The organism is Marivita cryptomonadis, from assembly GCF_002115725.1.
GTDB lineage: Bacteria > Pseudomonadota > Alphaproteobacteria > Rhodobacterales > Rhodobacteraceae > Marivita > Marivita cryptomonadis.
In genome coordinates this window covers 1-57,671 of record NZ_JFKD01000021.1, presented here as the reverse complement: position 1 = coordinate 57,671, position 57,671 = coordinate 1, and the positions used below count along the sequence as shown (strand labels likewise).

The 57,671-nt window shown below is 59.1% G+C and carries 48 protein-coding genes and 2 pseudogenes (1 of these 50 running past the window's edge); 24 read left to right on the top strand and 26 right to left on the bottom strand.

Annotation, left to right across the window (positions count from 1 at the left end):
* The 6 genes from MCRY_RS18775 to MCRY_RS18750 form a co-directional block, all read right to left on the bottom strand.
* On the bottom strand, positions 1-409 hold the 5' end (the start) of the coding sequence (locus MCRY_RS18775) for a TRAP transporter large permease (protein ID WP_085632730.1). Its footprint begins 896 nt before the window's first position; the window shows 409 of its 1,305 coding nt (coding positions 1-409); its start codon is at positions 407-409; the stop codon falls past the left edge of the window.
* The gene (locus MCRY_RS18770; protein WP_085632728.1) at positions 406-912 is read right to left on the bottom strand and encodes a TRAP transporter small permease; all 507 of its coding nucleotides are present in this window, start codon (positions 910-912) and stop codon (positions 406-408) included. The genes MCRY_RS18775 and MCRY_RS18770 overlap by 4 nt, the downstream gene beginning before the upstream one ends.
* The gene (locus tag MCRY_RS18765; RefSeq protein WP_085632726.1) at positions 913-1,887 is read right to left on the bottom strand and encodes a TRAP transporter substrate-binding protein; all 975 of its coding nucleotides are present in this window, start codon (positions 1,885-1,887) and stop codon (positions 913-915) included.
* Positions 1,888-1,977: 90 nt separating this feature from the next.
* Positions 1,978-3,384 (bottom strand): vanillate/3-O-methylgallate O-demethylase, encoded by a 1,407-nt coding sequence (gene ligM, locus MCRY_RS18760; RefSeq protein ID WP_085632724.1) that lies wholly within the window; start codon positions 3,382-3,384, stop codon positions 1,978-1,980.
* A 24-nt stretch (positions 3,385-3,408) separates the two neighbouring features.
* Positions 3,409-4,137, bottom strand: a complete 729-nt coding sequence (locus MCRY_RS18755; protein ID WP_085632722.1) for a GntR family transcriptional regulator — start codon at positions 4,135-4,137, stop codon at positions 3,409-3,411.
* Between the two features lie 139 nt (positions 4,138-4,276).
* Positions 4,277-5,170: an AraC family transcriptional regulator gene (locus tag MCRY_RS18750; RefSeq protein ID WP_138488201.1), complete on the bottom strand. Its 894-nt coding sequence runs from the start codon at positions 5,168-5,170 to the stop codon at positions 4,277-4,279.
* A gap of 137 nt (positions 5,171-5,307) precedes the next feature.
* Here MCRY_RS18750 and MCRY_RS18745 point away from each other — a divergent pair, with 137 nt between their 5' ends.
* From MCRY_RS18745 to MCRY_RS18710, 8 genes are read left to right on the top strand one after another with little or no spacing between them, the layout of a single operon-like run.
* A complete protein-coding gene (locus MCRY_RS18745; protein ID WP_138488202.1) occupies positions 5,308-6,744 on the top strand; it encodes an aldehyde dehydrogenase family protein in 1,437 nt (478 codons plus the stop codon).
* A gap of 13 nt (positions 6,745-6,757) precedes the next feature.
* Complete coding sequence (locus tag MCRY_RS18740; protein WP_085632714.1) at positions 6,758-7,960, top strand: amino acid ABC transporter substrate-binding protein; 1,203 nt, start codon at positions 6,758-6,760, stop codon at positions 7,958-7,960.
* A gap of 54 nt (positions 7,961-8,014) precedes the next feature.
* Positions 8,015-8,881, top strand: coding sequence for a branched-chain amino acid ABC transporter permease (locus MCRY_RS18735; RefSeq protein WP_085632712.1), 867 nt, complete (start codon positions 8,015-8,017; stop codon positions 8,879-8,881).
* On the top strand, positions 8,878-9,819 hold the full coding sequence (locus tag MCRY_RS18730; RefSeq protein ID WP_085632710.1) for a branched-chain amino acid ABC transporter permease: 942 nt from the start codon (positions 8,878-8,880) through the stop codon (positions 9,817-9,819). Before MCRY_RS18735 ends, MCRY_RS18730 begins: the two co-directional genes overlap by 4 nt.
* The gene (locus MCRY_RS18725; RefSeq protein ID WP_085632708.1) at positions 9,816-10,553 is read left to right on the top strand and encodes an ABC transporter ATP-binding protein; all 738 of its coding nucleotides are present in this window, start codon (positions 9,816-9,818) and stop codon (positions 10,551-10,553) included. The genes MCRY_RS18730 and MCRY_RS18725 overlap by 4 nt, the downstream gene beginning before the upstream one ends.
* Positions 10,546-11,703: an ABC transporter ATP-binding protein gene (locus MCRY_RS18720; protein WP_085632706.1), complete on the top strand. Its 1,158-nt coding sequence runs from the start codon at positions 10,546-10,548 to the stop codon at positions 11,701-11,703. The genes MCRY_RS18725 and MCRY_RS18720 overlap by 8 nt, the downstream gene beginning before the upstream one ends.
* Before the next feature lie 4 nt (positions 11,704-11,707).
* The gene (locus MCRY_RS18715) at positions 11,708-13,183 is read left to right on the top strand and encodes an aldehyde dehydrogenase family protein (RefSeq protein WP_085632704.1); all 1,476 of its coding nucleotides are present in this window, start codon (positions 11,708-11,710) and stop codon (positions 13,181-13,183) included.
* Between the two features lie 23 nt (positions 13,184-13,206).
* A complete protein-coding gene (locus tag MCRY_RS18710) occupies positions 13,207-14,757 on the top strand; it encodes a flotillin family protein (protein WP_085632702.1) in 1,551 nt (516 codons plus the stop codon).
* Between the two features lie 54 nt (positions 14,758-14,811).
* On the opposite strand, the gene MCRY_RS18705 is transcribed toward MCRY_RS18710, so the two are convergent.
* Together MCRY_RS18705 and MCRY_RS18700 are read right to left on the bottom strand one after the other, a co-directional pair.
* Entirely contained in the window at positions 14,812-15,561 is a 750-nt protein-coding gene (locus tag MCRY_RS18705; protein WP_085632701.1) for a sulfite exporter TauE/SafE family protein, read from the bottom strand.
* Positions 15,561-17,255, bottom strand: coding sequence for a thiamine pyrophosphate-requiring protein (locus tag MCRY_RS18700; RefSeq protein WP_085632699.1), 1,695 nt, complete (start codon positions 17,253-17,255; stop codon positions 15,561-15,563). The genes MCRY_RS18705 and MCRY_RS18700 overlap by 1 nt, the downstream gene beginning before the upstream one ends.
* Positions 17,256-17,366: 111 nt before the next feature.
* Between MCRY_RS18700 and MCRY_RS18695 the strand changes: the two genes are divergently transcribed.
* The 5 genes from MCRY_RS18695 to MCRY_RS18675 all read left to right on the top strand — a co-directional run bounded on the left by MCRY_RS18695 (position 17,367) and on the right by MCRY_RS18675 (position 24,131).
* Positions 17,367-18,317, top strand: coding sequence for a TAXI family TRAP transporter solute-binding subunit (locus MCRY_RS18695; protein WP_085632697.1), 951 nt, complete (start codon positions 17,367-17,369; stop codon positions 18,315-18,317).
* A gap of 68 nt (positions 18,318-18,385) precedes the next feature.
* Positions 18,386-20,314 carry a TRAP transporter permease gene (locus MCRY_RS18690; RefSeq protein ID WP_085632695.1) on the top strand — a complete coding sequence of 643 codons (1,929 nt, stop codon included), beginning with the start codon at positions 18,386-18,388 and terminating at the stop codon, positions 20,312-20,314.
* Positions 20,311-21,084, top strand: coding sequence for an IclR family transcriptional regulator (locus MCRY_RS18685; RefSeq protein WP_085632693.1), 774 nt, complete (start codon positions 20,311-20,313; stop codon positions 21,082-21,084). The genes MCRY_RS18690 and MCRY_RS18685 overlap by 4 nt, the downstream gene beginning before the upstream one ends.
* Before the next feature lie 27 nt (positions 21,085-21,111).
* The gene (locus MCRY_RS18680) at positions 21,112-22,557 is read left to right on the top strand and encodes an aldehyde dehydrogenase family protein (protein ID WP_085632744.1); all 1,446 of its coding nucleotides are present in this window, start codon (positions 21,112-21,114) and stop codon (positions 22,555-22,557) included.
* Positions 22,554-24,131, top strand: a complete 1,578-nt coding sequence (locus MCRY_RS18675; protein ID WP_085632691.1) for an FAD-dependent monooxygenase — start codon at positions 22,554-22,556, stop codon at positions 24,129-24,131. Before MCRY_RS18680 ends, MCRY_RS18675 begins: the two co-directional genes overlap by 4 nt.
* A 59-nt stretch (positions 24,132-24,190) precedes the next feature.
* On the opposite strand, the gene MCRY_RS18670 is transcribed toward MCRY_RS18675, so the two are convergent.
* Positions 24,191-24,637, bottom strand: coding sequence for a MarR family winged helix-turn-helix transcriptional regulator (locus MCRY_RS18670; RefSeq protein ID WP_085632689.1), 447 nt, complete (start codon positions 24,635-24,637; stop codon positions 24,191-24,193).
* 149 nt (positions 24,638-24,786) lie between these two features.
* Here MCRY_RS18670 and MCRY_RS18665 point away from each other — a divergent pair, with 149 nt between their 5' ends.
* Complete coding sequence (locus MCRY_RS18665; RefSeq protein WP_085632686.1) at positions 24,787-26,718, top strand: FAD-dependent monooxygenase; 1,932 nt, start codon at positions 24,787-24,789, stop codon at positions 26,716-26,718.
* 932 nt (positions 26,719-27,650) lie between these two features.
* Here MCRY_RS18665 and MCRY_RS18660 read toward each other — a convergent pair.
* The 6 genes from MCRY_RS18660 to MCRY_RS18635 form a co-directional block, all read right to left on the bottom strand.
* On the bottom strand, positions 27,651-28,589 hold the full coding sequence (locus tag MCRY_RS18660) for a DUF6963 family protein (protein ID WP_085632684.1): 939 nt from the start codon (positions 28,587-28,589) through the stop codon (positions 27,651-27,653).
* Positions 28,586-30,253 (bottom strand): dipeptide ABC transporter ATP-binding protein, encoded by a 1,668-nt coding sequence (locus MCRY_RS18655; protein WP_085632683.1) that lies wholly within the window; start codon positions 30,251-30,253, stop codon positions 28,586-28,588. The genes MCRY_RS18660 and MCRY_RS18655 overlap by 4 nt, the downstream gene beginning before the upstream one ends.
* Positions 30,250-31,116, bottom strand: coding sequence for an ABC transporter permease (locus tag MCRY_RS18650; protein ID WP_085632681.1), 867 nt, complete (start codon positions 31,114-31,116; stop codon positions 30,250-30,252). Before MCRY_RS18650 ends, MCRY_RS18655 begins: the two co-directional genes overlap by 4 nt.
* A 1-nt stretch (position 31,117) precedes the next feature.
* Positions 31,118-32,041, bottom strand: a complete 924-nt coding sequence (locus MCRY_RS18645; RefSeq protein ID WP_085632679.1) for an ABC transporter permease — start codon at positions 32,039-32,041, stop codon at positions 31,118-31,120.
* Positions 32,042-32,106: 65 nt separating this feature from the next.
* Positions 32,107-33,666 carry an ABC transporter substrate-binding protein gene (locus MCRY_RS18640; RefSeq protein ID WP_085632677.1) on the bottom strand — a complete coding sequence of 520 codons (1,560 nt, stop codon included), beginning with the start codon at positions 33,664-33,666 and terminating at the stop codon, positions 32,107-32,109.
* Between the two features lie 263 nt (positions 33,667-33,929).
* Positions 33,930-34,796 carry a MurR/RpiR family transcriptional regulator gene (locus MCRY_RS18635; protein WP_085632675.1) on the bottom strand — a complete coding sequence of 289 codons (867 nt, stop codon included), beginning with the start codon at positions 34,794-34,796 and terminating at the stop codon, positions 33,930-33,932.
* Between the two features lie 72 nt (positions 34,797-34,868).
* Between MCRY_RS18635 and MCRY_RS23640 the strand changes: the two genes are divergently transcribed.
* Positions 34,869-35,324, top strand: a complete 456-nt coding sequence (locus MCRY_RS23640) for a DUF1028 domain-containing protein (protein ID WP_085632673.1) — start codon at positions 34,869-34,871, stop codon at positions 35,322-35,324.
* Here MCRY_RS23640 and MCRY_RS18625 read toward each other — a convergent pair.
* The 3 genes from MCRY_RS18625 to MCRY_RS23250 form a co-directional block, all read right to left on the bottom strand.
* Positions 35,285-35,758, bottom strand: coding sequence for an IS630 family transposase (locus MCRY_RS18625; RefSeq protein ID WP_176234527.1), 474 nt, complete (start codon positions 35,756-35,758; stop codon positions 35,285-35,287). The two genes, MCRY_RS23640 and MCRY_RS18625, sit on opposite strands and share 40 nt — an antisense overlap.
* 7 nt (positions 35,759-35,765) lie before the next feature.
* Positions 35,766-36,866, bottom strand: coding sequence for an ISAs1 family transposase (locus MCRY_RS18620; protein ID WP_085632669.1), 1,101 nt, complete (start codon positions 36,864-36,866; stop codon positions 35,766-35,768).
* Positions 36,867-36,980: 114 nt separating this feature from the next.
* Complete coding sequence (locus MCRY_RS23250; protein ID WP_217808243.1) at positions 36,981-37,442, bottom strand: helix-turn-helix domain-containing protein; 462 nt, start codon at positions 37,440-37,442, stop codon at positions 36,981-36,983.
* 83 nt (positions 37,443-37,525) lie between these two features.
* Between MCRY_RS23250 and MCRY_RS18610 the strand changes: the two are divergent.
* A pseudogene (locus MCRY_RS18610) lies at positions 37,526-38,263 on the top strand (IS1634 family transposase); the annotation flags it as partial.
* 81 nt (positions 38,264-38,344) lie between these two features.
* A pseudogene (locus MCRY_RS18605) lies at positions 38,345-38,629 on the top strand (ISL3 family transposase); the annotation flags it as partial.
* Here MCRY_RS18605 and MCRY_RS18600 read toward each other — a convergent pair.
* The 5 genes from MCRY_RS18600 to MCRY_RS23545 form a co-directional block, all read right to left on the bottom strand.
* Positions 38,596-39,552: an IS630 family transposase gene (locus tag MCRY_RS18600; RefSeq protein WP_085632666.1), complete on the bottom strand. Its 957-nt coding sequence runs from the start codon at positions 39,550-39,552 to the stop codon at positions 38,596-38,598. The pseudogene MCRY_RS18605 and the gene MCRY_RS18600 sit on opposite strands and share 34 nt — an antisense overlap.
* Before the next feature lie 65 nt (positions 39,553-39,617).
* The gene (locus MCRY_RS18595) at positions 39,618-40,295 is read right to left on the bottom strand and encodes a response regulator transcription factor (RefSeq protein ID WP_085632664.1); all 678 of its coding nucleotides are present in this window, start codon (positions 40,293-40,295) and stop codon (positions 39,618-39,620) included.
* Positions 40,283-42,064: an ATP-binding protein gene (locus MCRY_RS18590; protein ID WP_176234526.1), complete on the bottom strand. Its 1,782-nt coding sequence runs from the start codon at positions 42,062-42,064 to the stop codon at positions 40,283-40,285. Before MCRY_RS18590 ends, MCRY_RS18595 begins: the two co-directional genes overlap by 13 nt.
* A gap of 617 nt (positions 42,065-42,681) precedes the next feature.
* A complete protein-coding gene (locus MCRY_RS23550) occupies positions 42,682-43,368 on the bottom strand; it encodes an ISAs1 family transposase (RefSeq protein ID WP_425320138.1) in 687 nt (228 codons plus the stop codon).
* Positions 43,349-43,780 carry an ISAs1 family transposase gene (locus MCRY_RS23545; RefSeq protein ID WP_280523441.1) on the bottom strand — a complete coding sequence of 144 codons (432 nt, stop codon included), beginning with the start codon at positions 43,778-43,780 and terminating at the stop codon, positions 43,349-43,351. The genes MCRY_RS23550 and MCRY_RS23545 overlap by 20 nt, the downstream gene beginning before the upstream one ends.
* Positions 43,781-44,090: 310 nt before the next feature.
* Between MCRY_RS23545 and MCRY_RS22645 the strand changes: the two genes are divergently transcribed.
* The 5 genes from MCRY_RS22645 (at position 44,091) to MCRY_RS18565 (ending at position 52,383) form a co-directional block, all read left to right on the top strand.
* Positions 44,091-44,423, top strand: a complete 333-nt coding sequence (locus tag MCRY_RS22645) for a hypothetical protein (protein ID WP_139834121.1) — start codon at positions 44,091-44,093, stop codon at positions 44,421-44,423.
* 373 nt (positions 44,424-44,796) lie between these two features.
* On the top strand, positions 44,797-47,568 hold the full coding sequence (locus MCRY_RS18580; RefSeq protein WP_176234525.1) for an Ig-like domain-containing protein: 2,772 nt from the start codon (positions 44,797-44,799) through the stop codon (positions 47,566-47,568).
* A 103-nt stretch (positions 47,569-47,671) separates the two neighbouring features.
* Positions 47,672-48,982, top strand: a complete 1,311-nt coding sequence (locus MCRY_RS18575; RefSeq protein ID WP_085632658.1) for a TolC family protein — start codon at positions 47,672-47,674, stop codon at positions 48,980-48,982.
* Between the two features lie 56 nt (positions 48,983-49,038).
* A complete protein-coding gene (locus MCRY_RS18570) occupies positions 49,039-51,198 on the top strand; it encodes a type I secretion system permease/ATPase (RefSeq protein WP_085632742.1) in 2,160 nt (719 codons plus the stop codon).
* Positions 51,199-51,201: 3 nt separating this feature from the next.
* Positions 51,202-52,383, top strand: a complete 1,182-nt coding sequence (locus MCRY_RS18565) for a beta-barrel domain-containing protein (RefSeq protein WP_085632656.1) — start codon at positions 51,202-51,204, stop codon at positions 52,381-52,383.
* A 135-nt stretch (positions 52,384-52,518) separates the two neighbouring features.
* Here the strand turns inward: MCRY_RS18565 and MCRY_RS18560 are convergent, their stop codons facing one another.
* Positions 52,519-53,865, bottom strand: a complete 1,347-nt coding sequence (locus MCRY_RS18560) for an IS5 family transposase (protein WP_085632740.1) — start codon at positions 53,863-53,865, stop codon at positions 52,519-52,521.
* 121 nt (positions 53,866-53,986) lie between these two features.
* Between MCRY_RS18560 and MCRY_RS18555 the strand changes: the two genes are divergently transcribed.
* Positions 53,987-55,339, top strand: coding sequence for an IS1380 family transposase (locus MCRY_RS18555; protein ID WP_085632654.1), 1,353 nt, complete (start codon positions 53,987-53,989; stop codon positions 55,337-55,339).
* Between the two features lie 253 nt (positions 55,340-55,592).
* Here the strand turns inward: MCRY_RS18555 and MCRY_RS18550 are convergent, their stop codons facing one another.
* Positions 55,593-55,766, bottom strand: coding sequence for a hypothetical protein (locus tag MCRY_RS18550; RefSeq protein ID WP_217808242.1), 174 nt, complete (start codon positions 55,764-55,766; stop codon positions 55,593-55,595).
* Between the two features lie 470 nt (positions 55,767-56,236).
* Between MCRY_RS18550 and MCRY_RS18540 the strand changes: the two genes are divergently transcribed.
* Entirely contained in the window at positions 56,237-56,947 is a 711-nt protein-coding gene (locus MCRY_RS18540) for an IS6 family transposase (RefSeq protein ID WP_085632650.1), read from the top strand.
* Positions 56,948-56,966: 19 nt separating this feature from the next.
* Here MCRY_RS18540 and MCRY_RS18535 read toward each other — a convergent pair.
* Positions 56,967-57,671, bottom strand: a 705-nt coding sequence (locus MCRY_RS18535) for a M24 family metallopeptidase (protein WP_244897935.1), incomplete at its 5' end; no start/stop codon positions are given.

Here is a 57,671-nt window from a genome sequence, read left to right as displayed (position 1 = left end):
ATTTGAATCGGTCCATTTCCGACAGCGCGACCTTGCCCATGGTCAGGGCAGACGCGACAGATGAACCTGACAGCGCCGCAAACCCGCCGCAGCCGATCACGGTGGCAGAGGCCAATCCGCCGCGGATCGACCCGATCACGGCATAGGCGGCGTCGAACAATTGGCGGCTCATGCCGGTCTGCGATGCGACATTGCCCATCAAGATGAACAGCGGGATCACCACGAGTTCAGGCGAGGACGCGAGGGTAAACGCCTCGGATGCCAAAAGCGAGGTGGCGGCGTTCAGTCCATTGAGCGCCCAGATGCCCAGAAAGCCGATGACAAACATCGAAAATGCGACCGGCACCCGGAGCGCCAGCAGCGCAAAGAGAGCAAGCATCCCAACCACGCCTGTCACGGACGCGCTCATGATTGGGTCTCTTTGCGGATGTCTCGGCCAGTGATCGAAAGCTCAAGCGCGCGAAGTGCAAGGCCCAAAGCTGCGAGGCACAGAAACCCGATGGAGGCCCATTGGAACCACGCCTTGGGCAGATAAAGAAGATTGGTCGACAGGTTGAGCATCACCGACAGTTTCGCACTGTCCCATGTCGCCCAAGCCAGCGCGGCAAAGATCACTGCGCCCATGGCGGCAACCGAGATGTCGATCAGACGGTTCATTGCGTCCGGGAAATAGCGTTCGAACAGATCAACCGAAATGTGCCCGCCCAAGCGGTCGCACAGCGCCATAGGCGCGAAGACAAGGATCACTGTCGCCATCGTCGTGATGTCCTGACCGCCGTAAAGAGGATTGCCAAAGGCCCGCCCCACCACGTCGATCAGAACCACGACCACGATAAACAGCAGCGCAGTCGATCCAATAGCGGCGGACAGGCCAATCAGCCTGTCCGCAAGGGTGCGTATCCGCTCCAACACTTAGTTTTGCATCGCAGCCAAGGCTGCTTCGCCTCCGACGCTCGAGACATATTCGGCGACGACGTTTGCAACAGCATCTTCGAAAGCCTGCGCCTCTTCGGTGGTCAGATCGACGAATGTGTTGCCTGCATCGGCGCGAGCCGCTTCGAGTGCTGCATCGGCCGTCGCGTTCCATGCAGTTTCGGCGTTGTTGCCAAGCGCACATCCACGCGCCTCATCCAGCGCGGCTTTCGCCTCGTCGGACAACGCGTCGTAAGAGCCTTGGCCCATCACGGCAAAGAAGGCCAAACGCCCAAGCGGAGCATTGAGCGTAAAGGCATCGGCAACTTCGTCGAGTTTGAAATCGCTGAGGGTCGAGGCACCCGTGAACACGCCGTCGATCAGGCCGGTCTGCAAGGAATTGTAAACTTGGTTGATCGGCATCTGCACCGGGGTTGCACCCAAGGCTTCAGCGACTTTGCCCGCCGTTGCACCCGCCACGCGGATCTTGAGGCCGGCCAGATCGGCAGGGGTGCGAACAACCTTGTCCTTCATGATCATGATGTTCGGCTCGGATGTCCAAAGCGCTACGGGCACGGTGCCCGGAAACTCGCCCGAGATCTCGTCCATCGCATCACACAAAGTGTCCGAGCCTGTCTTGCCCGCAGGCACGACACCCGGCAATTCGACGATCATGGTCTTCTCGAATTGCTGCGAGGTATAGCCCGGCAGACCCCATGTGATATCTGCCACACCCTGCACGGCACGGACATATTGCTCGACCGGACCCGCGCCCAGTTCACCGCCATGATAGCCGCGCACCGTCAGGCTGCCGCCGGTGGCCGCCGACAGATCGGCGTTGAGCTTTTCAATCACGCTGGCGTTGACCGTGTGGAACGGCGGCGTGAAGTTGGCGAATTTCAGTTCTTGCGCGGCCAGTGGTGCAGCAGCAGCCACAGCCAGAGCAGCCCCGATAAACGTTGTTCTGAGTGTCATATCTTCCTCCCATAAAGGGTCTGACCTCGTCAGACCCGGTGTGACAGGCGGTGCCCCTTCTGCGTGGGCACCGCCCGAAAAGCGTTGCGATCAGATTGCTTTGGTCCGCCAGCTGTTCTCAGCATAGCTCGAACGGGCCTCGTTCGAATACGGTGTCTGCGACACGCGCACCCGAATTTCAGCCTGCTTGTGTTGTTCGGCAGATGTTTTCGCGGTGTCGTCGGATTCGCCCCAGCGCATGGTCAGGATGTCACCGATCTCGACGCTCTGGTCCACGACGCCCAGCGACAGCACACAGCGTTCGTTGTAGCTATAGCCGTTGAACATGCTCATGCCGACCATCTTGTCGCCATGCATGACCATATCGGCCGAAGACGAAGCATAGTTCGGCTGCGGGAAGTCGATCCACTTGTAGGGGATGCCATCCTCGAAGGCCGAGGCGATGACCTTGAGCACGTCTTCCTTGTTCCACTCAAAGGTGACTTTCTTGCGGTTGGTCTTGCTTTCTTTCATCTTGAGAAGCGCGTCCTTCCCGATGAAATCGTCTTTCTTCCAACCGATGTAGAAATCGTAGCCGAGTTCGAACGGGTTGACGTAGTAGTCTTCGATATTGTCGCTGACAAAGCTGCCGCCGATGGCACCTGCCGCTTCGTACATCTCGGTGCCCAGCCAGTCGCGGTAGTCGGCCATCATGCCGTCACCGGTGTAGATGCCGGGCAGTGGCGACGGAATCCAGCCAGATTCCAATGTGTTGGTCGAATAGGCACGGCTGCCGCACTGAACCAGATCAACGCCCGCGTCTTTCGCCGCCTGAAGAATGGTCGAATGGATGTAGTGCTTGTCCTCATACGGGCCCCACACTTCGAGACCCGGCGCACCGGACATGCCGTGACGGAGCGCCTGTACTTTCTTGGAGCCGATATTGATCCAATCGACATGGAAGAACTTGATGTCTTGGATCGGGCCGCCGTTCATCTTTTCAAAGATCTTCGGCGCGTCAGGGCCCTGAATCTGATAGCGGTAATGGGTGCGCAGAACGCGCTCGCCCTCGGGGCGCGAAGTAGAGCGCGGGTCATGCTTGATCCGGACGTTCCATTTGCCCCAAGCCGCCGCAAACATCAGCCAGTTGGAGGTCGGTGCGCGACCGACGAGGATGAATTTGTCCTCACGCTCACGGAAGATGATGTGGTCGCCGATCACGTGACCAGCCGGTGTGACCGGAACGTAATGTTTGGCGCGGTTCAGGTTGAAATTCCCGAATGCGTTGATGCCGTGATAGGCCAGAAATTCCTCAGCCTGAGGTCCTTCGACAATCAGCTCGTCCATGTGATGCGACTGGTCGAACAGAACGGCGGTCTTGCGCCATGCTTCCTGCTCGACCCGCCAGTTGCGGAATTCCGGGGTTACAACCGGGTAGACATACATTCCGATCTGGGAATTCCGAAGCATTTCAACGGGGTTTCCCCATTCTTTCATCTTGTCGGACAAGCTGGGCATAGACGTGTTCTCCTCCTGAGGATCTTATTCTGCGGATAGTAAAGACAGACCGGGCACGCGCGTGGCGACCCCCGGTCCGGCATTGGCGAGGTAATCAAGGTTGCGCCGCGCAAGACGGGCGTGCTCGCGTGCCAGATGTTCGGCGCGGGCGCCTTCCCGGGCGCGGATCGCTTCGACGATGGCGCGGTGTTGGTGCTGCGCGCGCAACAGCGACGCGCTGAAATCCGGGATCAGTTCCTGTTCGCGCAGAAACGCGCTTGGTGACGCCAGCGGCAGACGGCTCACCCGATCCGCCTCGCGCTGCATAAGTTGGCTGCCCGAAAGGTGCGCCAAAAGGCGGTGAAAGCTGGCGTTTTCCGAGATGTAGGCGTCAAAGTCGATGTGGTCGGGCTGCGTGAGTGCCGCGTCGATCCGATCCAACACGCGCTCCACCTCGGCAAGCACTTTGGGGTCCGCCCCGCGCTCTGCCGCGAGCCGCACCGCGGTGCCTTCGATAACACCACGCAGTTCGATCGCATCGTTGATGTCGTCCAGCGTGAAACGGGCAACCCGGCAGCCACCGGTTTCGATACGCTCCAGCAACCCTTCGGCCACCAAATGGTCCATCGCCTGCCGCAACGGCGTGCGCGACAGGCCCAACCGCTCGGACAAGGCGACCTCCGGCAGACGCGCGCTGCCAGCGAATTCTCCACTCATCACAAGCGACCGAAGGCCAAGCAGCGCTTTGTCGAACTGAGTCTTGCGATCAGACATGCCCCCCCCTCAGAGCGCCCACCGCTCTCCCCAGCGACGTTCTGATCGATGTGGTAGATTGTATACAGAAACCTGTCAATCAGGGAATTATCCGCCGAACCACGCAGAAATTCGCAAATCCTGTATACACTAGTGACTGTCAGGGCCAATCAAACGGCCGCGCGGGATCGGAAACGCCTTGCTCCAATCCCTTGAGAAACGCCACTCGATACGCCCCCGGCGGTTGCATTGCGTGACGAACAAAAAACCGGCTGAATTGCGCTGCTGATCCAAAGCCCAGCGCGCTTGCGATCTCGTTCACGGACTGGCCAGAGGTCTCAAGCAAGAGCCGCGATTCGATCATCACGCGACGGTCGATGATGTCTTTGGGGCCAAACCCACGCACGCGCTGACAGATGTCGCCCAACCGGTCACGGGTCACACCGAGAGTTTCGGCATAAAGCGACACGGTCCAGCGATCACGGAAATGCCGTTCGACCAATGTGCTGAACCGGGTAAACGCGCGGTGCGATGGGCTGGCCCCCTGTGGGCCGTTAGAATAGCTTGGCGCAGAGCGCAGAAGTTCGATCAGGATCACCCGCAGATACGCCTCGACCACGACATGCGCCGCCACCGCATCCTCCTCAAGCTCGCGGCGGATACCAGCAAAGGCAGTACGCAACGCTCCTCGACGTTCAGATGCGCGGGTGAGCGGCACCGTCAGCTTGTGATCAGCAACGTCGCGCAGGTCTCGGGCTTCAGGCAAGTGCCCGATGGTATTGCCCAAGGCGCTTGCACTCAGCAGTACGTAGGTGCCAACCGCCCCGGCATCGAACCGCAGACGCGAGGTCTCGTGCCACGGACGCCACGCCAGTACCGGCGCGTCGATCCGTTCGTCCTCTCCAGCCAGAACGGCACCGCCTTCTTCGAGCAGAACAGCACACCATGACGGGCCGCGCAGGCTTTCTGCCAGACCGACAATGCGGCTGCGCAGGCCCCCATTCAAAGCCCCCGCGCGCACGGTTGCGGAGTCGTGAAAACGCAGGTCTGGCATCAAGAATCCCACAAAATAATAATTTATTGCCGCAGAGTATCATTTACTCTGGGTAACTCCGAACGATTTTATGAAACAGCCGTGGGGAGACGGCCGCGTTCAGTGAGCCTGGGGAGGAGCATCTGTACGAAACCCGCTTGATAATTGCCGGGCGACACGTCGCGCCTGATCCGGTTGTTGCGTTCGAACGACGCGACCCCGTGTCGGACGCCGTGGTGACTCGCGCCGCCGCCGGACGCGCGGCCGAAGCACGTGCCGCCGCCGTTGCTGCCGCCAGTGCATTTGCCGATTGGACAGCGACTCCGGTGCAGGACCGGATCGGCTTTTTGCAGACCGCAGCAGACGCGCTTGAGGCGCATGCAGACGAGGTGGTCGAGATTGCCTGCGCCGAGGTGGGATCGTCCCCGGACTGGGTTCGGTTCAACGTCGGCATTGCAGCAGCCATGCTGCGACAAACGTCCGATCTGGCCGATCTTCTGGACAGCACGGAAAGCCCCGTGGACGGCCATATCCTGCGCCGCAGACCAGCGGGCGTTGTGCTTGGTATTGCCCCGTGGAATGCGGCAGTCACATTGGCCACCCGTGCCGTGGCAGCACCTTTAGCCTGCGGCAACACCGTGGTTCTGAAAGGCTCAGAGCTGTGCCCCAAGACCCATGAATGGGTGGCGGACACGATTTGCAAAGCCGGATTGCCCGACGGCGTGTTGAACTACATCACCAACGCGCCCGACCATGCCGAAGAGGTGGTTGAGGCACTGATCGCCCATCCAGCGGTGCGGCGTGTGAATTTCACCGGCTCGACCCGAGTGGGGCGCGAAATCGCGATGAATGCAGCCAAGCATCTCAAGCCCTGCCTGCTGGAACTGTCGGGCAAAGGCACGGCAGTGGTGTTGGCCGATGCCGATATCGACCTTGCCGCCCGCGCTATCGCGCATGGCAGTTTCTTCAACCAAGGCCAGATCTGCATGTCGACGGAACGGGTGATTGCTGACACCTCGGTCGCGGACGCTTTGGTTGCCCGGTTGGCGCAAGAGGCCGACGCGTTGCGGTTCGCGCCCGGACAGGCCAGCCCGCTTGGCGCGCTGATCAGCCCAGCCGCAGCAGTGCGGGTCCGGGCGATGATCGACGATGCGGTGTCCAAGGGTGCCGTTCTGGTGACCGGCGGGGAATTGTCGGGCGGCGGGTTGCAGCCTGCGGTGCTGGACAGGGTGGCACCCGGCATGATGCTGTATGACGAAGAGGCGTTTGGCCCGGTGACCGGCGTGATCCGTGTGGCCGATGCCGAAGAGGCGCTGGCCATCGCCAATGACACGGATTTCGGCCTCGTCGCGTCCGTCTTCAGCCGCGACACGGATGGCGCGACGGACATGCTCTGCCAGATCGAAACCGGGATCGGCCATGTCAACGGATCGACCGTCTATGACGACCCACGCCTGCCCTTCGGTGGCGTCAAGGCGTCGGGCTATGGCCGGTTCGGCGGGCGCGATGCGGTGACCGAGTTTACCGAATGCCAATGGATCGCCATTCACGACCAGCCCTCGCCCGAGGGTGAGACCAACAATCAAAATCAATAAGGGAGGAAGACACATGAAACGCAGAAACCTTTTCGGATTGGCCGCGGCCCTGACCGTTGCCACCGCATTAAGCGGCCCGCTGGCCGCGCAAGAGACGCTGAAAATCGGCGCGGTAGGCCCAAAGACCGGCCCGCTCGCCGGTGGTGGCGCGGTCACGTTCTGGCCAAATGTGCAGCTTTGGGCCAATGACGTGAACGCAGCCGGTGGCATCGACGTGGGTGGCACCAAGATGATGGTCGAGATTATCGAATACGATGACCAGACCAACCCGGGCGAAACCATCAAAGCGGTTCAACGACTGGCCACACAGGACGAGGCGGATTTCATCCTTGCACCCTACGGCACTGGCCTGAACATCGCGTCCGCGCCGATCTTTGAACGCTACGGCTATCCGATGGTCACGCACACAGCGATTTCCGACCAGATTGCAGACCTGTCCGGCAAATTCCCGAACATGTACTTCCTGCTGGGCGGCGCGACCGGCCTTGCGGGTGGCGTCGTCGACGTATTGACCCAGATGCGCGACGCCGGAGAGATCGGCAACAGCGTGGCCATGGTCAACGTGGCAGATGCGTTCGGCATCGAACTGGCCGAAGCAGCGCGTCCGCAATTCGAGGCTGCCGGGTTCGAGATCGTCTACGACTCCTCCTACCCGCTGGGCACACAGGATTTGTCCCCAGTCATCAACGGTGCACGGGATTCCAACCCCGATGCGTTTGTTGCCTGGTCCTACCCGCCTGACACGTTCGGCCTGACCGAACAGGCGCAGATCGCGGGTCTCGCGCCCAAGGCGTTCTACACCGCCGTGGCCACCGCGTTCCCGTCCTACGGTGCGCGCTTTGGTGCGGCAGCTGAAGGCGTGTTGGGTGCTGGCGGCGTGTTTGCCGATGGTGACGCGTTCAAGGACTATGCTGCCCGTCACGAGGCCGTGACAGGGGCCAAGCCTGACTTCTGGGCCTCGGCCCCGGCCTATGCGTCGTTCCAGATCCTGCAGCAAGCCATCGAAGGCGCTGGCACCACCGACAAGGCGGCTGTCGCGGAATACATCGCCAACAACGACTTCGACACGATCATCGGCCCGATCACTTGGGACGAGAACAACTCGAACGCCGAATACTGGACCGTGGGTCAGTGGCAGGACGGCGTGTTCAAAGGCGTGGCCTCGACCGGTCGCGATGGTGCGGTTGCCGCAATCCCCAAGACCGGCTGGGAATAATCCCGCGTTGGCCCCGGCATGTCCGGGGCCATCCACACTTAACCCGGAGACCACATGGACATTCTGATCACAGGGCTTTTGCTGGGCGGCACCTACGCGCTGATCGCGATGGGGCTGAACCTGCAATACGGCATGGCAAGGATCATGAACCTCGCAAACGGGGAATTCCTTGTGGCAGGCGGCTTTGCGGCCTTCTGGTTTTACACGGCAGCACAGGTCAGCCCGCTGTTGACGATCTTTATCGTGGCGCCTTTGGCCTTTGGGCTGAACTGGCTGATTTATGTCGTGATGCTGCGCCCGCTGGTCAAACGCGCCAAGTCGCATGGTCAGCTTGAGGTCGACGCGATCCTGACCACGTTTGGTCTGGCCTTTGTATCCGTCGGCATCATGCTGGCGCTCTTTGGCGGCGACTATTTCTCATATTCCTATCTCGCCCGGCCCATCACCCTGATCGGCGACACCTATGGGCTGAACCGCGTGACGGCGGCGGTTGCGGCGGTGATCATTTGCGGCGGGCTGTGGCTCTGGCTGAACCGCACCCGTGCAGGCATGTCGATCCGCGCGATCGCGGTTGATCCGAAAAGCGCCCGTCTTGTGGGCATCGACGTGCCAAAACTGTCGGCGCTTGCCTTTGCGCTGGGTGGGGCGGTGACGGCTGTTGGCGGTGCACTCATTTCCACCTTCCTGACGCTCGATGCCTCGACCGGCGTGATGTTTACGCTCAAGGCGCTGGTGATCGTCATCATGGGCGGCGTCGGTGATGTGCGCGGCACCATCGTGGCGGCCCTCTTGCTGGGTATCCTTGAGACCTTCGTCGCCACGTTGATCGACCCCGGCCTGACACTCGCGGCGGCGTATCTGCTGTTTGTCCTGATCCTGCTCTTCCGTCCGCAGGGCCTGTTCGGGAGGCGCACGACATGAGCCTGACCAAACGCGACTGGCAATCCATCACGCTTTCGGCGGTTTTGCTGGCGGTCGCTGCCTGCCTACCACTGACTGGCGACGCCTACATGCTGTCCATCGGCATCACCATCGCGATGTACGCGGTGCTGGCGACAAGCTGGGCGCTATTCTCTGGCCCGACGCATTACATCTCCTTGGCCACAGCCGCGTTCTTTGGCCTTGGCACATACACCACCGCCATCGGGATCGAAAACGGGCTGAACTACTGGGTGACGCTGCCCATCGCTGCCATTCTGGGCGCGGTTCTAGCGGCCTTGGTAGGTCTTGCGACGCTGCGCCTGTCCGGCGTCTATTTCGTGATCTTCACGCTGGGTCTGGCCGAACTGGTGCGGCAGGTGGTGACATGGGGGCAGAACGTGTCGGGCCAGAAAGGCCTCTATGTCCTGACCGACATCACCGAAGTGCACATCTACTGGCAACTGCTTGTGCTGGCCGCCATCGTGTACCTGACCGGTTGGGCCATCGGGCGGTCACGCCTTGGCTTCGCCCTGCGCATCATCGGCGACGATGAAGAAGTGGCGCGCCATTCCGGGATCAATACATCCCGCGCCAAGATCCTGCTGTTCATGGTCTCGGGCGCGACCGCTGCCGTGGTTGGGTCGATGCTTGCACCGCGCTATATCTACATCGAACCCGCGCTGGCATTCACTCCGATGTTGTCCTTCCTTGTCGTCATCATGGCCCTGCTAGGCGGCACTGGCAGGCTTTGGGGGCCGCTGGTGGGCGTGATCCCCTTCACCCTGCTGTGGGAGGCGATCTCAGCCAGTTTCCCGAACCAGACGACGCTGCTTTTGGGTCTGAGCTTCCTTGTCATCGTCTACCTGCTGCCGCGTGGCTTTGTCGGGCTGATCGAAAGCGGCAAACGCAAGATGCGGGAACGGGAGGCGTTTGCATGACCACCGGACCCACCGTTCTGTCCTTGCGCGGGGCCACCAAACGCTTTGGCGGGTTGGTGGCGGTCAACGACATGGATTTCGACGTGACCGAGCACGAAGTGCTGGGCCTGATCGGCCCAAACGGGTCGGGCAAATCCACCACGCTGAACCTGATCTCTGGCGCGTTGAAGCCAACCGAGGGCACGATTTCCCTGCGCGGGACACCGATTTCGCATCTCTCTGCGGCGGACATTGCCCGCCGTGGCATTGCCCGGACCTTCCAACTGGTTCGCCTGCTGCCGTCCATGACGGTTCTGGAAAACGTCCGTGCCGGGGCCGTGTTCGGCCATCGCCGCCGCTGGGGGGCCGAGGCGGATGCCCATGCGCTGCGGATGCTGGCGCTGGTGGGGCTGGACCGTCGTGCCAATGCCCATGTTGGAGAGCTGACCTATATCGACACGAAACGTGTCGAGCTGGCCCGTGTGCTGGCGTCTGAACCCAAGGTGCTGCTGCTCGACGAATGGCTGGCTGGTCTGAACCCGACCGAGCTTGAGGAAGGCATCACCCTCATCAAGCGCCTGCGCGACGAAGGCCGCACGATCATTCTGGTGGAACATGTGATGGACGCGATCCGGTCGCTCTGTGATCGCTGCGTGGTTATGTCGACCGGCCTCAAGATCGCCGAGGGCACGCCGGAACAGGTGCTGTCCGATCCCGAAGTGATCCGCGCCTATCTGGGGGATGACGATGCTTGACGTCCGTAATCTGTCCGTCAGCTATGGCAAGCACCGCGCTTTGGACGGCGCATCGCTGCGTGTCGGCAAGGGGGAAATCGTCGTTATCCTTGGTGCGAATGGCGCCGGGAAATCGACGCTGCTCAAAGCGGTCTGCGGGATTTGCGAAGGGCGTGTGTCAGGTGAGGCGCTGCTGGAAAACAGCGATCTGGTCGGAGAGAAACCGCACAAGATCGTCGAGGCCGGGATCGCACTGGTGCCCGAAGGCCGTGGTGTGTTCGGCGATCTGACGGTCGAGGAAAACCTGACGCTTGGGGCCTATGCCGAACGGGCGCGGGATGACGAGGCGGGCAACCTGCAACGGGTGCTGTCGCTGTTCCCGAAGCTGGGCGAACGCCGCAAACAGACCGTGCGCACCATGTCGGGTGGCGAACAGCAGATGGTCGCCATCGGCCGCGCGATGATGTCAAACCCGTCGATCCTCGCGCTGGACGAGCCATCGCTCGGCCTGTCGCCACTCTTGTGCAAAGACCTGTTCGAAAGCCTGCGCGTGGTGAAACAGGCCGGGCTGGGCATTTTGCTGGTTGAACAGAACGCCAAGCAAAGCCTGCGCATCGCGGATCGCGGGTATCTATTGGAGAACGGAACCATCGTGCACGAGGATGATGCAGAGCGGCTGGCCAATGACCCGGCCGTGCAGAAAGCCTATCTGGGCGGCAGTGGCGCGGCGACCGGGGCAAAGCGCCCTGGCCCTACACAGGCTTCAATGCCCAAACCATCCGCACCGCGTCCTGCAGCGGGACCAAAGCCAAGCGACATTGCAGCGGCGGCGATGAAATCGGTCAGCGCTCCCGCGCGACCAGCCCCACCTGTGCAACCTGCCGCACCGGCACCAAAGCCGACACCCGTAACAAACGGCGCAGCACCGGCGCCCAAACCAAACGCACCGAATATCGCGGATATGGTCGCCAAGGCCAACGCCGCATCGTCGCGTCGGAATGGGGCCGCGCCCGCGCCAAAGCCGGCGACACCACCGCAACCAACAGCCCCTGCACGCCCCGCGCAGCCTGCCATTCCCGACTTTGCCTCATCCTCGGACCGGCTGCGCGCCATGATCGAAGAGATCGAAGCCGCGGCCCGCCGTGCTGAAACCTACAAGCCAAGGAGATAACGCCATGCTCGATACGACCTCCTCTGCGCCCTCCATCCGAGGCCTCTATATCGGAGGAAGCTGGGTGCCCGCCGCCCGCACCTTTGATGACCTCAACCCATCGGACAATTCGCTGTTTGCCCGCATCCCCGATGGCAGCGCCACCGACATGGACCGCGCCATTTCTGCAGCACAGGCCGCGTTCCCCGACTGGTCGCAACGCAATTTCCAAGAGCGCGCCAAGATGCTGTTGCGCATCGCGGATGTCTGGGAAAGCCGCAAGGACGATTTCATCCACGCCGTGATGCACGAAGGCGGCGGCTGGTACGGCAAGGGGGTTTTCGAGGCAGGCTTCGTGGCCGAGATTTTCCGCACCTCTGCATCGCTTTGTTACCAGTCCACCGGCGAAGTGTTGCCCTCGGCAGATGGCAAGGTGTCGATGGCGACCCGCTGGCCTTTGGGCGTGGTCGGTGTGATCTCGCCATGGAACATGCCCGGCATCCTGACGTCACGCGGCTATGCAGCGGCGCTGGCTGCGGGCAATTGCGTTGTGCTGAAACCGTCCGAGGACACGCCCTATTCAGGTGGTCTGTTCCATGCCGAGGTTCTTGAGGAAGCAGGTGTTCCCCCCGGTGTGTTCAACGTCATCACTTGCTCGCGCGACAGCGTGGGCGAAGTGGGCGATGCCCTGATCGAAGACCACCGGGTCAAGGCCATCTCGTTTACAGGCTCCACCGCCGTGGGTCGCCACATCGCGGCCAAATGCGGTGCGCATCTCAAGAAGTGCTGCGTCGAACTGGGCGGCAAGGATTCGATGATCGTGCTGGAAGACGCCGATCTCGACAAAGCCGCTGAAGCCGCGAATTTCGGCAGTTTCATGCACCAGGGCCAGGTCTGCATGTCTACGGAAAAGCTGTTGATCCACGACAGCGTCTACGAGCCGTTCATGCAGAAATTCCTTGCCCGCGCGGGCAAACTCAAGACCGGGCATGTCAACGACAAGACCAACGTCATCGGCCCGCTGGTGAACACGCGTCAGGCACACCGGGTCAAGGCGCTGATCGACGACGCGGTCGCCAAAGGCGCGCATCTCGCCCTAGGTGGCAACGCGTGGGAGAACTTTGTCGAACCCACGGTGCTGACCCATGTCGACCGGTCGATGGACATTTGGCACGACGAAACCTTTGGCCCCGTTGTCATCGTCGCCCCGTTCCGCACCGAGGAGGAAGCGATCGAGATGAACAACGACACCGAATACGGCCTGACGGCCGCTGTCTGGACCGCCAATGAAGGCCGTGCCCTGCAAATGGCCGGGCGGCTTGAGACCGGGATGGTCCACATCAACGACCAGAACATCAATGACGAACCGCAGGTGCCATTCGGCGGGGTCAAGGCCTCTGGCGTGGGCCGCTATGGCGGGCGCTGGTCGCTGGATGCCTTTACAGAACTCAGGTGGATCACGCTCGAACGCGGCGGTCGCCATTACCCGCCGGTCTTTTGATCAGCATTTAGGGAGGATTACACATGACAGCCCTTGGATGGATTATCCTGCTTCTGGTCATCGCCGCCGTCGTGGTCGTGCTGGCCGCATGGTTCTATGAACGCGCCACCAACGAAATCAGCCTTGTGCGCACCGGGGTCGGTGGTCGGAAGGTTGTGATCGACGGGGGCACACTGGCCATTCCGTTCTTTCACGAGATCAGCCGCGTCAACATGCAGACCATCCGCATGGAGGTCACCCGCGCGGGCGACAGCGCGCTGATCACCAAGGACCGGATGCGCATTGACGTAGGCGCGGAATTCTACGCCTCGGTCCTGCCCGAAGACGCCGCCATCGTGCGTGCGGCGCAAACGCTGGGCAAACGCACGTTCCAGCCGGATCAGCTCAAGGCGCTGATCGACGGGATGATGGTCGACGCCCTGCGGTCGGTTGCGGCGCAGATGACGATGGACGAATTGCACGAGAACCGCTCCGAATTTGTCCGCGAGGTGCATGAGGCACTGGCCGATACGCTGGTGAAATACGGGCTGCAACTCGACAGCGTGTCTTTGACCGCGCTCGATCAGACACCCTTTTCATCGCTGGACGAGAACAACGCCTTCAACGCCGTGGGTATGCGTAAGCTGGCCGAGGTGATCGCCAAGTCCAAGAAGGAACGCGCCGAGATCGAAGGTGAAACCGCTGTCGCCGTGCGCCGCGCCGAGGTTCAGGCAAGCCAGCGCAGGCTGGAGATCGAGCTGGAGGAACGCCGGTCCGAGATCGCGCAGACGCAGGAAATCGAAACCCTGTTGGCCGCGCAATTGACCGAGGTCGCGCGCCGCAAGGCCGAAGCGGAACGCGAGGCCGCACAAGCCCGCATCCGGATGGAGCAGGAAATCCAGGCCACCTCGATCCAGCGCGAATTGCAGATCCGCGAAGCCGAGATCGCGCAATTGCGGGCGCTTGAAATCGCGGAGCAGGAAAAGGTCATCCAGACCGCTGCCAAGAGCGAGGAGGAATCCAAGGCGCGTGCAGAGGCAACGATGGCCCGTGCGCAATTGGTCAAGGCCGAGGAAGAAATCCAGACCCTGCGCGAGATGGCCGAGGCCGAACGGCGCAAGGCGCTGGCTCTGTTGGCCGCTCAACAGGATGCCGAAGCCAACGCCGAACGCGCGCGCATCACCTCGATCGCGGATCAGGAGGTGGCCAAGGCCAAGGGTGTCATCCGCCGCGAAGAAGCGGCGTCGATGAAGGTCTACAAGACCGCCGAGGCCGAGGCCGAAGGCGAGCGTATCAAGGCCGAGAACACCCGATCCAAAGAACTCATGTCGATGGAGCTGGAAAAGGCACGGCTGGACGCGATGCCAAAGATCCTCGCCGAAATGGTCAAACCCGCCGAGAAGATCCGTGGGATCAACATCAACCACGTCACCGGGCTTGGCAGGACCGAAGGCGGTGGCAGCACCTCCCCGGTCAGCCAGACCATCGACTCGATCCTCGATATGGCGGTGGCGCTGCCTGCGATGAAAAAGATCGGCGATCAGATCGGCGTCAACATGGACGGGGTCCTTCCCACGAGCGACAAGAAGGGCTGAGCCCCTTCCAACTTCAGCGCAACGCCATCCCCATCCGGGGGTGGCGTTTGTCGTTCAAAGCCCCGCCTGCAGCGCGTCCCAGATCAGCTTGACCGCGATCACCGCCAGAAGCGACAAGATGAGCCGGTCAAACGCCTGCTTCGACAGGAACCGCGCCGCCCATGACCCGATGGGAATGCCCAAAAACATCGGGATCAGTGCAAGAAACGCCAGCAACAAGCGGTCCAATGTCAGGATGCCGAGCGTCCAAAGCGCGGGCACCTGTGTGAGCGACATGGCCAGAAAGAAGATCGCGATTGTGGCGATGAATTCCTTGCGCGGCAGGTTCAGAGCATTGAGAAACGTGATCGACACCGGCGCGGACAACCCGCCCGCCCCTTGCATGACGCCACCGATCAGACCCACGTAAGGCCCCATCTGCCGCCCGCGCTCTCGTGGCAGCACCCAGTTGGGCCGCGCCAGCCGCAGGCCGATATAGGCAAAGACCACCACCGCCAGCGCCCCCATCAACAGCGGCACCGGCAGGGACGCCAGCAGGATCGACCCAAGCACGGCCCCAATGGCCCCCATCGCCGCAAAGCCCCAGACAAAGCGATGCTCTGTCACCTCAGATCGGAAGGCCCAGCTTTGCCAGATATTGGTGCAGAGGTTGAGCACCGAAAAGATCGCCACCGCCATCGGCACGTCGAACACGATGGCCAGAACTGGCACACCCACAACCGGCGCGCCCGCCCCTGTGGCGCCTTTCAGGAAGCCGCCCAGCAGGATGCCGACAAAGGCAAAGGCCAAAGACACAGGATCCATCAATGATCGTCCGATGCCGCAACCGACAGATCGAGCAACACCTGACGGCGTTCGGTGCGAATGATCTCGACCGCGCGGCGCAGGGCTGCGGGCAGGTCTGCGCCCCTCTCGATCCGTTCGGCATGCGCCCGGCTGGCACGGGCCACCTGCGTGAAGTCGGGCAACGGTTCGAGCGAGGTCAGCGGGATGCGGTTCTGCCGCACCGCAGCGCCATCGGGGTAGCCCTTGACCACCGACCGCCGCACGGCGTTCCACATCGCGTTGTTCTTGATGATGGTCAGGATCGGCAGGCTCAGCGCCTCGGCGATCTGGTGGCAGGTCACCGGGTTGGCGAACATGTACGATCCGTCACCCACACAGGCGATCACCAACCTGTCCCGGTCGGCCAGTTGCGCACCCAGCGCGGCTGGCATGGCCCAACCAAGACCACCGGCATGGACGTTGGAAAACACGCGGTTTGGGCCTTTCAGGGTCATATGGGGCAGCAGCAGCCCCAGTTCCGAGAACGCCACTGCGCTGTCATTCATGATGTCCGAGATACAGGCACTCATCCATTCCGCACTCATCGGACCGTCGCCACCTGCATCGGGTTCTGGCAAAGCACTACGCAGCAATGCGACCTTGGCGTGAACGCTCTGCCGCCGTGCAACGGCAGTGGTGTCCGGCTCATGCAACAACAGCGCCTCAAGCGCCATAACCGGATCAGCAGTGATCGCCAGATCGGTACGGTAGCCGCGCACGGGCATCCGGCGGAACAACGGGTCCGGGCCGATATGCGCGACACGCACGTCTTTGCCGGGCGCGCTGACCGCTTCGATCCACGGCACGCCGCTGTCCAGTACGATCACCAGATCGGCCTCTGCCGTGGCGGCTTTGGGATTGTAGCCCAGCAGGGCAGGATCATCCGAGGCCAGCACATTGCGGATGCTGAACGGTTCCGACACGGCAAGGCCGAACGCCTCGGCACAGCGCGACAACAGAGCAGACACCCTGCCTTGCGGATCGCTGCGTTGGCACAGGACCACCGGCATCTTCGCCTCACTGATCCACGCGGCCAATGTGGCGATCGCCTCGGCGTCAGGCGCTGCGGGTTGCGCGCTTGCGGGAACCGGCACAGGCGCAAACCCGTCCGGCAAGGCCTCGGTCAGGGGCTCCTTGGGCAGGCTCATGTAGACCGGCCCCTCCGGCGCGCTGACCATTAGAGACGCCGCGCGTTTGGTCACGCTGTCAGCCTGTTCGGGATAGCGCAGTTCGTAGTCGAACTTGACCACGTCACGTACAAGGCTGGTCTGGTCATACATCTCCTGCCCGTACTGGATCGGTGTCATCCGCCCACCCTTGCGCCCCGTTTCAGTCAACGGCGTGCGGCCCGACAGCACGAAGACCGGCACATTGTCGGACGCGGCGTTGATCACGCCCATCACGGCATTGGCCAAACCGACATTCACATGGACCATAACGGCCTGCGGACGCCCCGTGACCAGCCAATGCCCATGCGCCATCGCCATGCCCGCCGTTTCATGCGGAACCGTGATCGGAGTTGGCGCGTCGCTTTCGGAAAGCTGCACAAGCCCCTCGATAATCGGTGGAAAATCCGTTCCCGCATTGGCGAACAGATAGTCAATGCCAGAGGCTTTCAGGGCCATCAAAAGCGCTTCGCCGCCCGTCTTGGGGCGCGCCGTTTGGTCTAACATACATCCTCCCTGAATCTCTGGCTTGATATTCCGCCACCACTTCGTAAAGTCAACTTATTCTCAATAATTGGGATTCTAACCCAAACGAGAACCACAATTGGGAGGACAACCATGAAGACGCTACTCACCGCGGCGGCGGTATTTCTAGGCGCAACCCTTGCCACATCGGCAAGCGCTCAGAATGTCGGCATCGCCACATCGAACCCGGGATCACTGTTCCACAATATCGGCACTGCCGTGGCGAACGCCGCCAACGCTGCCGGACTGAACACCACGATCCAACCTGCCACCAGCCCCAACCAGTTCATTCCGTTCATTGATCAGGGCGGCATCGAATTCGGCGTCGCGAACCTGCAAGAGGTCGATTATGCCGTCAACGGCGACGCATGGTGGGAGGGCCGCACCAACCCGAACCTGCGCGTCGTCGCGCACCTGATGCCATTGGTCGAAGCGATCTTCGTGCGCGCCGACAGCGACATCATGAAGGTGTCGGATCTCAAGGGCCAGCCGATGACCGATGGCTACACCGCGCAGAACACCATCCTGCCACAGCTTGCCGCGTTCTATGCCACCGCCGGAATGACCCGCGACGATGTCGAGAAAGTCTCGGTCGCCAGCGTCGTGGCCGGGGCTGATGCCTTCATGGCGGGAGACACGGTCGGGTTTATCTTTGCGCATGGCGCCGGCAAGGTCCGCGAGGCGGATGCCGCCGTGGGTGGCCTGCGCGCACTGGGCGTCGAGGATGAAAGCGATGCCGCATTGGCCGCGGCCCGCGCACATTGGCCAACCGCGTTCTTCACCACTCTGCCCGCAGGCGCGATGCCCGGCGTGCTCGAAGACACGGTTTATATCGCCTTCCCGCAGGTCGTCTTCACCCACGCGGGCGCGTCGGATGATGTGGTCTATGCGATGACCAAGGCCATGTACGAAAACGCCCAAGTCATGTCCGACACCTTCCCGCCGTTCCGCGCCTTCAAGCCCGCAGACATGAAAGGCGAACAGGGCGTTGCCGAATACCACCCCGGCGCGCTGCGCTTTTTCGAGGAAGTGGGCCTGAACTAAGCCCCGGCGCGTGCCCCGAACTGCGGGCGCGCGCTTTATCTGCCTGACCTCGAACGATCACGGATATCATGACAGCCATGCCTGCCCTGCCCGCACGCCTTGCGACCCCTTTGGCCGATCTCTTTGCGGCGTGCCTTGTGCTGCTGGCAGTGGGTTGGGCGCTGTCGGTACAGCGCAAGCTGGGGCTCGACCTCTATCCGCAGCAGTTCTTCGCAGGTGTGCTGTTCTTTGCCCTGCCGCTGGCCTTTCTCACCTTGCCCGCCCGACGTGGAACCGAACGGGACGGCGTGCCGCTCTACGACTTGATCCTTGCGGGCCTGTCGATGGCTGCCCTTGGGTATGTGGCGGTCACATATCCCGACCTCGTGCTGATGATCTTCGCCCGCCCACCCGAGCTCTGGATTCCCAGCCTCATCATCATAGTGCTGCTGCTGGAGTCGCTGCGCCGCGCCACCGGCTGGGCGCTGGTCATCATCATCGCAGCCTTCCTACTCTATGCGCTGTTCGGAGACCTGATCCCCGGACGCTTGCAGGGCAGACCGCAAAACTGGCAATTGCTGACTGGCTATCTGGCGGTCGATTCAAACGGCGTTCTGGGCCTTCCCATGTCCGTCGCTGCAACGGTGGTGATCGCCTTCATTCTGTTCGGTGTGCTGTTGGGCATCACCGGCGGGTCGCAGTTTTTCACCGACGCGGCGATGATCGGCATGGGCCGGTTTCGCGGCGGGTCGATGAAAATCTCGGTATTGGCCTCGGGCCTTTTCGGGTCGATCTCGGGCTCTGCCGTGGCCAACGTGGTGGGCACCGGCGTGGTCACCATCCCGATGATCAAGCGCGATGGCTACCCCGCCCACAAGGCGGGTGCGATCGAGGCCGTGGCCTCCACCGGAGGTCAGCTGATGCCGCCGGTTATGGGCGCGTCGGCCTTCTTGATGGCCGAGTTTCTGGCCATTCCCTACAGCCAGATCGTGATGGCGGCTTTGCTGCCCGCGATCCTCTATTACGTGGCGCTGTTCATCCAGGCCGATCTGGAAGCGGCTAAGATGGGCATCCAGCGCGTGCCCGAATCCGAGATCCCTGCCCGTCGCACCGTGTTTGTCGGCCTGCATTTCGCCTCTGCCTTTGCGGTCCTGATCTACCTGCTCTTTTGGCTGCGCTACCAACCCGAACGCGCGGCCCTTTGGTCGGCGCTGGCGCTTTGTGCGACCGCGCTGGTCTTTGGCTATCGCGGCGTACGTCCGACACTCCGCGCCCTGTTTGGCAGCTTTGCCCGCACCGGGCATGGGGTGGTCGAAATCCTGCTGATCTCGGCGGCGTCGGGCATGGTGATCGGGGTGCTCAATATCACCGGGCTCAGCTTCAACCTGACCTATGCGCTGGTACAGGTCGGCGGCGGCAGCGCGGTTCTGCTGCTGGCGCTGTCGGCAGTGGTCTGCATCATCCTTGGCATGGGCCTGCCCACATTGGGCGTCTATGTGCTGCTGGCCGCTCTGGTTGCCCCTGCCCTGATCGAAGTGGGGATCGAACCCATCGCGGCGCATCTCTACGTGCTCTATTTCGGCATGATGTCGATGATCACGCCCCCCATCGCAATGGCCGCCTTTGCCGCCGCCGCCATTGCCAAGGCCCCCGCAATGGCCACCGGCTGGGCCGCGATGCGTTTTGGCTGGGCGGCATACGTGATCCCGGTGCTCTTTGTGTTCAGCCCATCGCTGATCCTGATCGGTGAAACCGGCGAGATCATCTTTGCCGTGATCACCGCAGGCTTGGGCGTCTGGTTGGTTTCGGCTGGGTTGGCGGGGTATTTCTCGGACCGCTTGTCGCCTGTGAAACGGCTGTTGTTCGTTGCCACTGGGCTGATGGCACTGGTGCCCGCTGGCGCATTTGAAGGCGCAATCCTGACGGATGCGGCAGGCGTGGTGTTGGGGCTGGCTCTCATCGGGAGCGAGGTTTTCCGACGCCGCGCTGCACCCTTGGCAGCGGAGGAGGCGCAATGAGATCGGTATCTGGCTCTGGTGAACGCCTGTTGGCCATCCTCGGATTGTTCTCGGAAGAGACCCCCGAATGGACACCGGAAGACATGATGCAGGCCTTGGGCTTTTCGCGCCCAACGCTTTATCGCTACCTCAAGACGCTCAAGGATGCGGGATACCTCGTGTCACTGCCGCAAGCAGGCTACACTTTGGGCCCGCGCGTGACCGAGTTGGATTTCCTGATGCGGCGGTCCGACCCGTTGATCAAGATTGCCGATCCACATCTGGACGAGCTCGCTACTGCGTTTGTCGGCTCTGCCTTTGTCGTGCGGTTCTACGACCAGAAAATGCTATGCGTTGCATCACAGGTATCGGCGCCAGAACCGCGTTCATCCTATCCGCGTGGACGTCCGATGCCGATTGGCAAAGGGGCGGTCAGCCGCGCCATTGTCGCCTTTCTGCCGCCCAAGGATCGGGCGGCGCTGGTCAGTGATTTTCTGGATGCCTTTGTCACGTCGGGTATTGGTTCAACCAAAGACGCAGTGCTCACAGAATTAAAGCGCATCCGCCGTGACCGGGTCGCTACCGCGCGGGGTGAAGTCACGCCCGGACTGGTGGGTGTTGCGGCCCCCATCCTTGCAGGCGATGGCACGCCGATCGGGGCGCTTTGCCTGTCCACCGAAGAGACCACCTTGACCAAAGACCAGCTGGCCGCGCTGCGGGACGCCATCCGCGACCATGCCGAGGCGATCTCGGACGCTCTGACACTGCCTTCTGCCCGCGCAAGCGCCTGATGAATGATGACCGACCCGGAGAACCACATGACCCTTGACCCCGCACGGCATTACATCGCTGGCGACTGGATTGGCGATGGCCCGTTGGACCACAGCCTGAACCCGGCCACGCTGCTGCCTTTGGGCCAATACCACCGCGGCAGCACTGATCTGGCCAATGCCGCTGCCGCAGCCGCACGCGCAGCGTTCTTTGGCACGGATTGGGCGCATGCCCCGCGTCTGCGGGCACAAGCCATGCTGGAAATCGCCGACCGGCTTGAGGCCGCCAAAGACGAAATTGCCGATCTGGTCGTCGCCGAAAACGGCAAGATCCGCGCCGAAGCTTTTGGCGAAACCATGGCCGCAATTTCCGAGACGCGGTATTACGCGGGCCTTGCACGGGACATTCGCGGCTCCATGCAGGAAATCACCCCCGGCAGCCTGTCGCTGTTTCATCGCGAGGCGGCTGGGGTGGCGGGCATCATTGTGCCGTGGAATGCACCGGTGACTTTGCTCATGCGCTCGCTCGCTCCGGCTTTGGCCGCAGGCTGTACCGCTGTCATAAAACCCGCGCATCAAACGCCGCTGGTGCATGCGCGCATCATGCAGGCCATTGCAGAAGCTCCGTCGCTGCCCAAAGGTGTGGTCAATTCCGTCAACGAAAACGGCATCGAGGTCGGTCAAGCCATGACCGCGTCGCCGGATATCGACGTGATCAGCTTTACCGGCAGCAGCCGCACCGGGCAGGCCATCATGGCCGCGGCAGCCCCAACGCTCAAACGTGTCGGGCTGGAACTGGGCGGCAAAGCTCCAGCGGTCATTTTTGCCGATGCCGATTTGGACCGGGCCACGCATGAACTGACCCACGGAGCGCTGGCAATGGCCGGGCAAATCTGCGTCGCCGCCGCGCGGTTCCTTGTGCACGAATCCGTTGCCAAGGAGTTCGAGGCCCGCATCACCGCCGCATTTCAGGCGGTGCGCGTGGGCCCCGGTGATAGGCCCGACAGCCAGATGGGATCGCTGATCGACATGGGCAACCGTGCGCGGATCGAACGTCTGATCGAACAGGCGGGTGACGAGGGCGAGATCGTGCTTAAAGGCGCGCCCCTGTCGGACTCGGCCTTCCTGACGCCGACGCTCTTCCGCATCGACAATATCGCGTCACCGCTGGTGCAAGAGGAACTGTTCGGCCCCATCGTGTCGATCGAGACCTTTACTGACGAACAAGAGGCAGTCGCCAAGGCGAACGCCACCGCCTACGGTCTGGCCGCGTCAGTCTTTACCGCTGACCACCACCGCGCCTTGCGGATGGCACAGGCGATCCGGGCAGGCACGGTCTGGATCAATTCGCATCTGAGGCTGTTTGCAGAGGCCGAAACCGGCGGCTACGGAAAATCCGGCCTTGGGCGGTTGCACGGACCAGAGGGGCTATATGACTTCCTGGAAACCAAACACATCTATTCCGAACCCGGACGCGTGGGAGGCATGGCATGAGAGACAGCTTTGACGTTGTGATCAACGGCGGCGGGCCAGTCGGCCTTGGCCTTGCCGTCGAACTGGGCCAGCGCGGCATCCGGGTGTGCGTGGTGGAACGCTATCCCGAACCGCAGCCGATCCCAAAAGGGCAGAACCTGACACAGCGTACGTCAGAACATTTCCGAGCGTGGGGATGTGAGGACGAGCTGCACAGCGCCCATCCAATCCCCAAAGGCGGCGGCATCGGGGGTATGACCGCCTACGGCACGCTTCTTTCCGATCACACCTATGACTGGCTCAACCGGTCGAACGTGAAAGACTACTACTTCGCGCCAAACGCCCGTCTGCCGCAATACGCCACCGAACGCGTGCTGCGGGCGCGAGCCGCGGAAATACCCGAAATCACTGTTCTGTACGGCTGGTACGGTGAGTCACTGGAAATGACCGACACTGCCGTGCAACTGACCATAGCGGAACGCGATGGTGACGGCCGGCAAGTGATCGACGCATCTTACGTGGTCGGCTGCGATGGCAGCCGGTCCTTCATCCGCGAACACGCTGGGATCAGTGAAACCCTGTCCGACCACAACCGCATGATGGCGCTTTTGGTGTTCCGGTCCGAGGAACTGCACGAGCTGCTGACGCGCTATCCGGGCAAGGCGTTCTACAACGTGCTGCACCCCGACTACGAAGGCTACTGGTTGTTCTTCGGGCGGGTCGATCACGGGCTGTCATGGTTCTTCCACGCGCCTGTACCCTACGGCACAACCGCCGAGAATTTCGATTTCCGCGGTCTCTTGCACAAGGCAGTGGGGCAGGAATTCGCGCTCGAGTTTGACCATATCGGCCACTGGGACTTGCGCGTGTCACTTGCCGACACCTATCGCGCTGGACGTGCGTTCATTGCCGGAGATGCCGCACACAGTCACCCCCCCTATGGCGGCTACGGGATCAACACCGGCTTTGAGGACGCGCGCAATCTGGGCTGGAAACTGGCCGCACGGATCAAAGGCTGGGGCAGTGATGCACTCCTCGACAGCTACAGCGCGGAACGCCAACCGGTGTTCGCCTCAACCGCACGGGATTTCATCGAGAACTTCATTCGCGAAGACCGCGAGTTCCTTAACCAACACAGCCCGACAAAGGACACCGACGCCTTCGAGACGGCGTGGAAAGCGCGTGCCGAAGGCGGTTCCGGGGTCGAGGATTTTGAACCGAATTACGAAGGCTCGCCGATCGTGCCGGGCAGCCAAGGCACGCCCAGTGCCAAAGGATCGCACAGTTTTGTTGCACGCGCAGGCCACCACTTGCCCCCAGCCGGGCCGGAAGGGCGCGCGGCAGGTGTTGCTTTAAGCGCAGGATTTACACTGCTGTGCGCTGATCCGGCCAACGCGGCGGGGTTTAGCCGGGCCGCTGACGCCATGGCTGTACCCCTCGCCATCCCCAACTGTGCAGCAGACTGGTTCACCGCTTGGGAGCGCCGCATCATATTGGTGCGCCCAGATGGGTTTGTCGCTTGGTCTGGCGACAGCTGTACCGACGAAGACGTACATAGGATCCTGTCCGCCACGATTGGCCAACCGCGCGACTGAGCCAGCGCGCCATAACTGCATGTCACCTAGTTCTTCCCGGTCGTCCGCCGATCTGGTGGTCATGTCCGTAGCGCATCCCCATCCTGCGCGCCTTGGACTGCCTTTTTCGCAAGGCGCAGGAAATCGCTCCTTTCGTCAGGACTGAGCGCTTGAAGGATATCAACCTGCAATCCCGCAACGATCGGCAAGGCTTGCTGAAACAGGTCACGCCCCTGATCTGTCAGTGTGACGACACGGGCGCGACGGTCTTTTTCGTTCACCACCCGCGCCACAAGGCCCTTCTGCTCCAGCCGATCTATGACCCCGCCTGTCGTCGCACGATCACAGGCGATACTGGCGGCAATCGTGGCCTGATCCAATCCCGGCTGTGCCGATAACGCATCCATTGCAGCGAATTGCACCGGGGTAAGGTCGAACCCGGCTGCCTGCATGTGACTTGCGTAAACCTGCGTCGACATCTGATGCAACTGTCGGATCACATGCCCCGCCATGTTCTTTGCGTTCATGAGGCCCCCATTGGTTGATCTGCACTGAAAACAGCACATCACGACAGCACCACATAAAAAGGTAAGTGTACATACCTTTACGGTTGCAAAATTGGTAAGTATAGATACTAAAATGCAGACACGATGGGCAAGCACGGAGCACCACCACCATGCAATACTATGTCGATGGATTCAGACCGGGCGACCCCGACGTCAAAGCCCCTGCCCCCAATCGCGATCCCTTGCGCAGTGATGTGGTGCCCGCAAAAGTCGATGTCCTGATCGCCGGGTGCGGCCCTGCCGGTCTTTGCCTTGCCGCTCAGTTGGCTGGTGTCCCTGAGATCACCACAATGATCGTCGAGCCCAAACATGGACCAATGGAAAAGGGCCAAGCCGACGGCGTCAACGTCCGGTCGATGGAGATGTTTCAAGCCTTTGGCTTTGCCGACAAGGTAAAACGAGAGGCCTATTGGGTGAACCAGACCACCTTCTGGAAACCCGATCCGGCAGCGCCTCAGAACATCCACCGGGTTGGTATTGCACAGGATGTCGCGGACGATCAGTCCGAGATGCCGCACACCATTGTGAACCAGGCGCGCATCCACCAGCTGTTTCTCGATGTGATGAAGAAATCGCCGACGCGGCTCGAACCCCATTACGGGCTGCGCGTCATCGATCTTGAGATCGACACGGAAACCGATGACCACCCGGTGACCGTCACGCTGGGCAGGGTGACCGAAGATGGCACTGCAAGCGACACAATCACGGTGCGCGCGAATTATGTCGTTGGATGCGACGGTGCACGCAGCAACGTCCGCACAGCGATCGGCGGCAAGCTGCATGGCGACGCAGCACATCAGGCTTGGGGGGTGATGGATATCCTCGCCAATTCCGACTTCCCAGACCTCCGCCGGAAATGCCTGATCCAGTCCGCCAAGGAAGGCAACGTTCTGATCATCCCGCGCGAGGGCGGCTACCTGTTTCGAATGTATGTCGAGCTGGACAAGCTCAACCCGGACGAACGGGTTTCGAACCGCAACCTGACCTCGGATCACATCATTGCCGCTGCCAACCGGATCATGCGCCCCTACACCATCGACGTCAAAGAAGTTGTCTGGTGGTCGATCTATGAAATCGGACATCGCCTGACCGACAAATTCGACGATGTGCCTGCGGGCGAAACGGCCACCCGCACCCCGCGTGTCTTCACCGCAGGTGATGCCTGTCACACCCACAGCCCCAAGGCCGGACAGGGCATGAACGTGTCCATGGGCGACACCTTCAACCTTGGTTGGAAACTGGCGCATGTGTTGACCGGAAGGTCCCATGCGAGCCTCTTGCACAGCTATTCCGCCGAACGGCTGGAAGAAGCCAAACGCCTTGTCGAGACCGATCACAAATGGGCGCGGATCATGAGCGCACCTCCGGGCGAGTCAGAACTCGACGGCTCGGAAATGCCGCGTTTCCAGAAGCAGTTTATCGAAAATCTAGAGTTTACCGGCGGGCTGGCTGTGCATTATGACCCGTCCAACCTTATCGCAGCGCCAGAACATCAACACCTTGCAACAGGCCAAATCATCGGCAAACGCTTTCATTCGGCCCCTGTGCTGCGCTTGGCCGATGCCAAGCCCCTGCAGCTGGGCCACATTGCCGAGGCCGATGGACGCTGGCGGCTATATGCCTTTGCCGGCAAGGACGACATGGGGCAAGGCAACGGGGCGATTGCCACCTTGTGCACATGGCTGGAAACCGATTCGCACTCTCCGCTGCGGCGCTTCAACCGCAAGGGCGAGGACATCGACGCACTGATTGATCTGCGCGCCATCTTCCAGCAGGAATTTACGACACTGAACTACGAGGACATGCCATCCCTACTGCGGCCAGCCAAAGGTCGATACGGGCTGCTTGACTTTGAAAAAGTCTTTTGCGTCGATCACAAACTTGGGCAAGACATCTTCGAAATGCGCGGCGTCAATCGCAACAACGGCTGCATGATCCTCGTTCGACCCGACCAATACGTCGCACACATCCTACCACTCGACGCGTTCAATGCTCTGGCCCGTTTCTGCAACGATATCTTTCTGCCCAACGACGCGCACTGATCGTCCGCGACGATTTCGTGCACAATGGCCCATGTCTCCGGGATTTCAAAAGGACCGATGCCCGTCCTTCATGACCACATTTTGCGGTTAGGGACGAAGGACCGTGGCGGACGAGAGGTGACCTGCACCTCTTAGTCTACCCCAATTTAAACAGATATGGAAAATTGAGGACTGCCACTATGTTCAACAAGATAAGTGGCGGAGACGAAGTCCTTCAGGTGGATGCGGAGATTGAAAAATAAATGTTTATTACCAATTAGTTGTGTGCATCCAGCAGTTTTGTCTGTGTAGCAATTTGTGTAGCAGATATTTGCACCCTCTAAGCATACTTAACCCTCAAAATTTGGCAACCTGCCAATGGTCTTTGGCAATTATGAGATGAGCTTTAACCAACGACTTCGAGGTGGATGCAGACGGCGCATACCAGCCGTTCATCGAGTCAGACTGCGCCGCAGTGCAGCTTCACCGAGTTATGCCCGAAAGTTGGTGATGGGCTGAGGTAGGCGGCATATCATGGCGGTGTTCAAGACGCCGTCGTTCTCAGAGAGAAAGGATATGCCACCATGGCCAAATCTACCGTTGTCCCGTTTGCACTGCCATCGGAATTTTCGCCTGATCCACTGACCGAGGTGATCCAGGCAGGAGCCAAGGAACAGCCTGTTTACGCCGGACGAGTGTTACAACTTCTTCCGAGCCGCTGGATATGAAACCGATTGAACCGGACACGCTATAAGCCGTGGGAATTGAGATGAGGGCAGTGAAGCATAAGTTAGCCGCATCGCAGCGGGCTATTTGGAGAATTGGTAAAGCTGACCTTGAGGTGCTGAACGCACAGCGGGTTTGCCTTTCTAATCGAGCGGCGAACTGTTTTGGCGCGAGTGTTGACGCTCTTTCGATACTGTGTCGTCGAAAATACACAGCCACTTGATCCGCTATCTCCTCGTACTGCCAGTGCGAATTGAAACTTCAATTGCCGTTTCGCCATCCAGAGTGACAATCAAACCTTGGCTGACTACCATAAAGGGTTCTTGGTCTAACCAGCCAATCATCTTTCCCAATTTCGTGATCCTAACGTGGTCACCCACACCGAAAGCGGTTTCCCCCCCCGCATCCGAAGCTTCTGGGTGGATGACGCGAAGGGCCTTATGATTGTTATCGATGACAATCTCGGGCGTGTCACCAACGACGATGGGGATTCCGGCAGATATGGTGATTGTCTCACGGCTGGTCGCACGAAAACGCATCTCCTCCAAAGCGACCTCGTTCGCCAAGAGAGCGATCGCCCTGTGTGGCCGAATTGCATTGTGCAGCGTCGCGACCGTGTTACCAGTTTCAGCGCAACGGGTCTTGAGACTGCCTTGGTCCTTAAGGCTTGCGACCGCCGGCATGTTGCCGAGCCCGATCTCTCCGTGAACAGAGAGCGCTAGGAAGCCCGCGTCGAAATCAGGGTGCTGTGCAATCGCGTTATCCACCGCGACTTGGGGCGGGATACCAGCTTGCATCATTGACAGGACCAGACTGTTAAGCGCCTGACCATCGTTTGCCTGCGCGTGCGGAAAACGGTGGCCGGTGACAATCCCAACGCGTGGCAAAGCCGCAACGAACTGTGACAATGGAGCGGGGCGGTTGGGGCCGCTTGAAATAAGGCCGGCCCATGGGGCTTGCAAAATTTCGTCTGATGGCGCGCCGTCAAACAAGCTCTGCGCACCGCCATATTGGGTTTCAGCGCGCAACAGCTTCTGCTCCTCGGTCAACACGGCCAAGCTGACGAACCCGCCGATCGCGCCGCGCCCGGCCTCTTCTACCGCGCGCAGGCCCGACAGGATCCCTGCACCAGCCCAACGTCCTGAAGCAGCAATGCCAATCGTCATGTCGCGACCCAATGGCCCGGCCCGATCTCGGACAAGGGGCCTGTCGGATAATCACCCTTGAGCACGGGGCGTTTTCCGCGTTTTCGGGTCGGGTCGGGCACCGGTGCGACATCGATCAGGGCCCGTGTGTAGGGGTGCCGCGGATTTGCAAAGAGTTCGGCGGACGGTCCCAACTCAAGAATCCTACCATTTCGCATAACCGCAACGCGGTCGGCGATCTGTCGGACCACCGCGAGATCATGCGAGATAAATAGCAATGTCAGATCTTCGCTGCGCTTCAGACTTTCCAGCAGGTCCAGAACCTTTGCCTGAATGGAAACATCCAGCGCCGATGTCGGCTCATCGGCAACTACAAGCAATGGTTTGGCCGCAATGGCACGCGCGATGGCGATGCGCTGCCGTTGGCCACCCGAGAATTCATGCGGATAACGCTGTGCCATGTCGGCGCTCAACCCCACCTTTTCAAGGAGCTCATGGACCTGTTCGCTGCGCTCTGATTTCGACAGGTTTTGATGGATGATCAACGGCTCGGCGATGGTACTACCCACCGTGTGACGCGGATCGAGCGAGGCATAAGGGTCCTGAAAAATCATCTGGACCGCGCGCCGCTTGTCCTGCAACTCGCGCCCAGAAAGCGCCAATAGATCAGTGTCGTTCAGCGTGACCGTACCGGTATCGGCCTCAGTCAGGCGCGCGATAACCCGCCCCACGGTTGTCTTGCCCGATCCACTTTCCCCGACCAGAGCCAGAGTCTCGCCGCGATGGATGGTCAGTGACACGTCGTCAAGCGCCTTGTGCCGCGCGGCCTTGGAAAAAATCACACCGCGTTTGGCAAAGGTCTTGTTGATGCCACCTACCTTGAGCAGCGGCTCCGTGAGCGCGGGTTTGCGCGAGGTGGAGGCGTCAATTCGCGGGACCGCGTCCAGAAGCGTTGTCGTGTAGTCCGCCTCAGGCGCGGCAAAGATGCGCTGCACCGCGCCGAATTCTTCGGCCTTTCCAGACTTCATCACTAGAACGTTGTCGGCCATTTCCGCGACCACGCCCATGTCATGGGTGATCAGGATTAGGCCAATCTGGGTGTCTGTTACGATCTCGCGCAACAAATCGAGGATTTGCGCCTGAACCGTTACGTCAAGCGCGGTGGTAGGTTCGTCCGCGATAAGAATGCGGGGGTCCAGCAACATCATCATCGCGATGACTACACGCTGACGCATACCCCCGGACAATTCATGCGGGTATTGCCGCATCCTGTCCTCCGGGGACGGAATGCCCACGCGATCCAGCATGGCGATGGCGCGCCGCTGGGCCTCACCGGCGTTGCAGATACCATGCGACACAAGGGCCTCGGTCAGCTGCAGACCGATGGTCAGAACCGGCGTCAGAGCTGTCATAGGCTCCTGAAAAATCAGCCCAATGCCCGTGCCCCGGGGCGGCTGCACGCCGGTCGCGAGCAGGTCCATTCCGTCGAACATGGCTCGCCCTGAGGCGTTTACCTTGGGCGGCAGCAATCCCATCAGCGCCTTGGCGGTCATGCTCTTTCCCGATCCGCTTTCGCCGACGATGGACAGGACTTCACCCGAAGCCAAATCGAAACTGACCTTGTCGACTAGAGTCTTTGACCCAATCACGACCGAGAGATCCGTGACGGAAAGCAGTGCAGTCATTTCCGTTCCACCGGGTCGAGACTGGAGCGCAGCCCGTCGCCCAGCAGGTTGAAGCCAAGAACCGTGATGGCGATGGCAATACCCGGTATCGTCATCAGCCAGGGTGCGCGGTTGATGTAATCGCGTGACCCTGCAAGCATGTATCCCCATTCCGAGGTGGGGGGCTGCGCGCCAAGACCAAGGAAACTAAGCCCCGCTGCCGCGAGAATTGCGGTCGACACACCCAGCGTCGCAACTACGATCATGGTCGGCATGACGTTGGGCAGAAGATGCACCAAAACCAACCGGGTAGGCTGAGCGCCCGCCGCAATGCTCGCCTCGAAATAAGGTTTCGATGTTTCGACAAGGGCCGCCGAATAGCATGTCCGTGCATAAAACGGGATGCCTGCCACTCCGACGGCGATGATCGCATTCTGCAAACTCGGACCCAGCACTGCGACGAAGCTGAGTGCGATCAGAGTCTCGGTGAAGGAAAAAAGTACGTCGGTGCTGCGCATCAGTAACGCTTCGACCCATCCTCGGCGAAAGGCAGCGATCATGCCGACCGTCATACCGATGGTCAGTGAAATACCCACGGCGACAGCCCCCACAAGCAAGGTAATCCGACTGCCGAAAAGGATGCGCGACAGCATATCCCGTCCGAATTCGTCGGTTCCAAGCGGAAAGTCGCCACTGGGAGGCATAAACCTCCCGCCCGAGCCCATCTTGTTCGGGTCGAAGGGTGCCAGAACATCGGCAAAGAGCGCACAGAAGATGAGTAGCAGGACGATGACCAGACCAATCGCGCCGCTCGGAGACCGTACAAGTCGCCACAGGAAACCCGGTGGGGCTTTGGAGACGTCGATATCAGGGGCAACGCTCATCTCAGGACCTCCGGATTCTGGGATCGAGGACCGCGTAAAGCGCGTCGATGGTGATCGCGACCAGAACGACGACGACTGAAAAGGTCAGGATGAAGCCCTGTATGATCGGGTAGTCCCTCTGGAAGATGGCTTCGACCGCCATGCGCCCGACACCGTTCCACGAAAAAATGTTCTCGACGACGATAGCCCCGCCCATCATGAAAGCAAACTGCAATCCCATCATGGTAACAACTGGCAGGAGGCCAGCACGAAGGACATGACGCCGCAAGACAAGCGCCCTGGGCAAACCTTTGGCCAAGGCGGTCTGGACATAATCCTGGTTCATGACATCGATCATCGATGAGCGTGTCAGGCGCGCAAAGATGGCGGCGTTCGACAGGCCGAGTGTCAGCGCTGGCAGGACCAGATTGAGCCAGCCGTTCCCGCTGACTGGCAGCCAGCCCAGTTCCACGGCGAAGAAAAACAGAAGCACCAAACCGAGCCAGAAGTGCGGCATCGAAATTCCGGCAATGGCGATGATCATAAGCGTGATGTCGGTCAGGCTGCCCTTCCGGTAGGCCGCCAGAAAACCAATGGGAACACCGATGAGCACTGCGATGAACATGGCTGCACAGGCCAGCACAAGGGTGTTGGGCAGGCGCTGCATGATGACATCCAATACGGGTTGGCCACCACGAATTGTGTTGCCCAGATCCCCCTGCACTAGCCGCTCCATGAACATCGCGTATTGAACGGGAATGGGGCGGTCGAGGCCCAGAGAACGGCGTACTTCTTCGATCTGTTCGGGAGTCGTGCCCTGGCTTTGGGCGTACATGATCTGCACCGGATCGCCCGGCACAGCATGGATCAGCAAGGTCACCAGAATGGTCGTGATCCAGATCGTGAGCACCCCCATGAGGATCCGCGTGCTGAGAAAGCGCCACATGAAAATCTGCCTCTTGCGCTATACAACCCGGGGCGCGTGATGCCGCGCCCCGGGCTTTCGGACAGTTAACCGCCGAGTTTCACGTCTGAGAAGTTCGGATAGACGAACGGTGCTACGAAGAATCCTTCCACCTCCGGCCGTACGGCAAAGACCCATTCCCAGCCAGGCGTGTAGAGAGGGACGTGGATCGCGTTCTCAAGCAGGTACTTGAAGACCTCTTGTACCTTGGCCTTCCGAGCCTCCGAGTCTGTGAGAACACGGGTTTCGGCCAGCATCGCATCCAACTCCGGCGAGGTGTAACCGCGATAGGCACCGGGCGTATGCCACAGGGCATGGAGAATGTCAGGGTCGTACCAAGACCAGGTCATCATATCCATCGACCCGGTCGTGCCCTCGGTATTCTCGTTCTCCTGGCGCACCCGCGCGTTAAGCGAGCCGATATCCATGATCTCGATGGAGGCCTTGATGCCAACCTCGGCCAACTGAGCCTGGAAGACTTCACCCAGTTTCTGACGGTTCCCTCCGGTCCAGACCAGCAACGCGGTCTCCAACGGGTTGTCCATGCTATAGCCCAGTTCGCCCAACAATTCCTTTGCCTTTTCTGGATCGTAGGCCGGGCGGTACTGTGCGCAGAAATCCTGATCATTGCCGAACACGCCACGCGAAACGGGGCAATTTTCCGGGATCGACAGATCGCCGTAGATCAGGCTGATCGCCGTGGCAGCATCTGTCGCATGCGCAACCGCTAAACGGGCGCGAACATCGTTGAACGGTGGACGATGCACGGCGAATTCCCAGAAGACGTTCTGCCCGGTGTTCTCGGCGACGATGATCGACAAATCGCCCTCGTCCTGAATCATCGGCACGTCGTCAAACGGCGGCTCGGCGATATGAACCTCTCCCGTCTTAAGAGCGGCAAGTCGGGCTTGCGGTTCGGGGACGACAGCGATGATCAGGCCGTCTTCATAAGGAGCGCCAGGATTTTCAGCGAGTTTGCCGAAATTCTTGTAGTCGGCGTTCTTTTCGAGAACGATCCGGTCGCCTCTGGTCCACGATACCAGTTTCCACGGGCCGGACCCGATGGCCGAGTTCGTTCCGAAGCCGTCTGAACCTGCATTGCTGTCGCAGATGATTGACGAGAAACTGTCCGCGAGGAACGGGATCAGGGCAACGAACGGCGTCTCTAACGTGAGTTTGACTGTGAGTGGATCGAGAACCTCAACACCGGAAATTGGGCCCCAGCTTCCTTTGGTGACGCTGGGTGTCGTTTCGCTGAACGCTGCGTCGATCGTGTACTTGACGTCGTTTGCGTCGAGCGGGGTGCCATCGTGACACATCACGCCCTCTTCGAGCGAGAAGGTGTACTCGGTCCCTTCAGCATTGGATTGCCACGACTTCGCTATATGCGGAACCGGCAATCCGTCAGCGTCGGTGGCCAGCAGCGTGTCGTACATCAGGCTCCACACCTGCAGCGACAGAGTGCTGGTGGCGCGGTGCGGATCAAGCGAGTCGATGTCCCCATATCGCGCCCATACGATGTCATCCGCCGCAGCCGTGTTCGCTAACCCGGCGACCAATCCAATCGCTCCAGCAGTCGTCCGCCAAGGTCGTCCAAAAAGCTTCATATGAGTGTCCTCTCTGTTCGCGTGTCATCTGGCAGCTCGCCAGCCAAGAATGGAAGAACTGTGCAAGGCAGAACTTCCGGGTGCGCCGACTTCGGGGGCGGCGCTGACCAATTCAGTTCAAGATTTGTGGCATGTGCCCCAACAAAGTTTTTAAGCGCCAAGCATATGCCCGTCAAAAATATTGCATTCATGACAAGTCTTTTTTCAGTAATGACTCTTTTTGGCGAACGCTTGGCGACGGACCACTCAAGTTTGACTCATTGCTAGCCGGCATCACCCCACTCTGAGTGGATCGCGTCTATGTACCTGAGCCTTTCAATGGCGTTTTGTCCAATGCGTTCTGCAACTGCCATGCAAAGATATGTAATCACCGACACCGGCGACGCGAGGGAGTCGAAGTAGGTCAGTCCACTTGTTCTGCAGCGCAGTGTCACCTCAGCAAGTTCCGGGTTTCCGGAACTCGCCAGGTCGGTAATCGATATTGTCTTTGCATCCGCCAGGCGCGCCGATTGCATGATCGATCTCAGCGTTCGAGTTCTGCGACCGATCGCCAAAGCCAGCACAGAATCTGCGGGCTGGATCGAGGCAAACTCCTCGGGTACCGAAAAACCGCCCAGAGGGATCATGCGTATATCGGGTTTCACCTTGATCAACTGGGCGCGCGCGAAATGCGCCAGGGGATAGTTGTCACCGAATCCTACAACCCATATCTTCTGGGCGCCAGCCAGATAGGTGACAGCGGCCCGCAATTCGTCACTGCGGATCGCCTCAATTGTGCGGATCAAATTCTGCACGTCAGAGGCCAAGTGATCAGCCAGATCACTGCGACCACTCAAGCTTGGTACGGGGGCAGAATACACGTTCTTATTGTAGGTCTCGTCATTCCGATCCACACGCGCCAACCGCTGCGCGGTCTTGAAGCTTGGAAAGCCAAGCCGCTTGAAAAACCTGGCAGTGGTCGCCTTTGAGACTTTGGCCCGCCCAGATATCTCTGCGGCGGTGTGAAGAACAAGGCTGTCTGGATTCTCGAGAAAGTGGTCGGCGAGCAGCCGCTCTGATTTAGTCAGGTCGTCAAAAATCTCCAGAATGCGTTCTGACAATCGGGCTGACTTTTCTTCTGATTTTTTCATTCTTGATCACTTTTGAAATTTCCCGATACAAAGTAATCACACGTAAGGTGAACTTGGCAAAGAAAAGCGCGGATGACCTTCACGCTCCTCGCTCGCGACCCCGAGAGCGGAGCTCTTGGCGGGGTATCAGCAACTGGGAACCTATGCGTTGGCGCGTGGGTGCTGCGCGCGACCCCCGGCGTCGGTATATCCGCCAGCCAAGGTCATTTCCCCAGCACGCTTTGGGGCACCCGGGTTCTTGATGAAATTCGACGTGGGCTCGATCCAAAAAGCGCCATCGATCGGACTACAGGAGCAGATTGTGGGCGAGGATCACGGCAGTCACTCGCTCTTGATGCTTTCGGTCAAGGAACTGCTTTTACCGGGGCTGAAAATGTTCCAGAATTCTCCGAGGTGATCCACCCTGATAAGGGCGCATCGGGAAACATGCTATCAAACATGGACGTTATAGATGCATCCATCGCAGGTTACGTTATAGCGTGTCCGGTTCAATCGGTTTCATATCCAGCAGCTCGGAAGAAGTTGTAACACTCGTCCGGCGTAAACAGGCTGCATACGGTTCCGACAGCCTTCCAAAGGTCGTCATAGGTACGTGCCGCGGCCTTCCGAATGAGGGCCTTCAGCTTCGAGAAGGCCATTTCTATGGGGTTGAGATCAGGGCTGTATTTCGGAAGGAAGAGGAACCATGCGCCGATGTCCTCGAGGATCTTCTGAGCCACAGCGCTTTTATGGGCTGGCAGATTGTCGAGGATCACGACGTCCCCTTCACGCAATGTCGGAGCCAGGATGCCTTCGACGTAAAGCTCGAACATCTCCCGATCCATCGCCCCATTCATCACGCCAGTGGCATCGATCCGATCATTTCGCAGACCTGCGATGAATGTCTGAGTGTTCCAGCGCCCTGCGGGAGCATGCTCGATCAGCCGTTCCCCGAGTTGGCTCCATCCGCAGGTCCAGGGCAATCGCGCTTCAGAAGCCTTGGATGAGTGTGCGCAGGAAGTCATTGCTCCAGCCTGCCTTTTTGAACTTCACGCGGTTTGAGCCTTTTGCGGTATTCGCCTTGATGATGCCCAATGCGATCCGTCGTAGCGCGGCGAAGTTGGCAGGCGCGTTGTCTTTCCGCGCGCGGTGCTGATCGTCGTTCATCACCACATCCAGTGACCAATGCAAGCTGTTCTCGATTTCCCAGTGGCCACGGATCAGCGTGGCGGCTGCTTGAGCCGTGACGCATTTTGACAGGAGGTACAGCCGCTCGGAACTGCTGGCCGTTTGGCCCGCTGTGCGCGTGGACACGACATGAACGAAGGCACCAAGATGTGGCCATTGATGGGTTTCAGCGAGATAGTCCGGCACGTCGTAGACGCGATGTGACCGCTCCTCAACCCGGCCATGGTCACCGTCTACAGAGGTATATTGATCATTGTATTCAATATCCTGATCGGCCACAAAGGCCCGCACGTCGGCTTGCATATCGCCCAGATTGCGCTTGAGCTGCATGCAATAGTCACCTCCTTCCTGCACGATCAGGTCACAGGTCTCTCGTTGGCAGTGCAAGGCATCGGCCGTGATGGTGATGCCACGAATATCAAGTATCTCAATCAGCTCGCGCAGAGCCAAAATCTCCCCGCCGCCCTTGGCACTTTGCGTCATCCCAAGGCTCAGCCGCGCACCATGAGCAAAGGCGGTGACAACGTTCAAGTTCGACTGGGCGGCTGCCTTGTCAAAGCTGCGCCGCATCTCCTTGCCGTCGATGGCGATCGCCGGATGCTCGGCATGGGCCGCAGCAAAGTCGCGCCGGAACTTGTCGAAAAACGCCTGTAGGCTGGTCGGCTTCATCAAGCGAAAAAGCCGCGAGTAGGCATCATGGCAGGGGACCCCGTGAGGCAATTCCAGAAATTCGCGCAGGAAATCCTCCTTCATCTGCCCAAAATGCTCCATGTCGACCGCGGTTTCCCCGCCACATAGCGCGCACAAAAGGCTGATCGTCATCAGATCGCAGAACTTATGCCGTGGCGCGTTGCTCTTGCGGGGATCGTCTTCGTCATTGAAATAATTGGATAATGCCGGCATCTCGAAGCTCCATCTGATGATGAAACCTCAAGAATCCAGTTCGGCACAACTGTCAAAGCTCAAGTGCGATTCCCCTGTCCGCAGGTCTTTGTCATGTTGGTCTTGAGGCTGGTTTCATCGATAAAGATGAGCCGGTCCAAATGGTTGCGCATGAAGGGTTGGCGACGCGTAATCCAGATGGTCCTGTCCCGCGCCACATCGGGCCGCTTCTGTTCGCTGGCCCGCAGATCTTTTTTTATGCGAGAGCCCGAGCCGGTGCAGCAAGCCGCCCACAGAGGAACGGTGCACCCTGATCCCATGTTCGCGTTCCAGCATGGCTCGAAGCTCGTCCAGCGTTGTTGCAGGGCGGGCTTCCATCTGCTCGCGTACCCAACCGGCCACAATGGCCAGCTTGCCATGACCACGGTGGCCTTGAGGCTTCGGCTCAAGGCTACCGGTTTCCCGCTTCAGCTTGACCATGTCGTTCACGAACTTGACCGACACACGGAAGTGCGCGGCTGACGACCGGTGTGAATTGCCCTCTTCGACAAAGGCGACAACCCGCTCGCGCAACGCAATAGGATGTGGTTTGCCCATTTGCGACCTCCATATCTGCTCACAGACATGGAATCACAGATCAGATCGCGTGGGAACATGAATCCGGACAGACAAGACACGCTATAATCGAGACCTTCAAGAACATGACGTTTGAAGATGGGCTGGCTGAAGATCGTTTTGCCGGTCACCGCCTGATCGTGGCCCATGATCCCGTGCGAGCCGCTGAACAAGGTGACCGACGTTGTGCGCGCATCGCCGAGTTAGAGGCGATGGCCGAAAAGATGACGGAAAAGATCAAAGCGCAAGACGAGGGCAAAGTCACCAGAGGACGCCGTGCCTCAGATCGCGGTGCATACAGCCGCTTTACCCGAGCAGTTGCCGAGGCCGAGATGACGCGCTTCCTCAAGGCTGATCTCTACGCAGATGACTTCAGCTGGTCGGTAGATGACGATGCCATTGCTGCTGCGGAACTCTTCGACGGCAAGCTGGCGCTGATCACCAACGCCCCCGACCTCAGCCCTGCTGACACAGTCGCACGCTACAAGGGTCTCGCGGACATCGAACGTGGCTTTCGCGTTCTGAAATCGGATATCGAGATCGCGCCGGTGCATCACCGGCTGCCCGATCGCATCCGCGCTCACGCCATGATCTGTTTCCTCGCGCTCGTCCTCTACCGCGTCATGCGCATGCGCCTGAAGGCCAAGGGTCACAGCGCGAGCCCGCGCACCGCACTCGATTTACTCGAACGCATCCAGCGCCATACGTCCAAAATTGGCGAGCGCACCCTCAACGGCCTGTCGACAATCACCCCAGAACAATTGGAGCTATTCGACACCCTCGATATACCAAAACCCGCTTGATCCCTTCTCGGTAGTCACACAATGGCAGATCCCGCCATAACAATATCAATCACTTAGGCGATTTACTGTCGAACTTAGGAGCTCTCCTCCTGGTTCCGATGGGCGCGACGCAGCAAGCTGGCCCCCTTCAAGAAGCTTGCCTTGACCCTGAAGGCGCACTGGGATGGCATCCTCAACGGCTTCGACAGCGACCTCAGCAATGGCTCGGTCGAGGCCATCAACGGATTGATCCAAGCGGCCAAGGCCCGAGCTAGAGGCTACCGCAAAGCCCGAAACCTAATCCTCATGGCCTACCTGATCGCAGGCAAGCTCAGCCACCTGCCAGCCTCACCCTACCGCACAACATCTGGGGCCATCGTCGAATGACCGGAAACCAATCCACCCACACAAATCACGAAATAGCCACATTTAGCGGGCAATGGGATGATGCTGATACTTTCAGGTATAACGAGTGCGACGGTCATATCCCATCCGGCGTGATCCATGAGCACGACGGCATGTGCGCTCGGCGCGACGGTCCGGGCAATTTCGGCGAGGTGCAGGGTCATAGCATCGATATTGCAAACCGGCCAAACAAGCCCTGGGCCCTTGCCCAGGGCCGGGCAGATCGCCCCGAAGATATAGCTTGAGATGGTGCGCTGATCATGCGGTGCCGAGGGGCGTGTTCCGCGTTTCGCCGACCGGCGCGTGATCTTGTTTTTCTGACCGACGCGGGCCTCGTCCTGAAACCAAACCTCTATTGCAGTGTCTTGCGGGAGGCCTGCGCGCACCTTTTCCAGCTCGGTGGTGAAGCCTTTTTTAAACGCTTCCAGCGCGTCGGTGTCTTGCGCATGGTGGCGGGGCCGCGCCGTGAGCTTGACATAGCCGAGCTTCTTGAGTTGCCGGCTCACGGTCGTTTCATCAAGCGACACCCTAAATTCTGCGTGAAGCCACCGTGCCAGATCACTCAACCGACAACGCACCACCCTTTGTATCGACGGGATCGTCCCGCTCTCCACGATCACCGCAAGCGCCTGTCGTTGTGCATCGTCGAGCTTGGCTCGCGCGCCGGGCGCCTTGCCCTCGATCAACCCTTCCGGGCCGCGGGAATTGAACCGCAGGCCCCAGTCGCGCACGATTTGCAGACCTACACTGCCGATCCGTGCCGCGTCGCATCGACTACCGCAATCGTAGATCTCAGCCAGCGCCCGCAGCCTGCGGCTCTGGTTCGCGTTTCTAGGGTCTTCTGTGGTTGCCGCCCGTAAACCTATTGCTGCACCCATTGCCACGTCCTGCCAGCCCGGCACCATAGAGCCATGTTTTCGCCGCCTTGGGAATCCCAATGAGTCAACCTTCACGCTGTTTGGTATGAGTTCTAAGCTAGCACTATCGTAGCCGCCAACTGGTACCCCCACCCCCTAACAGCATTGATAATCTTTCCATTCGCACCCACTAAAGCTAGCTTCTTCCGAAGACGCACAATTCTCACTTCGAGTGTGCCAGACTTTGCATCATCACTTATACAAAGTATTTGTGCAATTTCGTTTTTTGCCAGACGGTTTTCTGGTGCTAATATGAACTCTTTCAACAACGCTCCCTCAGCGTTTGACACAGTGACGTCGCCATCAGGACCTGAGATCGTCATCGATCTCAGGTCCAACATAATTTTTTCCTCATTACCTTTGGAAGAAACTGTCCGACGCAGCAGTGCATCAACAGCACCTTTCAACTCAGGAGTGGAACTAGGCTTAACTAGGTAAATGTCGGCACCACTATTATAACCAAGACCGACCTCGTCGGCAGAACTGCGAGCTGACAACATGACGATCCCAATATGTGGCGCCAAAAGCTTCAACCTTTTAGCGAGCGCTATCCCGTCCTCACCTGGCAGGTTTAGATCAAGCAAAACGACATCTACTGTTTGCAGCGAGCACCCTGTCAAAAACGCCTCACTGCTATCGAACCCAAAAACATTCGCAGATTCGGATAATAGAATATCAATCAAAGACGCGCGCAGGTCCGAATTATCCTCTACAATGACTATATTATGCATGGGAAACTCACAATAAATCTAATGCGACCGTCAACAGACTCAAAGCGTATACTCCCATAATGGGCACGTACAAGACTGTCACAAATGTGAAGGCCAAGGCCCGATCCAGACTTTCCATGAACTTTAGCATTTCTATAGAGCCTTTGGAATACCTTCTCTGCATCTGGAATTCCAGCCTCACCCATTTCGTTTTCAAACACAAGAACAGCAGCCCCCTTTTGCTCCTCCAAAGCAATATTTACTTTAGAATCGGCAGGTGAATACTTCAAGGCATTTTCCAAAAGATTAGAAAAAATAACCTTCAGAAAAATTTGATCCCCCATTATAAAGGGTTGTGAGACTGAATGAATTGAAATTCTGGATCTTTCCTGTTGATTAACGCATATATCTTCCAAAATACTTAAAATATCGCAACTATGCACTTCAATCTTCTCATAGATGCTTGGCAAGCGCGCTGATTGATTGCAACGCTCAATAACTTTGTTAAGATCTGATATCGCTCGATCAACGCGTTTTCGTTTATCTGCGTCCAAATGCATGGATGATACATTTATGGAAATTATGGATAATGCATTTTTTGTCTCATGTGTAAGCATATCGAAGAAGCCAATCAAAGTCTTGTTTTTTTCAAGCTCAACTAATTCTCGCTGCTTCAGGTGGGATATCCTTTCCTTATCAATTTTTACAAGTCTGCTCGCCTCTTTGCTATACTTTGCAAGCACATGAAACATTAAAATTGTGGAAAATATTCCATAGAGTAATGCGTTGCTTTGAAATTTAACATAATCCATATTTAGGCCAACAAGACGAGCCACCCAAAATATATTCATAAAGGAGACTACTGTAAAAAACACTCTCACAGTACGCAAGCCCACCAAGGAATCTTTCTTTGCGGATATCGATGTGATGAGAAATAGAATGGGAGATACAGCCAGAAAATATGCATTCATCTTTAAAGCAATACTCCGATCATATGCAAAAAAAATCAAGTACATCAGCATAATATAGAAAATCTGCGAATCAATTAGTAACATCAAATGCCTTGAAGGCTGGTGTTGAAGAATCATATTTCTGTGAAATAAGAACACGCTCAAAGAAAGTGAGAGCACTACAAACCTAAAGATCACAGCAAGGTATTTGAATTCATAGTTTTCAAATAAAATTGGAATATAGCCAAAGGAATAAAAATTATGAATAATCCAAAGTGACAGCAAAGGCAATGAATACAGAAGTATAGGGTCTTTAAACAAATTATAGGCACGAACAGCCCAAATGAAAATGAGCATCACCCAAGTAAGATAACCGAATTGCGCCAAGTGCAATATGTTGATCGCTCTTATTGTATCACCAGTACTTTTCGCTGATAATGTTAGCGATAATGATCCTGATGATGCAATTCTCAGAAAGTATTCCTCTCCCAGCTCTGGAGGCAGTAAAATATAAGTGCGCGGGGCTATTCCAGAACTTCTCCCCTTTATCTCGTAAGGAATATTATTTATTATTACTCTAGACTCCATCGCACTTCTTGGCGCTGGCGCAAACAAGAGGACTTCATCGAGCATTTGAGGGCTTACTGTTAAAGCTACACTGCCTCCATCCAGAGGTTGTTGGATCCGAACTCTTAACCAATACGCAGAGGAACTATATCCCAAGTTAATATATCGATCGGATTTTTTAAAATCTTTATTGCTGATATCCTGAAGTTGAACTGTAGCGGTTTTGTCTTCAAACAGCCCAACCGCCTCTATTAGCTCCTCTTGAGCCCTCACGGAGCCGCAAGATGCTGAAATTATTAGCGCCCCCAAAAACAAGTAAGTTACGCATCGGCACCAAGTCGGTAGCAAAGAGTGAGTCATATCATTAAGGTTTTTTATGTTTTGTTTTGATATTTTACGATGAAAGACTAACGTCAATTTTTGCCATATCGCACAATGCATCCCATTCATCGACCAACTTAAGGGGGGGTGTCATGTCTTTGCTCAACGTTATACAAAATTTCCTGCTTTGTCGACTTCATTAATCTTGATTACAAAATCTTACATCGCGGCTGAGTTGAGGCTTTCTGGCGAGCCGCTTACACCCCACGATTGCCAAGTGAGCTAACTGGTTTGGTGATCTTTCCTCCGCGCTCGTCCTCCACAGCGGCGACCGAAATCATCGCCGTGTGGACGTCCAGTCAGAAGAACATCCCTTGCTGCTTACGATCTATCTTGCTTTCGGTAGGCTTGGCAGCGGCCATTTCGGCGCAATCCTGGCATGGATTATGCCGCGGGAGTGAACACCGAATCAATTATGCCCTTCGGCGATCATGAGTGCTAGGGGCGCAAACATTTACCACTTAAATTAAGTGAAGTCGCGTAGAGTGGCAGGGCAATCGCTTTTGGCGCTAAGCCTCTGCTATGTTTGTAAGAATGGATCGCAGGAAGGCGTCGTCCCAGCCGGCGCGCTTGAGCTTGATCGAGAGCGATGACTTCGACTTGTCCTGACGGACGACATCGAGGGCGCGCCGCCGAAGCACGGCGATGTTGCCCGGGGCGTTATCCTTGCGGTTGCGTGCGGCATCTTCCCGGAAGGAGACGTCGAGCTGCCAATGCAGGGCGTTTTCGATCAGCCAGTGATACCGGACCGTGGCGAGAAGGATGTCAGGCGTAGGCATCCACGACAGCGCAAAATAGCGCGTCTCAGAAGTTACCTTTCCATCTACTTCGCGACTGGCGTCGATCCGTCCAAACGCCTTCAATCCTGGGAATTCATGGTATTCGCCCAATGCCTTGGCCGATACGATGGTCGCCTTTCGGACCTCCTTGCGCCCGTGATTTTTTTCTTCGGTCATCGCCTGCTGCCGAGGATCGATCACGCCGCTGAAGCAACCGCGCGCATCGGACAAAAGCGACTCCTGGTTGCCCTTCAGGGCGAGACACCAATCGCCACCACCCGCGTTGATCGCCTCAACCGTACGGCGATTGCAGTGCAGAGCATCGGCGGTCACCACCTTCCCCTTCAGCGCGATCAGGCCGAGCGCTTCGATCGCGGCCTCCAGTTCCGAGCCCCGATCAAGCCGGTACGCTGGCAAGCGTCAGGCGCAGCCGCGCCGCATAAGCCGAGACCATCATCCGCGTCCGAGCACTCTCTCCCGCATCGCGGGCCCCACGCAGGGCCTTACCGTCGATGGCAATCACATCACCGTCCTTGAGCAACGCCGCAACGTTGGCAAGAACCTTTCCAAAGGCCGCGTCCAACGCCTTGGGGTCGATCATGCGGAAGACATCCGAGAAGGTGTCATGTGATGGGATTGCATGCTTCAGCTTCAGGAAGTCCCTGAAAATATGCTCTTTTGCGCGACCAAACGCTGCCATCTCTGCACAGGAGCTCGCTCCGCAAAGGACCGAGACGAAGGCGATCACTAGCAATTCGGCAAGGTCATGGCGCGCGTTGCTGGCGCGTTGATCAAGGACGTCTTCGAAGGCGGACAGAAAAATCTGCATCGGCAAAAGGGCTCCGTAAGGTTGCCCTACACCACAGAATCCAACCTCGGCTCAGACGCAAGCCCCCTCACGCGGCCTGACGGCTCCAAAAGTGATTCCCCTGCCCTGTAGTGAACAGCAAAAAAAATGTAGACATATGTAATTTATTTTGTATCCTTTCTCTTGATTAAGTTTCGGAAGGTGGTGAAATATGCACTATTGAATGTGATAATCCAGCCTTCAACAGAGGGTGGTCACTGCCGTTACAGCTTTCGTCTCAGCAATCGTGTGCCGCTTTTGAGGGCTGAAACCTAGATCGTAACCGCAGAGAATGTCAGCTATTGTGGCTATCGGCTTTCAGGTTTTAACAACAGCAACAACAGTGCCTACGCTGTTTATTGTCGAGCATGGTGGATTGACCCAATTAGGTGCTGCCCGCTGGCGTACCGCACATAAATCTTTGAAGTACAGTTATGCGTTGTATGAATTTGCTGGCGACTGCTTTGAGCTTTATCAATTCAACAGGCGCTTCAATGTAACTTGGGATATTAAGGAAATAAATAAAGTTCTCCAAATGCATTTGTTTTGGTTTTTCCCTCAACCAGATAACTGTTGTTGGCAAAAAGTTTGGCGCCTGAATACAGTTTTGGAGAGCAAGATCTAGAAGAGGCAATCGAATGCAGAAAGTAATAAAATTTGTATTTCGCACACGTGATGGAGACATTCGACTCGACATAGTTGATACGGGCGCCATTCATAATTCTCTTTATGCACAAGATATTGATTCAATTTCGTTTAACGTGAACAAGGCTGATATTCAGAGATATGAAAAACTAGGCGATGATTTAAAGATTGTCTTGTCTGATGGACGGTCAATCGTTCTCGAAGATTATTTTGCCTCTGACGAAATGATTCACCTCTACCTGAGCTCAGACGGTGAGCTGACGGAAGTAGTGTTCGCTGTTGGCGATGGTGAGGCACTTTTTGCTGAGTATGCAGAGGTAGCGTCTTGGGGTAAGTGGAGCCCCCAGGATGAATTGATTTTTTTAGATCGCGCTGACGTCGTTGCTCCGGATTATGGGGCTGCCGGAGGAGATGATGGCAGTTCTAATCTGCTCAGCGGACTACTGGCTGGAGGCGCGGCGCTTGCCGCGGGAGCGGTTTTCTCGAAGGGCAGCGGAGATGATGCCGTAATCAGCGCGCCAACTGTCAATGACGGTGCTTACGTCATCGGTGGTGATGACCTTACCGAAGCCGATCGACTTATTCTGGTTGATGGCACAGCGAATCCTGACGATGTAGTAGTCATTATTATCGGCGATCGGACTTTAGGCACGGTCACAGATGCGGAAGGAAATTGGCGCGTTGTATTTGACGGTGTGAATTTTCCGGACGATGGAGACTACAGAGCAGAAGTGACGGTTAGTGGCCTTGCCGGCGAAGTTCATCTCACCGGCCCGTCCGTTACTATCGATACGACACCTCCCCCCGTGGCAATCACTAGCGGCACTACATCGAGCGGCGACATCATTACTGTGTCCGAGTTCGATGGAGGCGTGACCGTAACAGGCACGACCGAAGTTGGCGCGTCAGTTGTTCTGATCGCGGGTGGCGTGAGCCATGTGGCTGAGGTGGACGCGCAGGGCAACTGGAGCGTGACGCTAACCAGTTCGACCTTCGAGCGCGGTGAGTATGTCGAAGCGATCCGCGTCATCGCGACCGACAGTTTCAACAACTCCACCACCATCAACGACGGCGTCGAGATCGACACCGTGTCGGGTGTCACGATCAACACCACAACCATCGAAACCGATGGCATCATCAACGCCGAAGAGCGCAGCGATGGTGTTCAGATCACTGGCACCACCGATGTGGGTTCGTCTGTTGTGGTCGAGATGAACGGCTATACCCGGACCGCCGTGGTCGATGCGCAGGGCAACTGGACGGTGACCTTCATCGCCACGGAAATTCCGGTGGGCGAACAGAACCTGACAATCAACGCAACCTCAACCGACGAAGTGGGCAACACCAGCAGCGCGACCGGGCAGGTCGTGTTGGACACATGGGTGCGCAACTTTGACATCACCAGCCAGGCGGGCGGTGCAGATGGCATCGTGAACGCGCAAGAGGCCATGCAGGGCATGGTGGTGACCGGCACAACAGAGCCGGGCGCGTCGGTGTCCGTGACGCTGGGCGGTGTGTCGCGCAGCGCCAGCGTCGATGCACAGGGCAATTGGACGGTGACGTTTACGGCCAACGAACTGCCCAGCGGCGAACAGACAGCAACCCTGACGGCAAGCTCGACCGATCTGGCGGGCAATACGGCAACGGAAACACGCAGCGTGATCTTCGACACGGATGCGGGCCTGCTGACGATCAGCCCCGCGCCGATCGAAACCGACGATGTCATCAACCATGTCGAAGCGTCCGATGGCGTTGTGATCACCGGTACTTCGACGCCGTTCGCAATGGTCGATGTCACTCTGGACGGAGTCAGCAAAACCGTACAGACCGACGGATCCGGCATCTGGCGCGCCAATTATGCGGCGGGCGAAATTCGCCCCGGCGAATACGAAGCGCAGATCACTGCCTATACCGTTGACGCGGCAGGCAACGAACTGACGCGGTCCGACACCGTGATGGTCGACACTCTGGTCCGCAACTTTGCGGTCAGTGCAAACCCGGTCACAGCAGACAACATCGTCAACGATGCGGAACAAGGCCAGGGTGTGACGCTGAGCGGCACAACAGAACCCGGCGCAACCGTGGCTGTGGTTGTCGAAGGCGTGAGCCGTATGGCCACCGTCGATGCCGCGGGCAACTGGACCGCGCGTTTCTCGGGTCTTGATCTGCCGGATGGCACCTACACCACCACTGCTCAGATCAGCACCGAAGACCGTGCAGGCAACACCGCGACCACTACCAAGACCTTCCAGGTCGATACGGAGGTTGTCCCGCTCACCTCGAACAGCCGACCAGGCGGCGCCGATGGCATTGTCAGCGAGGCCGAGGCAGCACAGGGCTTTACCCTCACAGGTCAGGTCGAGCAGGGTTCAACCGTTGAAGTGACCATCGGTGGACAGCGCCTGAGCGCGCAGGTCAGCGGCGGCACATGGTCCGTGGCGGTTCCCGCCAGCGTGATCCCGATGTCTGATGGCGAGAACGTGTCGATCCAGATCGCGGCAACCGACCGCGCGGGCAACACCAAGTCGATCACCGAAACCATGGTGGTGGACAACGTGGCCCCCGATGCGCCCGACATGACGGCGATCACATGGGATCAAAGCCAGGCACCGCGCGGGATCATTCTCGAAACCACGGACAACGATGTGTCCATCGTGCGGGTCGGTGCAGGCGGCGTCCAAACCGTTGGCTTTAACGATCAGGACAACAGCTTTACTGGCGAGACCAGCTACACCTTCAACAACGTGGTGCCGGATGGATCGCACCTCGTGGTCACTGCAACCGACAGCGCAGGCAACAGCACAGGCACCTACGTGGTGCTGGGCGACCCGGATGTCAGCCGCAGCAACGTGAGTCTCGCCAGCAATATCGGTGGGCGCGAGATCGACGTGATCGACCTCGAATTCACCGAAGAGGCGACGCTGACGATCACCGAAGCGCAGATCGTAGCGATGACCGGCGAAGACAACACCGTGCGTGTTCTAGGCAACTCGGACGAAACCGTGCGCATCACCGGAGCCACCCGCACCGGATCGCGGTTTGAGAATGGTCAAAACTACGACGTCTACGAACTGGGCGATGCCACGGTTCTGATCGACGACGATATCAACAACGTCACAATCTGAGCAAAAGGATAGACTGTTCGGGCCATCAAGCGATGGCCCGGGCCCCGAAACAAAAAAGCCAAAGGCGGGGGGCTCGATCGAGATGAGGCAGAATACAAGGGTCATGGCAGGGGCAGTCCTCGCGGTAACGGCTCTTTCGGGGTGTATGCAGGATATGGGCGACGGGGCCGTGTCACGGTTTCTTTCCGCGCAGCCGGACCTGCGCACAGATGTGACAGGCGAGACCAAGACGGCCGCTCCCAAAGCGGTCACGATGCAAGAGGCTTCCCCGATCATCGCAGAACTGGCCGCGCGGCAAAGCGTTCTGACGCCTGGAAGCCCCTATGCCGAGGTTGCTGCGGGTGTGCTGGCTGCCGATGCGCGCGTGGCCGAAGCGGAACTGCATGTGGCGCAGTTGCGCGCCGAAGCGGCGTCCAAGAACTGGTGGCCGACGATTTCCCCGCGTATCACTTTGACCTCTCTGAGCGATGTGGCGGCCGATCTGGTGATCAACCAGGTCCTCTTCGATAACGGCCGCAAGGCAGCCGAGCGCGACATTGCCAAGGCGGATGTGGAAATGGCCGCTGTTGCCCTGTCGGAAAGCAGCAACAAACGTGTTTATGACGGGTTGGTGCTGTATCTTCAGGCCGAAGAAGGCCGTGCGGCGGCAGATCTTTACGGTCAGGCGCTCAAGGACATGGGCCATTTCGAATGGGTCATGAACGAACGTGTTCAGGGCGGCGTGTCGGATTTTTCCGATCTCAACGTGCTGAAACAGAAACTGGCCGATCTGCGCGCCCGGGATGCAGCGGCGCGCGAAAAAACGACCCGCGCGGTGGCTGAACTGAACGCGATGTCGGCGGTCTCTCTGTCCGGTCAGCGCGGCTTGCGCGGCATGGGCAGCACCCCTTCGGATCAGTCGCTTAACGTCCTGCGCGCCAAGGTGGAACGCGACCGGCAGCTGGCGCAGGCCAAGATCGCCCGCGCTGGGCATCTGCCCGGTCTGTCAGCGGGAGGAAGCGTGCGCAATGGCGGCGAAGGACTGGCCCTGAGCGTAAACACAGAACAGATGCTGGGCATTGGCACAGGCGCGTCCTTGCAAGCTACCGAGGCCACCAAGATCACCGCAGATCGCAAGGTGACCGAGGCCGAGGATATCTCGCGTCGGTCCATCGAAGCCGATCAGCGCAGTATCGCCGCGCTGAAGCGGCAGGCGGCCGAGGCCGAAGGGCTGACCGCGCAGGCCAAAACCAATCTCGACCTGTTCCAGCGCCAATACGATGCGGGCACGCGTCAGGTGATGGACGTGGTCAGCGTCTACGAGACCTTCCTGCGGGCGCTGGAAAAACAACTCGACCTGAAGTTTCAGGCCGCACGTGCCGAACTGGACGCCGCCAAGCGGCTGGGCGTTCTTGCCGATGGAGCAAAGATTTGAGCGGCGTCAGTAACATCACCCTGCTGTCGGGGCGCGCCAAAAACGCTGTTCTGCGCATGGTCCCGCAGGGGATCAAACCAGCCAACGAACCCAAACGCGCACCGCGCTATTCCGATCGCGTCCGCGCCCGGACGGAACTGATCCGCACCTACGCGGGCCGTCTGGGCCTGACGACGGTGGCGTCCGACATCACCGAGGCCATCAGCCTGCATCAGGACCAGAACGGTCTTGTGGGCGAAGCGGCGCTGATCGCAGGCGCCAAGGCCGCCGGCCTGCTGGCGCAGGGGCTGCATGTGCCGCGCCCGACGCCGAACCACTGGCCCGCGATTGCGCTGATGACCAACGGGCAGGCAGTGCTGGTGCTCAAGCAGGACCGCATGACCCTGTCGATCTGGGATCCGTCTGCCAAGGACAAGACCGAGCGCGTCGATGTGGCCGAGTTCGCGCCTTTCTACAGCGGTGTTCTCGTGCGGGGCGAAGCGCCTGTGCAGACGCTTGTCGACACCCATACGGATGATGGACGCAAGAGCCATTGGTTCTGGGGCAGTTTCAGCAACTACACCCGCCAATTCGGCGAAGTCGCTGTCGGGTCTTTCGTCGCCAATATTCTCGCGCTGTCGGTCGCGCTGTTTTCGTTGCAGGTCTATGACCGTGTGATCCCGCACCAATCCTCGGCCACGCTTTGGGTGCTGGCCATCGGTGCCGCAATGGCGCTGATGCTGGAGGCGTTTCTCAAGGTCGCGCGGTCCACGCTGTTGGACGGAGCCGGGCGGCAGATCGAAACCGGTGTGCAGCAGACGCTCCTGAACCGCTTGCTGGGCATGCGGTCGGATGCGGCGGGTCGGTCTCCCTCGCAGCTTTTTGCATCGATGCGAGAGTTTTCCTCGGTGCGCGAATTTTTCACCGCCTCTACCGTTGGCGCGCTGGCGGACATCCCGTTCATCGTGCTCTTCCTGCTGATGGTCTGGTTCATCGCGGGAAGCGTCGTCTGGGTGCTGGTCGCCGGTGCCGTTCTGATGGTGATCCCGGGCTTCTTTTTGCAGAAGAAGATGATCCGCATCACCCGTGAAATGCAGGGCGCGTCGACCAAGCAATCCCGTTTGCTGAACGAGACCGTGACCGAACTTGACACGATCAAGACCCAGCGCGCCGAAGACCGCTTTGCCCGCCAGTGGGAAGAGCTGACCTCGGTGCAGGCGCTGAAATCCTCCGAGCAACGCCGCCTTGCCGCCGCGCTGACCTTCTGGAGCCAGGGCGTGCAGCAGGCCACTTATGTGGGTGCGGTGATCGCGGGCACCTACCTCGTCTTTGCCGGAGAGTTCACCGTCGGGTCGATCATCGCCGTGGGCATCCTGACCTCGCGCACGCTGGCCCCGCTGACGCAGCTGTCGGGCATCATGGCGCGCTGGGGCAACGTCAAGGCGGCACTGGATGCGCTGGACGGGATTGCAGGGCTGCCGCAGGACCGGGCCGAGAACCGCAAGTACCTGCGCCGCGAAAAGCTGGAAGGCCGGTTCGAACTGCGCGAAGTGACGTTCCGCTATGATCCGGAAATGCCCTCGGTGCTCGACATTCCCAGCCTCGTGATCCAGCCCGGCCAGACATTGGCCATCCTTGGCACCAACGGGTCGGGCAAGTCCACGCTGCTCAAGATGCTGGCTGGTCTTTACGCGCCCACCTCCGGGTCGATCCTGATTGACGGCACCGACATGAACCAGATCGACATGCGCGATATCCGCCGGTCGTTAGGGTATCTCGGGCAGGATGTTCGGCTGTTCCACGGCACGCTGCGTGACAACCTGAACCTCAACATGATGGAGCGTGACGATGACCGCCTGTTCGAGGCGCTTGATTTCGCTGGGCTGGGTCAATTCGTAAAAGGCCACCCGCAGGGTCTGGACCTGCCCATTCGGGACGGCGGCGAAGGCCTGTCCGTCGGGCAGCGCCAGTCGATCGGCTGGGCGCGGCTGTGGCTGCAGGACCCCGATGTGTGCCTGCTGGACGAACCGACAGCGGCGCTCGACCAGACGTTGGAAAAGACGCTGATTTCCCGGCTGGAGACATGGCTGGCGGACCGGACGGCGATTGTCGCCACCCACCGCGTGCCGATCCTTGCCCTTGCCGACCGGACCAGCGTGCTGGCGTCGGGGCGGCTGGTGGTCGATGGCCCGCGCGATCAGGTGCTCAACCACCTGCGCACGGCACAGGAGGCATAAGCGATGGCTGTCAGCACGACCGATCTCAACGCCCAGCTTGGCCGCCGCCTGCGCGGACCGTCGATGGTGATCTGGCTGTCGGGCGCGGCGGTGTGGCTGTTCATCGTCTGGGCCGCCTATGCCTGGATCGACGAGATCGTGCGTGCCGACGGTGAGTTTATCTCGACCTCGCGGCCGCAGATCATCCAGAACCTCGAAGGCGGTATTCTGGCCGAACTGCTGGTCAAGGAAGGCGACGAGGTGATGCGCGGCGACGTGCTGGCCCGGCTTTACGGAACGCAGTTTCGGTCGTCCGTGGACGATCTCGAAGATCAGATCACCGCGCTGGACATCCGCCGCTTGCGGATCGAGGCCGAGATGGCCGGTCTGGTGCAGTTTGAAATCCCGTGGGAACTGCGCCAGCGCAGCCCCGAAATGGCCGCCTCGGAACAGGCGCTTCTGGCCGCGCGGCAGCTGGATTTCAACTCTCGCTATGACGGCGCGCGCCGTGTGCTGGAGCAGGCGACGCAGGAAAAGAACCTGATGGAGAACCTTCTGGAAAAGAAGGTGGTCGCGCTGATCGAAGTGACCCGTGCCCGCAAGGCGCATGCGGATGCGCAGATCAAGATGGACGAGATCATCACGCACACCGAATTGACCCGTGCACAGGAATATTCCGAGACGCTCAAGGAACTGGCGACATTGCGTCAGAATTTGCGGTCCTCGCAGGACCAGTTGAACCGAACGGTTCTGGTGAGCCCAATGCACGGGGTCGTCAACAAGCTGGGTGTGACGACGATCGGCGGCGTCGTGCGCCCGGGCGAAGAGATCCTGCAGATCATCCCTCTGGGTGAGGAGCTCTATGTCGAGGCCAAGGTCGCGCCCGAGAACATCGCGGGCATCCGCCCCGGTCAGGAAGCAACGATCAAACTCTCGGCTTATGACTTTACCATCTACGGATCGCTGAAGGGCCGGGTCGACGTGATCTCTGCGGACACGTTCAAAGACGAACGCCGCCCCGATGCGCCGGCCCATTACAAGGTGACGGTGCGGGTCGACAAGACATCGCTCACCGACCGCCAGCGGCAGTTGGAAATCCGCCCTGGCATGCAGGCCACGGTCGAACTGCACACCGGCGAGAAGACGGTGCTGCAATACCTTCTGAAGCCGCTCTACAAGACCCGCGAGGCGCTGCGCGAACCTTGATCAATACAGTTTGCAGACTGAGATGCCACAAAATCTGGCCAACCTGCAGAGTCAAACTGCAAGATTCTCCAATTTACTCCATACACACTCCAAATAGTCGACCTTGAACAAGGCAATTTAGGCCATGATGGGTGTTTATCGCGGTTGATTGCGGGCAGTATTGGCTGCCGTAATTTGGATTGTGTTGAGCATTGCGGCGAGCAAGGAGACAAAAAGAGACCTGAGATATCTCAGGATCTTGCGTAGATTGTGACCGCACCCAAACAGGACGGCAAAGATTGCATCACCGTTCAGTCCCTTGAGGGGGCATCGGGCCAGACGGCCGTCGCTTTTCATGTGTCCGATCTCAGGCTCGATGGCACTTCGTCGTCGGAGCAGCGTGTTCAGTGCAGGCGTCAGTCCGCGTTTGGACCCTGCGATCAGCACCTGGGTCTTTTCCACGTCATGTCCACGATAGCCGCGATCAACAACCGCGAGGCTGGGACACTGGTCGGTCAGGATTTGCACCTGCTCCAAGGCCTCCGTCAATGTGTGCCCATCGTAAGGATTGCCCGGCATAGCACGCATGCCGACCACGAAGCCTTCCTCAATCGTCGTGGCGATGCTGACCTTGGTGCCGAACTCATATCGGACCCGGGCTTTGCCTTTGGAGATACAGTCGACGTCAGGCTCATGCAGGGCATAAATCTTACCACTCCCTGTTGTGGGCTGGTGCAGCAGGCGCGAGGTCAGAGCCAAGGCATCAAGTACGGCTTCGCGAATGGCGCCCGCCGGGATGAAATCGATCTGGCGACGCAGATCACGCATCACCCGACCCGTATATCCCTTCAGGGTTTTCAATGCCTTGCGCATCCTTTTGAACTGCCGCGCATGCGCATACCGTCCAATCTGCCTGGCCAGACGCGGTGCCTTTCGTGCATAGGTTCGGCGTAGGGTGATCCCTGCCTCTTTGGCCAGAGCCACGATCTTGGCCCGAGCTCTCTCATAGAGCCGCGCATCGGTCGGATAGGCGATGTTCTTCTCCATGACTGTGGTGTCGGCGGACACCTGAGAAAGGCTCTCGTCCTTCACGGCGCCAGTGGCACGTCCCGCTTCAATCGTCTTTGTGAGAAGCCACTCAGCGCCCTCATCCCCGATCCTGTCGCGCCAGCGGCACAAGGACGACGGATGGATCGGAGGACTGTGCTGGAAAAACGTCACACCGGTGAAGTGCTGGAAATACGGGTTCTCCACCCAGCGGTCGATCACAGCCTCATCGGACAGGCCATGCAGATGCTGCAAGTACATCAGCCCGGCCACCAGACGCGGGGGTGTGGCTGGCCGACCGGTCGTCGATGGGAAGAACCCCGCCCACTCCCGATCGAAGAACTCCCAATCGATCAGTGCGGCGAGCTTCACCAGTTCGTGGCGCATGTCGATCAGGTCAACGAGGCGCGGGCGAAGAAGATCATCTTGTTCGGGTGGGCGATTGCGGTGCTTCATGGCCAAACCAAATTGCAGGGTTTTCAACCCACATTCCCCAAGCAACTCGCTGATTTTGCTGTCGTGATTTTGTTAATTCCTATATAAATCATGGAGCTAGATGCTGTGAGGGGCTTGTTTCATGGATCACCCAGAGGGTGCGGGCTCACAGCAGGCAGATCGGGTCGATTTCGACCGGCGTGTGCGGCTGGAATTTCGCGGCACGCAGCTCAGTTCCGACGGTGGTCTTCTGGTGATGCGCGAGTTGGATGACGCGCTCGGTCTGTCCGATCTGGCGGCAACAGCATTGCGCGACACCCGACGCGGCAAGAAAACGGTCCATCGGCTTGACGGCCTTTTCCGGCAGTCGGTGTTCGGGCGACTGGCTGGGTATGAGGATGTGAACGACGCCGACCAGCTGGCCCTCGATCCGGTCATGCGTCAGGTCGTTGGTGGTCGGGCCGTCGACGTGCAAGCGGCATCCGCCTCGCAAATGGGACGGTTCGAGACCGAGACACTGGCTTTGCCCGAGAACCGGGCGGCGCTGGCCGACCTGAACGGGCAATGGATCGACCGGTTTCATGACCGCAACGGGCTGAAGTACATCGTGTTGGACATGGACAGCTCGGTCAGCCCGACCCATGGTGACCAGGAGGGGGCGGCCTGGAACGGGCATTTCGACTGCACCTGCTACCACCCCAACTTTCTGTTCAACCAGTTCGGCATGCTGGAGCGCTGCGCCCTGCGCAACGGCAACGTCCACAGCGCCGATGGCTGGCGCGACGTTCTCGATCCTGTCATCGCCCGGTATGCCGAGCGTGACATCATGCGGTTCTTCCGGGCGGATGCCGCCTATGCAATGCCCGCGATCTACGAACGTCTGGAAGAAGCGAAGTACTTCTACGCCATCCGGTTGCCTGCCAACAATGTCCTGCGTGAGAAGATCGCTCATCGACTGACCCGACCCGTTGGGCGACCTTCGCAGACCAAGGTCAAGCGCTTCTACGAAGACTTCGAGTATCATGCGGCGTCTTGGGACAAGCCGCGCCGGGTGATCGCCAAGATCGAATGGCATCCGGGCGAGCTGTTCCCGCGCGTGGGTTTCATCGTCACCAACCTGCCGATGGAACCAGACTGGGTGGTGCGCTTCTACAACCAGCGCGGCACGGCCGAGCAGCACATCAAGGAAGGCAAATACGCTTTTCGTTGGACGCGGCTGTCATGCCGGAAGTTCCGCGACAACGAGGTGCGGCTGCAACTCCACGCGCTGGCCTACAACCTGGCAACCTTCCTGCGCTGCATCGAACTGCCCGAGGCCATGGCCGATTGGTCCCTCACCAGCCTGCAACTGAAGCTGATCAAGATCGGCGCCCGCGTCGTCCGTCACGCCCGCGCCATCACCTTCCAGCTGGCCGAGGTGGCCGTCACCGGCCCGATGGTGCGCGCCATCCTTGCCGCCATCCGCCGATTGCGAGCGCCACCGCTATGCGCGTGACCGCTATGCGCGTGACCGCGATCCAAGCCAAAACTGAACGAAAGCGGCAGGACAAGTCTGCCCGATGCGCTGAAAAACGTCGCCGCCGGGCCGGGATGCTGCGGGTTTGCGGGCCAATTCGCCCAACTTCGGACGTGCGCGCGACCACAGACGCCGCTCGGGGCGGAAAACGCTTGATCAGGTGGCGCAGTCAGGCGATCTTCACGTCAGAAGGCAGGCCACTTGGGGAATGTCGGGTAAAGAAAGGCGGTATTTAGTATTCTGAATAAGACTTCTCTTCTACAAGGTCAGAGCCAAGCAGCATGTTGATATTTTTCTTTATCCGTGCCCGCTCATCGTTTGTCTGATAGACACTTCTTGCGAGTTCGATAAACGTCTCCCCAAAATCTTTCTTCTTCTCCTTATCGCGAATCGCATCCTCAATCATCCAAAGTTTTTGATTTATTTCCCTTCAATGCAATAATACAAAACCCTGCAGCGCGGTGGGACCCAAATCTCCACTATATAAAGTACTTTCAATGCTTTGAGAGTTGTTCAAGCCAGACTACGTAACCACACTACGCGACTCTGATCCTCAATTGCTTCTTGATGGCTAATTTCCTACCGAAGAATGGTATGCCCTCAATTGTTCTGAGGCGGCGTCGCAACTCGTCGAAACCGGTCCTGAACCACGACTTTGAACAGTACCCGTGCTTTTTGCGGGCGGGGTATTTTGTGCCCATGAGCTTGGACGCCGTGTGACAGGCCATAGCGAGGACGATTGCGGAAATGCCGATCAGAAGGCTCAACCTTTTGGAGAGTTTTATCCTTGTGTCCTCGAGATTCAGCCCCTTTGTCTTGCAGTCAGCGAGGCATTGCCAACTTGTCGTTGGCTGCTGTGGGGCTTAGCTGGTTGTCATGAAAATACCAGCTGAGATGCCGCGCCTGAAAGGCTTCCGCTTTCCGCGCGAGATTGTCGCCTACGCCGTCTGGGCCTACCATCGGTTCGCGATGAGCACGGCGGATGTAGAGGATCTGCTGGCGGAGCGAGGCGTGATTGTTAGCCGGGAAGCCGTTCGCAAATGGGTAAACCGGTTTGGTCGGCATTTCGCACATTGCATCAAGCGCGACCGGCCCGCTGCGGCAGACAAGTGGCACCTCGATGAAGTCGTCGTGCCGATTAATGGCGTGAAGATGTGGTTGTGGCGAGCCGTGGATGCGCGCGGAGATGTGCTCGACATTTTGGTTCAGCCCAGGCGAAACGCAAAAGCGGCGAGGCGCTTCTTACGGCGACTGATCGCCCGTTTTGGCCAGCCCCGCGTGATCATCACGGACAAGTTGCGCAGCTATATCAAACCGGTCCGGCAACTGGCCGCGGACGCCGAGCACCGCGCCCACAAAGGGCTCAATAACCGGATCGAGGGCTCGCACCGACCAACGCGGAAGCGAGAGAAGCTCATGGGCAGGTTCAAGTCGCCAAGGCAGGCGCAGCGTTTCCTGTCCGCCCATGACCATATCAATACGATATTCAAATCTCGCCGCTATCGTCTTTCCGCCACCTCATACCGCCACGCCAGAGCCGATGCCTTTGATCTGTGGCAAAGTTATGTCCTCGAAATGACCACGTGATCGGAGCCGAATGGGGCACTTACGGGCAGCGACGAATAAGTTGGCGATCCCAGCGGAGGAAATTGGTCATGCCGCAAAAGCACAGGAACACCGGTTCGCCGTGGCGCATGATCCGCGTAGTGGCGCGGTGGTGGGTTTTGGTGATCGTGTCGCCCGAGGCCATGATCTGCAAAAAATGCGTATTCGGCGACATATCGGCGTCGTCATAGTGAGCGGCCAGCAGTTCGGCGGCCTTGCGCGTTCCGGCCTGCGACGTGGCGAGCGCCACCTCATATTCGGGCACACCATCGCCAATCGCCGCGCGCCCGGCGGCCATCATCGCATTGGCGACCTGACCGGCATGGCGGGCCAGTTGCAGTTGGTCAGGCGTCTTGATCATGCGCATCTCGGCCAGCAGGGGCGTCACCGTTTCGATCCGCCCCTCATCGACCTGAGACCCGACAAAAGGCCGCACCAACGGTGGCATGTGATCCGGCTCAATCCCAACTCGCGCCGCGCCGCGCAGTGCATCCGGCAATTCAGCGCGCCATTCTGACCCCATGCCGTCGTTCCATGCGCAAACCCTGTCGACCCGGGCGTTTGCAAGGGCCGTGTTGAGGTCGATAGTGGGCGTGATCAGAAGGCTCTCGCCTTCGCGCTGAACGACGAGTATGGTAGGGCGGCCAAATTCCATATGCAGATAGTCGTAATAGCCGGTCAGATAATAGACATTGTCGTCGTCGGC

What these genes read in the sequence shown, in the direction of transcription:
- MCRY_RS18765 (WP_085632726.1), bottom strand. Translation starts at nt 1,887, where the DNA reads ATGACACTCAGAACAACGTTTATCGGGGCTGCTCTGGCTGTGGCTGCT.
- ligM (WP_085632724.1), bottom strand. Translation starts at nt 3,384, where the DNA reads ATGCCCAGCTTGTCCGACAAGATGAAAGAATGGGGAAACCCCGTTGAA.
- MCRY_RS18755 (WP_085632722.1), bottom strand. Translation starts at nt 4,137, where the DNA reads ATGTCTGATCGCAAGACTCAGTTCGACAAAGCGCTGCTTGGCCTTCGG.
- MCRY_RS18750 (WP_138488201.1), bottom strand. Translation starts at nt 5,170, where the DNA reads ATGCCAGACCTGCGTTTTCACGACTCCGCAACCGTGCGCGCGGGGGCT.
- MCRY_RS18740 (WP_085632714.1), top strand. Translation starts at nt 6,758, where the DNA reads ATGAAACGCAGAAACCTTTTCGGATTGGCCGCGGCCCTGACCGTTGCC.
- MCRY_RS18735 (WP_085632712.1), top strand. Translation starts at nt 8,015, where the DNA reads ATGGACATTCTGATCACAGGGCTTTTGCTGGGCGGCACCTACGCGCTG.
- MCRY_RS18730 (WP_085632710.1), top strand. Translation starts at nt 8,878, where the DNA reads ATGAGCCTGACCAAACGCGACTGGCAATCCATCACGCTTTCGGCGGTT.
- MCRY_RS18725 (WP_085632708.1), top strand. Translation starts at nt 9,816, where the DNA reads ATGACCACCGGACCCACCGTTCTGTCCTTGCGCGGGGCCACCAAACGC.
- MCRY_RS18720 (WP_085632706.1), top strand. Translation starts at nt 10,546, where the DNA reads ATGCTTGACGTCCGTAATCTGTCCGTCAGCTATGGCAAGCACCGCGCT.
- MCRY_RS18715 (WP_085632704.1), top strand. Translation starts at nt 11,708, where the DNA reads ATGCTCGATACGACCTCCTCTGCGCCCTCCATCCGAGGCCTCTATATC.
- MCRY_RS18710 (WP_085632702.1), top strand. Translation starts at nt 13,207, where the DNA reads ATGACAGCCCTTGGATGGATTATCCTGCTTCTGGTCATCGCCGCCGTC.
- MCRY_RS18705 (WP_085632701.1), bottom strand. Translation starts at nt 15,561, where the DNA reads ATGGATCCTGTGTCTTTGGCCTTTGCCTTTGTCGGCATCCTGCTGGGC.
- MCRY_RS18700 (WP_085632699.1), bottom strand. Translation starts at nt 17,255, where the DNA reads ATGTTAGACCAAACGGCGCGCCCCAAGACGGGCGGCGAAGCGCTTTTG.
- MCRY_RS18695 (WP_085632697.1), top strand. Translation starts at nt 17,367, where the DNA reads ATGAAGACGCTACTCACCGCGGCGGCGGTATTTCTAGGCGCAACCCTT.
- MCRY_RS18690 (WP_085632695.1), top strand. Translation starts at nt 18,386, where the DNA reads ATGACAGCCATGCCTGCCCTGCCCGCACGCCTTGCGACCCCTTTGGCC.
- MCRY_RS18685 (WP_085632693.1), top strand. Translation starts at nt 20,311, where the DNA reads ATGAGATCGGTATCTGGCTCTGGTGAACGCCTGTTGGCCATCCTCGGA.
- MCRY_RS18680 (WP_085632744.1), top strand. Translation starts at nt 21,112, where the DNA reads ATGACCCTTGACCCCGCACGGCATTACATCGCTGGCGACTGGATTGGC.
- MCRY_RS18675 (WP_085632691.1), top strand. Translation starts at nt 22,554, where the DNA reads ATGAGAGACAGCTTTGACGTTGTGATCAACGGCGGCGGGCCAGTCGGC.
- MCRY_RS18670 (WP_085632689.1), bottom strand. Translation starts at nt 24,637, where the DNA reads ATGAACGCAAAGAACATGGCGGGGCATGTGATCCGACAGTTGCATCAG.
- MCRY_RS18665 (WP_085632686.1), top strand. Translation starts at nt 24,787, where the DNA reads ATGCAATACTATGTCGATGGATTCAGACCGGGCGACCCCGACGTCAAA.
- MCRY_RS18660 (WP_085632684.1), bottom strand. Translation starts at nt 28,589, where the DNA reads ATGACGATTGGCATTGCTGCTTCAGGACGTTGGGCTGGTGCAGGGATC.
- MCRY_RS18655 (WP_085632683.1), bottom strand. Translation starts at nt 30,253, where the DNA reads ATGACTGCACTGCTTTCCGTCACGGATCTCTCGGTCGTGATTGGGTCA.
- MCRY_RS18650 (WP_085632681.1), bottom strand. Translation starts at nt 31,116, where the DNA reads ATGAGCGTTGCCCCTGATATCGACGTCTCCAAAGCCCCACCGGGTTTC.
- MCRY_RS18645 (WP_085632679.1), bottom strand. Translation starts at nt 32,041, where the DNA reads ATGTGGCGCTTTCTCAGCACGCGGATCCTCATGGGGGTGCTCACGATC.
- MCRY_RS18640 (WP_085632677.1), bottom strand. Translation starts at nt 33,666, where the DNA reads ATGAAGCTTTTTGGACGACCTTGGCGGACGACTGCTGGAGCGATTGGA.
- MCRY_RS18635 (WP_085632675.1), bottom strand. Translation starts at nt 34,796, where the DNA reads ATGAAAAAATCAGAAGAAAAGTCAGCCCGATTGTCAGAACGCATTCTG.
- MCRY_RS23640 (WP_085632673.1), top strand. Translation starts at nt 34,869, where the DNA reads ATGACCTTCACGCTCCTCGCTCGCGACCCCGAGAGCGGAGCTCTTGGC.
- MCRY_RS18620 (WP_085632669.1), bottom strand. Translation starts at nt 36,866, where the DNA reads ATGCCGGCATTATCCAATTATTTCAATGACGAAGACGATCCCCGCAAG.
- MCRY_RS23250 (WP_217808243.1), bottom strand. Translation starts at nt 37,442, where the DNA reads ATGGGCAAACCACATCCTATTGCGTTGCGCGAGCGGGTTGTCGCCTTT.
- MCRY_RS18600 (WP_085632666.1), bottom strand. Translation starts at nt 39,552, where the DNA reads ATGGTGCCGGGCTGGCAGGACGTGGCAATGGGTGCAGCAATAGGTTTA.
- MCRY_RS18595 (WP_085632664.1), bottom strand. Translation starts at nt 40,295, where the DNA reads ATGCATAATATAGTCATTGTAGAGGATAATTCGGACCTGCGCGCGTCT.
- MCRY_RS23545 (WP_280523441.1), bottom strand. Translation starts at nt 43,780, where the DNA reads ATGCAGATTTTTCTGTCCGCCTTCGAAGACGTCCTTGATCAACGCGCC.
- MCRY_RS22645 (WP_139834121.1), top strand. Translation starts at nt 44,091, where the DNA reads ATGTCAGCTATTGTGGCTATCGGCTTTCAGGTTTTAACAACAGCAACA.
- MCRY_RS18575 (WP_085632658.1), top strand. Translation starts at nt 47,672, where the DNA reads ATGGCAGGGGCAGTCCTCGCGGTAACGGCTCTTTCGGGGTGTATGCAG.
- MCRY_RS18570 (WP_085632742.1), top strand. Translation starts at nt 49,039, where the DNA reads ATGGTCCCGCAGGGGATCAAACCAGCCAACGAACCCAAACGCGCACCG.
- MCRY_RS18565 (WP_085632656.1), top strand. Translation starts at nt 51,202, where the DNA reads ATGGCTGTCAGCACGACCGATCTCAACGCCCAGCTTGGCCGCCGCCTG.
- MCRY_RS18560 (WP_085632740.1), bottom strand. Translation starts at nt 53,865, where the DNA reads ATGAAGCACCGCAATCGCCCACCCGAACAAGATGATCTTCTTCGCCCG.
- MCRY_RS18555 (WP_085632654.1), top strand. Translation starts at nt 53,987, where the DNA reads ATGGATCACCCAGAGGGTGCGGGCTCACAGCAGGCAGATCGGGTCGAT.
- MCRY_RS18550 (WP_217808242.1), bottom strand. Translation starts at nt 55,766, where the DNA reads ATGATTGAGGATGCGATTCGCGATAAGGAGAAGAAGAAAGATTTTGGG.
- MCRY_RS18540 (WP_085632650.1), top strand. Translation starts at nt 56,237, where the DNA reads ATGAAAATACCAGCTGAGATGCCGCGCCTGAAAGGCTTCCGCTTTCCG.